The 57,671-nt window shown below is 62.9% G+C and carries 42 protein-coding genes (1 of these 42 running past the window's edge); 35 read left to right on the forward strand and 7 right to left on the reverse strand.

Going from position 1 to position 57,671, the window contains the following annotated elements; translation table 11 throughout:
* Nucleotides 1-206: 206 nt before the first annotated feature.
* Nucleotides 207-1,166 carry a diguanylate cyclase gene (locus DIC66_RS13230; RefSeq protein ID WP_117177969.1) on the reverse strand — a complete coding sequence of 320 codons (960 nt, stop codon included), beginning with the start codon at nucleotides 1,164-1,166 and terminating at the stop codon, nucleotides 207-209.
* Between the two features lie 208 nt (nucleotides 1,167-1,374).
* On the opposite strand from DIC66_RS13230, the gene pyk reads away from it, so the two are divergent.
* The 4 genes from pyk (at nucleotide 1,375) to DIC66_RS13250 (ending at nucleotide 6,597) form a co-directional block, all read left to right on the forward strand.
* Nucleotides 1,375-2,808, forward strand: coding sequence for a pyruvate kinase (pyk, locus tag DIC66_RS13235; RefSeq protein WP_117177971.1), 1,434 nt, complete (start codon nucleotides 1,375-1,377; stop codon nucleotides 2,806-2,808).
* Between the two features lie 96 nt (nucleotides 2,809-2,904).
* Nucleotides 2,905-3,969, forward strand: a complete 1,065-nt coding sequence (gene fba, locus DIC66_RS13240; protein ID WP_117177973.1) for a class II fructose-bisphosphate aldolase — start codon at nucleotides 2,905-2,907, stop codon at nucleotides 3,967-3,969.
* Nucleotides 3,970-4,037: 68 nt separating this feature from the next.
* Nucleotides 4,038-4,943, forward strand: coding sequence for a phosphoribosylaminoimidazolesuccinocarboxamide synthase (locus tag DIC66_RS13245; RefSeq protein ID WP_117177975.1), 906 nt, complete (start codon nucleotides 4,038-4,040; stop codon nucleotides 4,941-4,943).
* A 352-nt stretch (nucleotides 4,944-5,295) separates the two neighbouring features.
* Nucleotides 5,296-6,597 (forward strand): OmpP1/FadL family transporter, encoded by a 1,302-nt coding sequence (locus DIC66_RS13250; protein ID WP_199534744.1) that lies wholly within the window; start codon nucleotides 5,296-5,298, stop codon nucleotides 6,595-6,597.
* 54 nt (nucleotides 6,598-6,651) lie between these two features.
* On the opposite strand, the gene trxA is transcribed toward DIC66_RS13250, so the two are convergent.
* Entirely contained in the window at nucleotides 6,652-7,608 is a 957-nt protein-coding gene (gene trxA, locus DIC66_RS13255; protein WP_117177979.1) for a thioredoxin, read from the reverse strand.
* A 36-nt stretch (nucleotides 7,609-7,644) separates the two neighbouring features.
* Between trxA and purE the strand changes: the two genes are divergently transcribed.
* The 3 genes from purE to DIC66_RS13270 are packed head-to-tail and all read left to right on the forward strand — an operon-like array spanning nucleotide 7,645 to nucleotide 10,470.
* Complete coding sequence (purE, locus tag DIC66_RS13260; protein WP_117177981.1) at nucleotides 7,645-8,148, forward strand: 5-(carboxyamino)imidazole ribonucleotide mutase; 504 nt, start codon at nucleotides 7,645-7,647, stop codon at nucleotides 8,146-8,148.
* Nucleotides 8,149-8,186: 38 nt separating this feature from the next.
* A complete protein-coding gene (locus tag DIC66_RS13265; RefSeq protein WP_117177983.1) occupies nucleotides 8,187-9,365 on the forward strand; it encodes a 5-(carboxyamino)imidazole ribonucleotide synthase in 1,179 nt (392 codons plus the stop codon).
* A 49-nt stretch (nucleotides 9,366-9,414) separates the two neighbouring features.
* Entirely contained in the window at nucleotides 9,415-10,470 is a 1,056-nt protein-coding gene (locus DIC66_RS13270; protein ID WP_420820495.1) for an L-threonylcarbamoyladenylate synthase, read from the forward strand.
* On the opposite strand, the gene dacB is transcribed toward DIC66_RS13270, so the two are convergent.
* Nucleotides 10,467-12,011 (reverse strand): D-alanyl-D-alanine carboxypeptidase/D-alanyl-D-alanine endopeptidase, encoded by a 1,545-nt coding sequence (gene dacB, locus DIC66_RS13275; protein WP_117177987.1) that lies wholly within the window; start codon nucleotides 12,009-12,011, stop codon nucleotides 10,467-10,469. The genes DIC66_RS13270 and dacB overlap by 4 nt on opposite strands.
* A 60-nt stretch (nucleotides 12,012-12,071) precedes the next feature.
* On the opposite strand from dacB, the gene DIC66_RS13280 reads away from it, so the two are divergent.
* The 10 genes from DIC66_RS13280 to DIC66_RS13325 all read left to right on the forward strand — a co-directional run bounded on the left by DIC66_RS13280 (nucleotide 12,072) and on the right by DIC66_RS13325 (nucleotide 21,835).
* On the forward strand, nucleotides 12,072-13,091 hold the full coding sequence (locus DIC66_RS13280) for a DMT family transporter (RefSeq protein WP_199534745.1): 1,020 nt from the start codon (nucleotides 12,072-12,074) through the stop codon (nucleotides 13,089-13,091).
* Nucleotides 13,088-13,831: a tRNA (adenosine(37)-N6)-threonylcarbamoyltransferase complex dimerization subunit type 1 TsaB gene (gene tsaB, locus DIC66_RS13285; RefSeq protein ID WP_117177989.1), complete on the forward strand. Its 744-nt coding sequence runs from the start codon at nucleotides 13,088-13,090 to the stop codon at nucleotides 13,829-13,831. The genes DIC66_RS13280 and tsaB overlap by 4 nt, the downstream gene beginning before the upstream one ends.
* A 7-nt stretch (nucleotides 13,832-13,838) precedes the next feature.
* Nucleotides 13,839-14,318: a ribosomal protein S18-alanine N-acetyltransferase gene (gene rimI, locus DIC66_RS13290; protein ID WP_117177991.1), complete on the forward strand. Its 480-nt coding sequence runs from the start codon at nucleotides 13,839-13,841 to the stop codon at nucleotides 14,316-14,318.
* Between the two features lie 15 nt (nucleotides 14,319-14,333).
* The gene (locus DIC66_RS13295) at nucleotides 14,334-15,281 is read left to right on the forward strand and encodes a uracil-DNA glycosylase (RefSeq protein ID WP_117177993.1); all 948 of its coding nucleotides are present in this window, start codon (nucleotides 14,334-14,336) and stop codon (nucleotides 15,279-15,281) included.
* 9 nt (nucleotides 15,282-15,290) lie between these two features.
* Entirely contained in the window at nucleotides 15,291-16,133 is an 843-nt protein-coding gene (pyrF, locus tag DIC66_RS13300; protein ID WP_117177995.1) for an orotidine-5'-phosphate decarboxylase, read from the forward strand.
* A gap of 12 nt (nucleotides 16,134-16,145) precedes the next feature.
* Nucleotides 16,146-16,847 (forward strand): glutathione S-transferase family protein, encoded by a 702-nt coding sequence (locus tag DIC66_RS13305; protein WP_117177997.1) that lies wholly within the window; start codon nucleotides 16,146-16,148, stop codon nucleotides 16,845-16,847.
* On the forward strand, nucleotides 16,844-17,464 hold the full coding sequence (locus DIC66_RS13310; RefSeq protein WP_117177999.1) for a glutathione S-transferase family protein: 621 nt from the start codon (nucleotides 16,844-16,846) through the stop codon (nucleotides 17,462-17,464). Before DIC66_RS13305 ends, DIC66_RS13310 begins: the two co-directional genes overlap by 4 nt.
* A gap of 12 nt (nucleotides 17,465-17,476) precedes the next feature.
* Nucleotides 17,477-18,289, forward strand: a complete 813-nt coding sequence (locus DIC66_RS13315; RefSeq protein ID WP_117178001.1) for a hypothetical protein — start codon at nucleotides 17,477-17,479, stop codon at nucleotides 18,287-18,289.
* 127 nt (nucleotides 18,290-18,416) lie between these two features.
* Nucleotides 18,417-20,255 carry a DUF1800 domain-containing protein gene (locus DIC66_RS13320; RefSeq protein WP_117178003.1) on the forward strand — a complete coding sequence of 613 codons (1,839 nt, stop codon included), beginning with the start codon at nucleotides 18,417-18,419 and terminating at the stop codon, nucleotides 20,253-20,255.
* 11 nt (nucleotides 20,256-20,266) lie between these two features.
* Nucleotides 20,267-21,835 carry a DUF1501 domain-containing protein gene (locus tag DIC66_RS13325; protein ID WP_117178254.1) on the forward strand — a complete coding sequence of 523 codons (1,569 nt, stop codon included), beginning with the start codon at nucleotides 20,267-20,269 and terminating at the stop codon, nucleotides 21,833-21,835.
* A 61-nt stretch (nucleotides 21,836-21,896) separates the two neighbouring features.
* Here the strand turns inward: DIC66_RS13325 and DIC66_RS13330 are convergent, their stop codons facing one another.
* On the reverse strand, nucleotides 21,897-22,610 hold the full coding sequence (locus DIC66_RS13330) for a GntR family transcriptional regulator (RefSeq protein ID WP_117178005.1): 714 nt from the start codon (nucleotides 22,608-22,610) through the stop codon (nucleotides 21,897-21,899).
* Between the two features lie 62 nt (nucleotides 22,611-22,672).
* On the opposite strand from DIC66_RS13330, the gene DIC66_RS13335 reads away from it, so the two are divergent.
* From DIC66_RS13335 to DIC66_RS13360, 6 genes are read left to right on the forward strand one after another with little or no spacing between them, the layout of a single operon-like run.
* A complete protein-coding gene (locus DIC66_RS13335; protein WP_117178007.1) occupies nucleotides 22,673-23,587 on the forward strand; it encodes a dihydrodipicolinate synthase family protein in 915 nt (304 codons plus the stop codon).
* An 11-nt stretch (nucleotides 23,588-23,598) separates the two neighbouring features.
* A complete protein-coding gene (locus DIC66_RS13340; RefSeq protein ID WP_117178256.1) occupies nucleotides 23,599-24,546 on the forward strand; it encodes a 4-hydroxyproline epimerase in 948 nt (315 codons plus the stop codon).
* Entirely contained in the window at nucleotides 24,546-25,694 is a 1,149-nt protein-coding gene (locus tag DIC66_RS13345) for an NAD(P)/FAD-dependent oxidoreductase (RefSeq protein ID WP_117178009.1), read from the forward strand. Before DIC66_RS13340 ends, DIC66_RS13345 begins: the two co-directional genes overlap by 1 nt.
* Nucleotides 25,691-25,942, forward strand: coding sequence for a 2Fe-2S iron-sulfur cluster-binding protein (locus DIC66_RS13350; protein WP_117178011.1), 252 nt, complete (start codon nucleotides 25,691-25,693; stop codon nucleotides 25,940-25,942). Before DIC66_RS13345 ends, DIC66_RS13350 begins: the two co-directional genes overlap by 4 nt.
* Before the next feature lie 40 nt (nucleotides 25,943-25,982).
* Nucleotides 25,983-27,269: an NAD(P)/FAD-dependent oxidoreductase gene (locus tag DIC66_RS13355; RefSeq protein ID WP_233505916.1), complete on the forward strand. Its 1,287-nt coding sequence runs from the start codon at nucleotides 25,983-25,985 to the stop codon at nucleotides 27,267-27,269.
* A gap of 31 nt (nucleotides 27,270-27,300) precedes the next feature.
* Nucleotides 27,301-27,693 carry a hypothetical protein gene (locus tag DIC66_RS13360; RefSeq protein ID WP_117178015.1) on the forward strand — a complete coding sequence of 131 codons (393 nt, stop codon included), beginning with the start codon at nucleotides 27,301-27,303 and terminating at the stop codon, nucleotides 27,691-27,693.
* A 35-nt stretch (nucleotides 27,694-27,728) separates the two neighbouring features.
* On the opposite strand, the gene uvrA is transcribed toward DIC66_RS13360, so the two are convergent.
* On the reverse strand, nucleotides 27,729-30,776 hold the full coding sequence (gene uvrA, locus DIC66_RS13365; RefSeq protein ID WP_117178017.1) for an excinuclease ABC subunit UvrA: 3,048 nt from the start codon (nucleotides 30,774-30,776) through the stop codon (nucleotides 27,729-27,731).
* 152 nt (nucleotides 30,777-30,928) lie between these two features.
* On the opposite strand from uvrA, the gene ssb reads away from it, so the two are divergent.
* The 9 genes from ssb (at nucleotide 30,929) to DIC66_RS13410 (ending at nucleotide 51,933) form a co-directional block, all read left to right on the forward strand.
* Nucleotides 30,929-31,429, forward strand: a complete 501-nt coding sequence (gene ssb, locus DIC66_RS13370; RefSeq protein WP_117178019.1) for a single-stranded DNA-binding protein — start codon at nucleotides 30,929-30,931, stop codon at nucleotides 31,427-31,429.
* Nucleotides 31,430-31,508: 79 nt separating this feature from the next.
* Complete coding sequence (locus DIC66_RS22920; protein ID WP_147321310.1) at nucleotides 31,509-31,841, forward strand: hypothetical protein; 333 nt, start codon at nucleotides 31,509-31,511, stop codon at nucleotides 31,839-31,841.
* A gap of 210 nt (nucleotides 31,842-32,051) precedes the next feature.
* A complete protein-coding gene (locus DIC66_RS13380) occupies nucleotides 32,052-33,569 on the forward strand; it encodes a TolC family protein (protein ID WP_117178023.1) in 1,518 nt (505 codons plus the stop codon).
* Nucleotides 33,566-35,755 carry an ATP-binding cassette domain-containing protein gene (locus DIC66_RS13385; RefSeq protein WP_199534746.1) on the forward strand — a complete coding sequence of 730 codons (2,190 nt, stop codon included), beginning with the start codon at nucleotides 33,566-33,568 and terminating at the stop codon, nucleotides 35,753-35,755. The genes DIC66_RS13380 and DIC66_RS13385 overlap by 4 nt, the downstream gene beginning before the upstream one ends.
* Nucleotides 35,752-36,921, forward strand: a complete 1,170-nt coding sequence (locus tag DIC66_RS13390) for a beta-barrel domain-containing protein (RefSeq protein ID WP_117178027.1) — start codon at nucleotides 35,752-35,754, stop codon at nucleotides 36,919-36,921. Before DIC66_RS13385 ends, DIC66_RS13390 begins: the two co-directional genes overlap by 4 nt.
* Nucleotides 36,922-36,965: 44 nt before the next feature.
* Nucleotides 36,966-39,185: a hypothetical protein gene (locus tag DIC66_RS13395; RefSeq protein WP_147321311.1), complete on the forward strand. Its 2,220-nt coding sequence runs from the start codon at nucleotides 36,966-36,968 to the stop codon at nucleotides 39,183-39,185.
* Between the two features lie 58 nt (nucleotides 39,186-39,243).
* Complete coding sequence (locus DIC66_RS13400; RefSeq protein WP_147321312.1) at nucleotides 39,244-41,397, forward strand: hypothetical protein; 2,154 nt, start codon at nucleotides 39,244-39,246, stop codon at nucleotides 41,395-41,397.
* Nucleotides 41,372-42,142: a VCBS repeat-containing protein gene (locus DIC66_RS13405; protein WP_117178033.1), complete on the forward strand. Its 771-nt coding sequence runs from the start codon at nucleotides 41,372-41,374 to the stop codon at nucleotides 42,140-42,142. Before DIC66_RS13400 ends, DIC66_RS13405 begins: the two co-directional genes overlap by 26 nt.
* Nucleotides 42,106-51,933 (forward strand): FG-GAP-like repeat-containing protein, encoded by a 9,828-nt coding sequence (locus DIC66_RS13410; RefSeq protein WP_117178035.1) that lies wholly within the window; start codon nucleotides 42,106-42,108, stop codon nucleotides 51,931-51,933. Before DIC66_RS13405 ends, DIC66_RS13410 begins: the two co-directional genes overlap by 37 nt.
* A gap of 117 nt (nucleotides 51,934-52,050) precedes the next feature.
* Here the strand turns inward: DIC66_RS13410 and DIC66_RS13415 are convergent, their stop codons facing one another.
* Both DIC66_RS13415 and mnmA read right to left on the reverse strand, forming a co-directional pair.
* Nucleotides 52,051-52,758 (reverse strand): Crp/Fnr family transcriptional regulator, encoded by a 708-nt coding sequence (locus tag DIC66_RS13415; RefSeq protein WP_233505913.1) that lies wholly within the window; start codon nucleotides 52,756-52,758, stop codon nucleotides 52,051-52,053.
* 287 nt (nucleotides 52,759-53,045) lie between these two features.
* A complete protein-coding gene (gene mnmA / locus DIC66_RS13420) occupies nucleotides 53,046-54,152 on the reverse strand; it encodes a tRNA 2-thiouridine(34) synthase MnmA (RefSeq protein ID WP_117178039.1) in 1,107 nt (368 codons plus the stop codon).
* Nucleotides 54,153-54,346: 194 nt separating this feature from the next.
* Here mnmA and DIC66_RS13425 point away from each other — a divergent pair, with 194 nt between their 5' ends.
* The 3 genes from DIC66_RS13425 to DIC66_RS13435 all read left to right on the forward strand — a co-directional run.
* Nucleotides 54,347-55,999 carry a Re/Si-specific NAD(P)(+) transhydrogenase subunit alpha gene (locus DIC66_RS13425; RefSeq protein WP_117178041.1) on the forward strand — a complete coding sequence of 551 codons (1,653 nt, stop codon included), beginning with the start codon at nucleotides 54,347-54,349 and terminating at the stop codon, nucleotides 55,997-55,999.
* A gap of 12 nt (nucleotides 56,000-56,011) precedes the next feature.
* Nucleotides 56,012-57,430 carry a Re/Si-specific NAD(P)(+) transhydrogenase subunit beta gene (pntB, locus tag DIC66_RS13430; protein ID WP_117178043.1) on the forward strand — a complete coding sequence of 473 codons (1,419 nt, stop codon included), beginning with the start codon at nucleotides 56,012-56,014 and terminating at the stop codon, nucleotides 57,428-57,430.
* A gap of 232 nt (nucleotides 57,431-57,662) precedes the next feature.
* Nucleotides 57,663-57,671, forward strand: partial view of a long-chain-fatty-acid--CoA ligase gene (locus DIC66_RS13435; protein ID WP_117178045.1) — the 5' portion only. The gene runs 1,665 nt beyond the window's last position; the window shows 9 of its 1,674 coding nt (coding positions 1-9); it begins with the start codon at nucleotides 57,663-57,665; its stop codon lies beyond the right edge, outside the window.

Genomic DNA, 57,671 nt, shown 5'->3' on the forward strand with positions numbered 1-57,671 from the left:
AGCGGATTCCATCAGGGGCCGCACACGCAAGTGCACAAAGCCCGGATATACGACTGCAATCTTCTCCTGTACGCCGTCAGATTCTGAAAGCTTGCACAAACGGGGGCGTCCATATACGCCCCAAGGCTCACGCAGTTGCTTGACTTCGCGGGAAGTCCCAGTAGGGGGCAGGGCGCTACGCGAAGCGAGCAACCGTGGGGGCCATATCAAGCCATCGTGGCCAGCACGCCGCTGCATACGCGGCCGCGGCCGGTGCGTTTGGCCTTGTACAACTGGCTGTCGGCCAGGCTGACCAAGGCGTTCACATCGCCGTCGGCAACACCCGGGCGCGTGGCCAGCCCGACGCTGATGGTGATCACCGTATCCACCGACGAGCTGGCATGCGGTACAGCCAGTTCGCGCACCTTGCGCTCCAGCTCATGGGCGATGGGCAAGGCGTCTTCATAGGACGTATCCGGCAGGATGCAGCCAAACTCCTCGCCGCCGTAGCGCGCCACCAGATCGGCCGGGCGGCGCAGGCAGGTCTTGAGTGCGGCTGATACCAGACGCAGCGCATCGTCGCCGGCCTGGTGGCCATATTGGTCATTGAAGCGCTTGAAGTAGTCCACATCCAGCAGTATCAAGGACAGAGGCGACTGGTTGCGCGAGGCGCGGGACCACTCGGTGGAAATCTGCTGGTCAAAGTAGCGGCGGTTGAACACGCCTGTGAGCCCGTCCAGGAACACCAGCTTGCGCAGCAGGTCGGACTGGAACTTCAGCGTCAGGTGCGTCTTGACGCGCGCGCGCACCACATCCGGGTTGACCGGCTTGGCAATGAAGTCCACCGCACCCAGGTTCAGGCCATGGGTCTCCTGTGCAGGATCGGTGTGCGAGGTGACAAATATCACCGGAATGTGGCTGGTGCTCTGGTCGGCCTTGAGCTGCTTGCAGACTTCAAAACCGTCCAACCCGGGCATCACCACGTCCAGCAGGATCAGGTCGGGCGGGTTGGTCTTGCACAGGGCCAGGGCCTGTTCGCCGTTGGTTGCCATGAACACCTGGTAGTCGCCTGCAAAGCAGCGGTACATCACCTGGATGTTGATGGGCTGGTCGTCCACCACCAGCAGCTTGGGCTTGCCATGGGTGCTGTCCAGCAGCTCGGCAACGGGTGTCTGCAAGTCAATCATAGGTCTGCCTTGCAGGCGCAGACGAGCGCACGCAAGTCCGTAGGCAAAAGCCGGACGCAGGGGGTTGACGGGGATGCAAGTACGCGCATTGCGGGTGTGAGGAGTGTTTTATTGTCTCATGCGGCCGGCCATGTTGATGCACAGTTGTAACCGCAGGCAGCAGGCTTCCGTGTGAGAATCGCAACATTATTCCAAGGAGACACCTGCCATGCCCCGTCGCGCCACCAAAATTGTTGCCACCCTCGGCCCCGCTTCCAGCGACCCGGCACTGCTGGAGCAGATGATCCGCGCTGGCGTGAATGTGGTGCGGCTGAACTTCAGCCACGGCAAGGCGCAAGACCATATTGACCGCGCCCACCTGGTGCGCGAGGCCGCCAAACGCGCTGGCCGCGAAGTGGCCATCATGGCCGACCTGCAAGGCCCCAAGATCCGCGTCGGCAAGTTTGCCGAAGGCAAGGTGTTCCTGGAGCCCGGACAAAAATTCATTCTGGACGCCGCCCGCGTGGAGCTGGGCGACATTGATGCCGTGGGCCTGGACTACAAGGAGCTGCCACGCGAAGTCAAGGCCGGCGACGTGCTGCTGCTCAATGACGGCCTGATCGTGATCACCGTGGATGCGGTGCGCGGTGAACAGGTGCACACCACAGTCAAGCTGGGCGGCGAGCTGTCCAACAACAAGGGCATCAACAAGCAGGGCGGTGGCCTCACTGCTCCGGCGCTGACTGCCAAGGACATGGATGACATCCGCACGGCCATGAGCTTCCAGGCCGACTATGTGGCGGTGAGCTTCCCCAAGAATGCCACGGACATGGAAATGGCGCGCCAGCTGTGCAATGTGGCAGCGCATGAATACGGCCACAAACCCGGCCTGATTGCCAAGATCGAACGCGCCGAAGCCATCCCCAAACTGCTGGAAATTCTGCTGGCCAGCGACGGCATCATGGTGGCCCGTGGCGACCTGGCCGTGGAAGTGGGCAACGCCCTGGTGCCTGGTCTGCAAAAGCGCATGATCAAGCTGGCCCGCGAGCATGACCGCGTGGTCATCACCGCCACGCAGATGATGGAGTCCATGATCACCAACCCGGTGCCCACGCGTGCCGAGGTGAGTGACGTGGCCAACGCCGTGCTGGACGGCACCGATGCCGTGATGCTCTCGGCCGAGACGGCTGCCGGCAAGTACCCGCTGGAAACCATTGTGGAGATGGCCAAGATCTGCCACGTGGCCGAAGGCCATGAAGACTTTGTGCTCGAAGCCGACTTCACCGGCAAGAAGTTCAGCCGCATTGACCAGAGCATTGCCATGGGCGCGCTGTTTACCGCCCACCATCTGGGTGCCAAGGCGATTGTGGCCATGACCGACAGCGGCTCGACGGCCCTTTGGATGAGCCGCCACCTGATCCGCGTGCCCATCTACGCGCTCACCTCCAAGGTCAGCACGCAGCGCAAGATGGCGCTGTACCGCAATGTCCGCCCCCTGTTCATCGACACCAGCGGCGACCGTGACACCGCCCTCAAGCAGGCCGAGGCCCACCTCAAGGCGCGCGGCATCGTGCAAAGCGGCGATGTGTATGCCATCACCTGCGGTGAACCCATGGGTGCGCCGGGCGGCACGAATATGCTCAAGATCTGTCAGGTAGCCTGAGAACCCCAGCGTTAGAATCCCCGGAAGGTAAAAAGTTACCAAGCGGTTACCAAACGTAGCCGCGCACCACTTTTCAACTTCCCGGGGATTTAAAAAATGGCACTCGTTTCCATGCGCGAACTGCTGGACCATGCAGCAGTCAAGGGCTACGGCATTCCAGCTTTCAACGTCAACAACCTGGAGCAGGTGCAGGCCGTCATGGCTGCCGCTGACTCTGTGGGCGCACCCGTCATCCTGCAAGCCAGCGCCGGTGCCCGCAAGTACGCGGGCGAGTCCTTCATCAAGCACCTGATCCTGGCCGCTGTGGAAGCCTATCCACACATCCCGCTGGTCATGCACCAGGACCACGGCCAAAGCCCCGCCATCTGCCAGGGCGCCATCAACCTGGGCTTCAGCTCGGTGATGATGGACGGCAGCCTGGAAGGCGACGGCAAGACCATTGCCAGCTTTGAATACAACGTGGAAGTCACCCGCAAAGTGGTGGACATGGCGCATGCCGCGGGCGTCACCGTGGAAGGCGAACTGGGTTGCCTGGGCAGCCTGGAGACCATGAAGGGCGACAAGGAAGACGGCCACGGCACCGACGCCACCATGACCCGCGACCAGATGCTCACCAACCCCGAGCAGGCCGCCGAATTCGTGCAGCGCACCCAGCTCGATGCCCTCGCCATTGCCATCGGCACCAGCCACGGCGCCTACAAGTTCACGCGCAAGCCCACGGGCGACATCCTGGCCATTGACCGTGTGATGGAAATCCACAAGCGCCTGCCCAACACCCACCTGGTGATGCACGGCTCCAGCAGCGTGCCGCAAGACCTGTTGGCCATCATCAACCAGTACGGCGGCAAGATGAAGGAAACCTACGGCGTGCCCGTGGAAGAAATCCAGAAGGCCATCCAGTATGGCGTGCGCAAGATCAACATCGACACCGACATCCGCCTGGCCATGACCGCCGCCGTGCGCAAGTTCCTGGCCGAGAACCCCGACAAGTTCGATGCCCGCGAATGGCTCAAGCCCGCCCGCGAAGCCGCCACGGCCATCTGCAAGCAGCGCTATCTGGAGTTCGGCTGCGAAGGCCAGGCCGCAGGCATCAAGGGTGACAGCCTGTCGGTGGTGGCTGCGCGCTATGCCAAGGGTGAGCTGGCCCAGGTGGTGCAATAACAAGCTTTGCGATAATCGAAGGCCTGCCACCCTGATGGGGCGGCAGGCCTTTTTAATTTCAGGATGCCATGACCGCTGTAGTACACACCTCCTCCCTTTCCCTGCCCCTGCTCGCCCGTGGCAAGGTGCGCGACAACTACGCGGTGGGCGACGACCGCATTCTCATGGTGGCCAGCGACCGCCTGTCTGCCTTTGACGTCATCATGGGTGAGCCCATCCCCGGCAAGGGCGCGCTGCTCACGCAAATGGCCCTGTTCTGGTTTGACAAGCTGGGCCCGAGCGGCGCCAACATCTGCCCCAACCACCTGACCGGTGATGCGCCCGAGAGCGTGGTGCTGCCGCATGAAGTGGCGCAGGTTACCGGCCGCTCCATGCTGGTCAAGCGCCTCAAGCCCCTGCCCGTAGAGGCCGTGGTGCGCGGCTACCTGGCCGGCAGCGGCTGGAAGGAGTACCAGGAAAACGGCGCGGTCTGCGGTGTGAAATTGCCCGCCGGTTTGAAGAACGCCTCCAAGCTGCCCGAGCCGATTTACACACCCGCCGCCAAGGCCGCCGTGGGCGACCATGACGAAAACATCACCTTCGAGCAGACCGTGGACATGATCGGCCTGGAACTGGCCACGCAAATCCGGAGCTTAAGCATCCGCATCTACAAAGCCGCTGCCGAATTTGCGCTGACCAAGGGCATCATCATTGCCGACACCAAGTTCGAGTTCGGGCTGGACAAGGACGGCACCTTGACGCTGATGGACGAGGTGCTCACCCCCGACTCCTCGCGCTTCTGGCCGCAGGAAAGCTACCAGGAGGGCACCAACCCGCCCAGCTACGACAAGCAGTTTGTGCGTGACTGGCTTGAGCAGGCCCAGGTCGACGGCAAGCCCTGGAGCAAGACACCACCCGCCCCGCGCGTGCCCAACGAGGTGATTGCCAAGACGGCTGCCAAGTACCAGGAAGCGCTGCAGCGGCTGACGGCTTAGCGCTTGTTACCTGGCAAAAAAGGGTCACCATTGGTGACCCTTTTTTTGTTGTCGGTAGCCGTTCCTGCAGCCACAAAAGTGCGAACAGGAACGAGTTGGCGGCAACGGCAACTGTTGCCCAAATGCACATCACTCCACAAAATACATGAGCTATCTGGTGTTTACCCTCTCTTTAGAAATTGAACCCAAAGGCATGATTGAGACGCCAAATAGCACGATCGTTCTTTTTTATTGAGAGTCCTTGGAGTCGCCAAGCCGCCATCCCAAAGGCAAGCACGTTGCCATGCGGGATGGGCTGAAGCGGTAACCTTGGGCAAAGGCAAACTGCAATTACAACAACTTGGAGACACTTATGACAAGCATGAAATACACGAAACTGGCTACAGCAATCGCTGTAGGAATGGTGTCCACCTACGCATCGGCTGCTGGCTTCCAGTTGCTGGAACAAAACGTCAGCGGCCTGGGCAATGCCTATGCAGGCTCGGCTGCGGTGGCAGACAACGCCAGCACCATCTTCTTCAACCCTGCAGGTATGACACAGTTGAAAGACCGGGAGTTCTCCGGCGGACTGGCGGTCATTGCGCCCAGCTTCAAATTCTCGGACAACGGATCTTCTGTAGGTCGACTGGCTGGCACTGGCAATGGGGGCGACGCCGGCCAAACAGGCTACGTGCCCAACGCGTATATGTCCTGGGCCATTAACAAAGACTTGTATGTGGGGGCTGGTTTCAGTGCCCCTTTTGGACTGAAGACCGAATACAGCAGCCCGTGGCTCGGGGCGGCGCAGGCCGTCAGTTTTGATGTCAAGACTTATAACTTCAACCCATCCGTTGCTTACCGGGTCAATGACATGGTGTCGGTGGGCGCGGGTGTGAGTTGGCAGCGTCTGGAAGCTGTCTACAAGCGTGTGGTTGGAGTTGGCGTAGCCGGTGTCCCTGGTGCCGCCACTGCTGTGTTTCCTGCTTCACCGCTCACGGCGTCAATATCGGGTGAATCCACAGGCTGGAATGCAGGCGTCTTGTTCAACGTTTCGCCGGAAACAAAGGTCGGAGCGTCTTACCGCTCTACAGTCAACTACAACCTGACAGGTGACATCACCGTGACCGGACCGAGTAGTGTGCTCAATACGGCCGGAACCAGCGGTGCCAAGGCCAGTTTGACACTGCCGGACACTTTTATTGTGAGTGGGACCCGGCAATTGTCCAAGCAGTGGGAAATCCTGGGTGACGTGGCCTACACAGGTTGGAGCAGTATTCCAAAGTTGGATTTGGTCCGGTCTTCCGGCGTCATTGCGCAGACACTGGATACCGATTTTCGCGACACTTGGCGTGTAGCGGTAGGTGCCAACTACCGCTACTCCGATGCCATGGTGCTCAAGTTCGGATTCGCGCTGGACCAAACCCCTGTAAAGGGTGCCAGCACCCGATTGGTGTCCCTGCCCGACAATGACAGGACCCAAATATCAACAGGTGCCCAATGGAAACTGGCCAATGGATCAACATTGGATCTGGGCCTGTCCTACTTGTTTATTGACCGTGCCAGCATTGACAACAACCAGTCTTCAGCAACCCAGGCGGCCAACCGGGGCCGCGTGACGGGCAGCTACGATGGAAGTGCCTGGATTGTGGGTGCCCAATACTCGGTACCGTTCTAAACAAGCAGGCGTCCCGTCGAAGCCCTATGAAAAAGGCCACTTACGTGGCCTTTTTCAGTTCAGCGCCATGCTGAGCTTGCGCCGGTAGGTGGCCACCAGCTGGGCCTGCGGGTCCACCTCGGCCACCACCTTGCCCATGAGTTCAATGCCACCGGCGCTTTTTCCCGCGGCGGCCGGGTCGGCCTTGGGTTTGGGCGGTGTCAGCAGCTCCAGAATGGCCACAAAGGTTTTGCGCGGCACGGCGTTGTTCCAGGCCTTGTCGCGCATCACAATCTCCAGCAGCTCGTCCATGGCGGCCGTCCAGTTGCCGCCCACCATCAGCACGCGGGCCTTGGCCAGGCGGGCGTCGAAGTCGCGCTTGTTGGCGGCGATCAGCGCATCAAACTGCTCGGGGGACCAGGCGCCGCGCTCGTCCTTCTCCACGAACTGGATGGCGTGCAGAAACTGCTCCAGTGCTTCGAAGCGGATCTGGCGCGGGATGGCCTTGAGCGCGGGCTCCAGGGCCTGTTCGGCGTCTTCCAGCAGGTTGTTTTCGATCAGCAGGCGCACATAGTCATAGCGCGCGTCGTCGTTGCCGGGGTCGGCGCTCAGGGCCGAGTGCAGCTTGTGCAAGGCGGCTTGCGGGTCACCGGCTTCCAGCAAGGCCTGCGCCTCATCCACCTCTTCCTCGGCCTCCAGCACTTCGGCGGCGGGCAGGTGCTTGTCCAGGAAGGTCTTGAGCTGGCCTTCGGGCACGGCGCCCATGAAGCCGTCCACCGGCTTGCCGCCCACCATCAGCACGCAGGTGGGGATGCTGCGGATGCCAAAGGCCTGGCTGAGCTCCTGCTCCTGGTCGGAGTCGATCTTCACCAGCTTGAAACGGCCGTCGTATTCGGCCTCCACCTTTTCCAGCAGCGGGCCAATCACCTTGCAGGGGCCACACCAGGGGGCCCAGAAGTCCACCAAAACGGGAATCTGGTGCGATGCGGCGACGACTTCGGCATCGAAGTTTTCAAGGGTGACGTTGATCATGGCGAATAGCTCTGGGTGTAAACGTAAAATTCAAGGATGAAAACCATCCAAGTAGGCGTCGTCATGGGTTCCAGCTCCGACTGGGACACCATGCAACATGCAGTGCAGATTCTCCAACAGTTTGGCATTGGCTTCGAAGCCAGCGTGGTTTCGGCCCACCGCATGCCCGACGCGATGTTTGCCTATGCCGAGAAAGCCGCCTCCCGCGGTCTCAAGGCCATCATCGCGGGCGCCGGGGGTGCAGCCCATCTGCCGGGCATGCTGGCAGCCAAGACCACGGTGCCGGTGCTGGGCGTGCCCGTGGCCAGCAAGCACCTGCAGGGTGTCGACTCCCTGCACAGCATCGTGCAAATGCCCAAGGGCATTCCGGTGGCCACCTTTGCCATTGGCAATGCAGGTGCGGCCAATGCGGCCCTGTTCGCGATTGCCCTGCTGGCCAATTTTGATAGTGACCTGCGCCTGGAGCTCGAAGCCTTCCGGCGCGACCAGACCCAGACGGCCACCGACATGGTGCTGCCCATCACCGGCAGCGCGGCGTGATAGCCGAGCCACAATCCCCGGTCCACGCGGATGCGTTGATGCTGGGCGGAGCCAAGGAAATCACGCTGGGCGTGATGGGCGGCGGCCAGCTGGGCCGCATGTTTGTGCACGCAGCCCAGCGCATGGGTTTCTTCACCGCCGTGCTGGACCCGGACCCGCACAGCCCCGCCGGGCGCGTCAGCCACCACCACATCCAGACCAGCTATACCGACCCGGACGGCCTGGCGCGGCTGGCCCAGGTGGCCCAGGCCATCACCACCGAATTCGAGAATGTGCCCGCCCCGGCGCTGGCCACGCTGGCCCACAGCCGCCCCGTGGCACCGGCCGCGGCCTCGGTCGCCATTGCCCAGGACCGTGCCGCCGAGAAGGCCCACTTTGTGCGCTGCGGCGTGCCCTGCGCGCCCTATGCGGTGATCGAGACGGCCGAGCAGCTGGCGGCGGTACCTGCAAGCCTGCTTCCGGGAATATTGAAGACCGCCCGCATGGGCTACGACGGCAAGGGCCAGGCGCGCGTGCGTACCCACGACGAACTGGTGCAGGCCTGGAGCGCCATGCAGATGGTCCCCTGCGTGCTGGAAAAGATGCTGCCCCTGCAGCTCGAATGCTCGGTCATCGTGGCCCGTGGTTCAGACGGCAGCTGCGTGAACCTGCCGCTGCAACGCAACCTGCACCGCGACGGCATCCTGGCCGTGACCGAGGTCTATGCGGGCAATGTGCCCGAGGCCCTGGAAGCGCGCGCCATCGCCGCAGCCAAGTCGATTGCCCAAGGCCTGGACTATGTAGGCGTGCTGTGCGTGGAGTTCTTTGTGCTCGACGAGGCCGACCCGGCAGCCGCAGGCCTGGGCGGTCTGGTGGTGAACGAGATGGCGCCGCGCCCGCACAACAGCGGCCACTACAGCATGGATGCCTGCGATGTCTCGCAGTTCGAGCTGCAGGTGCGCACCCTGGCCCACTTGCCGCTGGTGCAGCCGCGCCAGCACAGCCCGGCCATCATGCTCAACCTGCTGGGCGACATCTGGCCTGAAGACGGATCAGGCGGCGTGCCACCCTGGAACGATGTGCTGGCCCTGCCGGGCACGCATCTGCACCTGTACGGCAAACTCAAAGCCAGCCGGGGCCGCAAGATGGGCCACCTCAACATCACCGGCCCCAGCATCGAAGCCGTGCGCAGCACCGCCTTGCAGGCCGCGCAGATTCTGGGCATAGACGCCTTTTGAACGCTGCAACAACCTGGAAAGGGGTCGCGCCATGATTGTGTCCGCCTATGTGTTTTCCGACGGCGTGGAGCTGGCGCCGGATGCGATAGCCGCCACCGCCCAGGCCCTGCGTGCGGGCCAGCTGGTGGGCCTGCCCACCGAGACCGTCTATGGCCTGGCGGCCGATGCCGACAACGCCACGGCCGTGGCCAGCATCTTCGAGGCCAAGGGCCGCCCCAGCGACCACCCGCTGATCGTGCACGTGGCCGCGTTTGACGGCGGCATGTCGGGAGTGGCGCACTATGCGGGCCGCGTGCCCGCGTTTGCGCAGCAGCTGATGTCGGCCTTCTGGCCCGGGCCGCTCACCCTGATCCTGCCGCGCCGCGATGGCGTGGGCGCTGCCGCCGCGGGTGGGCAGAACAGCATTGGCCTGCGCTGCCCGGCGCACCCGGTGGCACAGGCCGTGCTGGCCGCGCTGCGCCAGCCCACCGCCGGAGAGCCCGTGGTCTGGGGCGTGGCTGCGCCCAGCGCCAACCGCTTTGGGCGCGTCAGCCCGACCACGGCGCAGCATGTGCACAGCGAGTTTGCCGACCGGCCCGACTTGTTGGTATTGGACGGCGGCCCCTGCGAGGTGGGCATTGAGTCCACCATCATCGACTGCACGCGCGGCGCGCCGGTGCTCTTGCGCCCGGGCGCCATCACCAGCGAACAGGTGGCTGCCGCCTGCGGCCGCTCACTCGTCACGCCCGAAGAACTCGACGCCCAGGGCCAGGCCGCGCCCCGCGCCTCGGGCACGCTGGAGTCGCACTACGCGCCCAACGCCCGCGTGCGGTTGATGGATGCCAAAGCCCTGCAGCAGGCGCTGGACATGCTGGGCACCGATGTGGACAAAAGCCCGCAGCCCGGCAAAAGCATTGCGGTGTATTCCCGCGCACCGCTCAAGACGTCGGCACGCCAGATCGAACTGCGCCGCATGCCCACCGACCCGGCCGTGGCCGCGCATGAGCTGTTCTCGGTGCTGCGGGAGTTGGACGCCCTGCGCGTCAAGCTGATCTGGGTGGAGACGCCACCCGACACCCCTGCTTGGGACGGTGTGCGCGATCGGCTGCAGCGCGCTGCAGCCTAGTTGTCCCGCGCCGCCCAGTCCACCAGCGTTTCCATCACCGCGCGTGCGGCGTCGGTATTGGCGTTGGCGTGATTGATCAGGGCCACCAGCACGTAACGTTTGCCGCTGGCCCCATCCACATAGCCCGCGCGGGCCAGCACATTGCTCAGCGAGCCGGTCTTCAGGTGGGCACTGCCCGTGGCGCGGGACTTCACACGCTTGAGCGTGCCGTCCACACCGGTGATGGGCAGCGAGGCCACCAACTCCGGCATGTAGGGCGAACGCCAAGCCACTTGCAGCATGCGCGCCAAACCCTGGGCGCTGATGCGCTCCTGGCGCGACAGTCCCGAGCCGTTGTCCCACACCGGCAGGTCCTCGCTGCCGATGCGCACCTTCCACCAGCGCTGCAGCACGGCGCGCGAGGCGGCAAAGTTGCCTGCCGGCAAGGGCGGGGTGGTGGTGCTGCCACCCGTACTTCCCGTGCCCAAGCCATTGCCAAGCGGTGCCTCGGCAGCCGTCGCGTCCGCGCCGCCCAGAGCGCCGGGGAGCACCCGGCCGAGGGTGAGAAACACCTGCTGCGCCATCACGTTGTTGCTGTACTTGTTGATGTCGCGGATGATTTCCGCCAGCGGCGCCGAGCTCATTTCCAGTGTCGGCTTGCCCGCAGCCAGGGCGGCGGGCAAGGTACCCCAGCGCACGCTGCCACCCAGCTTGCCGCCCAGCTCCTGCCACAGGCCCTGCACCGCGCGCGGGGCGTAGCTGCGCGGGTCGGCATAGGCCACGGGCCAGACCTTTTCGCCACAGCTGGCGGCATAGCTGCCGGCGAAGCGGATGCGTCTGGCTTCTGAAAAGTCCGCTTTGAGTGCTGCCCGGTAGTCGCCACAGTCCCCTGCACTCAGGGGCACCGTGGCCTGCATCTCTACCCCGGCCAGCGGCGGATCGAACTGTATTTGTGCCATCCGGTTGGCGCGGTCCGGGGTAATGGTCATCACCACCGCCTTGTAGTTGATCAGCAGGGCGTCGGGTGCGGCGTTGTAGGGGCGCAGGGGCTCGCCATCAAAGTCGGCGGCGTTGGTCTCGGGCACCTCAAAGGCGCTGCGGTCCAGCACGATGTCACCGTTGATTTGGCGGATGCCCAGGCCCTGCAGGCGGCGCAGCAGCAGCCACAGGCGCTCCAGCACCAGCTTGGGGTCCCCCAGGCCCTGGATGTAGACATTGCCATACAGCGTGCCGCTTTCCAGCGCGCCGTCCACAAACACCGGCGTGGTCCAGGCATAGGCCGGGCCCAGCAGGTCCAGTGCCGCAAAGGTGGTGGTCAGCTTCATCACCGAGGCCGGGTTCATGGCCACCTGTGCGCGGTGGCTCAGGCGCGGCGCGGCATGGGTGGCATCAGTCGTATCGGCCTCCTGCACCAGCAGGGACACCGCCTCGCGGGGGATCTTGGCGCGCACCAGGGCCGCATCCACTTCGGGCGGAATGGCGGCAGGGGAGGCGGCTGGGGCCGCAGAGGCCACACAGGGGGCCGCCAGCAAGAGGGCACAAAGGATCAATCGCAACAGCATGCGCGGATTATCCAACCTGGCGCGGCAGCGGCCTGCAGTCCCAGCCCCGATAATCACAGCATGTCCCGTCCCATTGCCTCCACCCTGCCCGGCGCCCTGCCACGGCTCTCGCCCAAGGCGGTGGGGCTGCTGGCGGCGCTGGTCACGGTGCTGATCTGGACTGCCTTCATCGTGGTGGCGCGTGCCTCGGCTGATCCGGCGCGTGCCCCGACGCTGACGCCTCTGGATATCGTCTTTGCCAGGCTGCTGGGTGCCGGCCTGATTCTCCTGCCCTTGGGCTGGTGGCTGACGCAGACGCAACGCGCGCACCAGCGCGAGGCCGGACAGTTGCCCACGGCAGGCTCGCTCTGGGGGCTGTCGCCATTGCCCCTGCGCACCACGGTGCTGACCGGGCTGTTTGGTGGCCTGCTGTACAGCATGCTGGCCTACAACGGCTTTGTGTTTGCGCCGGCCGCCCATGCCTCGGTGCTGATGCCCGGCAGCCTGCCGCTGTGGACCACGCTGCTGGCCGTGTTTGTGCTGGGCGAGCACATCAGCGGCAGCCGGGCCATCGGCTTGGTGTGCATCGTGGTGGGCGACCTGCTGGTGGGCGGCGCCAGCCTGTTGCATGCACTCGACGGCAGCGGCGTCTGGCGCGGCGACCTGTTGTTCATCCTGGCGGCCTTCACCTGGTCTTGCTACAGCGTGCTGGTGCGCAAGTACGCCTCGCTGGCGGTGCATGCCACCACGGCGATTACTGTGTTTGCCTTTCTGGTCTATGTGCCCTCGTATCTGGCGCTGGTGTGGGTGGGGCTGATCCCGGGCCAGGTGTTTACCGCGCCCCTGCATGACGTGCTGTGGCAAATGCTGATGCAGGGCGTGGCCTCGGTGGTGGTGTCGGGCATCAGCTTCAACATGATGATCCGCGCCTATGGCCCGGTGCGCTCCACCATGCTCACGGCGGTGGTGCCGGGTCTGTCGGCCCTGTCGGCCGCGCTGATTTTGAACGAACCCCTGCCCTGGAATGTGCTGCTGGGCCTGACCCTGGTGACAGTGGGCATTGTGTTTGGCGTGCGCCAGGCAGGAGCAAAGAACCCATGAAACTGCTGGCCTTTGATACCAGTACCGACGCGATGTCGATTGCCGTCTCGCGCGATGACGGCGCGGCTGCCGGGCTGTGGCAGCACCAGGGCGAGGGCGGCGCCCGCGCCTCCGCCGGGCTGATTGCTGCCGTGCTGGAGCTGATGCGCCAGAGTGGCCTGCGTTTAAGCGAGCTCGACGCCATCTGCTTTGGCTGCGGCCCGGGCTCGTTCACCGGCCTGCGCACCGCCTGTGCCGTGGCCCAGGGCCTGGCCTTTGGTGCGGGCGTGCCGGTGCTGCCGGTGAACTCGCTGCTGGCGCTGGCTGAAGAGGCGCGCCACAGCGGCTTGCAGCAGGTGGACAACGGCGAGGTCACCGCCCTGCTGGATGCGCGCATGGAAGAAATTTACGTGGCCCGCTACGCCTTTGCGGGCAGCACCTGGACCGAATTGCAGGCCGCGCATCTGCTGCGCCCGGAATACGTGGTCGTGCCAACTGGATCACTGCCGCAGGCCGCAGCAGGCAATGCCTTTGCGGTCTACGGCCCGCGCCTGGGCGGCATTGCCGACGGCGTCACACGCATCACCGCTTTGCCCCAGGCAACAGCCCTGCTGCGCCTCGCGCCGCAATTGCTGGCCCGGGGCCTGGCTGTGCCAGCGGCCCAAGCCCTGCCCACCTATGTGCGCGACAAGGTGGCCCAAACCACCGCCGAGCGCGCTGCCATCAAGGCCGCGCAAGTTGCCACCACTATCGCACCCTAGCCACACCATGAGCGCCCAGTTTGACTCCCAACCCCGGCAGGCCGAAGCGCATTTCGAGCCGCTGCTGGCCGACCGCCTGGACGAGGTCATGCGGGTGGAGGTGCGCGCCTATGCCTCGCCCTGGTCGCGCACCAATTTTCTGGACGCCCTGCACAGCGGCTACCAGGCGCAGATGCTGGTGGTCGATGGCGTGCTGCTGGGCTACTTTGTGGCCATGAAGGGCGTGGACGAGGTGCACCTGCTCAACATCACCGTGGCACCCGAATTCCAGGGGCAGGGCTGGTCGCGCCTGTTGCTGGAGGCGCTGACGATCTGGTCGCGTGGCCAAAGTGCTGAGTGGCTGTGGCTGGAAGTGCGCGTGGGCAATGCCCGCGCCATCCACGTGTATGAGGCGCATGGCTACCGGCGCGTGGGGCTGCGCAAGGCCTATTACCCGGCCGGACTGGGGCAACGCGAGGACGCGATTGTCATGAGCCTGCGTTTGTGAATGGGAACGATCTGAATGGCCCTTGAACTCGACACCCGCCAACGCGCCATGCTGCAGGAAATGGGCGTGCACGTCTGGCTGCCCGAGAGTGGCGTGGCGGTGCTGGAGCGCGCGCCCTCGGCGGTGGCCGTCACTGCGCGGGCGCCCGTCACAGCGCCGATTGCAGCGACCGGCACAACACCTCTTGCCGCACCGGTTGTTGCACCTACTGCTGCCGCGCATAGCCCGCAGCACGCGCCCACCGTGCCTGCGTCAACCCTGGCCAAAGCCCCGCAGGTCCGCCCGGTCGCCGCAGCGCACGCAGGTGAGGATGCAGCCTCTCCGGACTGGCAAACCCTCACGGAGAACGTGCGCCCCTGCAAGGCCTGTGCGCTGTGCGCCGGGCGCAGCCACACCACGCTGGTGGCGCCCGCAGACGGCCTGTCCCGCTGCGACTGGATGGTGCTGGGCGACCCGCCGGATGAAGACGAAGACCAGAGCGGTGCCGCATTTGCCGGGCCGGACGGCATGCTGCTGTCCAACATGCTGCGCGCACTGGGGCTGCAACGCGCCAACCCGCTGCCGGGCGCAGCAGGCTCCGTTGCCACGTCATCGCAGGCCCTGGCGCCCGAGCGTCTGGCCTATGTCACCAATGTGCTCAAGTGCCGCCCGTCCCGCGGTGCCATGCCGCAGGCGGCCGAACTGGCGCAGTGCAGTGCCTGGCTGCAGCGCGAGATTGCACTGGTGCAACCCAAGGTGATTCTGTCCATGGGCCGCTTTGCCAACCAGGTGCTGCTGGGCGAAACACCCGAGCTGGCCGCACTCCCCTTGGGCAAGCTGCGTGGCACGGTGCACCGCTACCTGGGGCTGCCCGTGGTGGTGAGCTACCCGCCCAAGCAGCTCATGCGCAACAGCGCAGACAAGGCCAAGGCCTGGGCCGACCTGTGCCTGGCGGCCGCGACGGCTGACCACCCTGGACATTAAACTCACGCCATGACCTTTACTGAAAAACTGCGCACGGCCGAGCGCACCAACGGCTCCCTGCTTTGCGTGGGCCTGGATCCCGATGCTGCCAAATTGCCTGCCGCCCTGCGCGGCGATGTCAGCAAGTACTACGACTTTTGCGCCGCCATCGTGGACGCCACCGCCGACCTGGTGATTGCCTTCAAGCCGCAGATTGCCTACTTCGCCGCCGTCGGTGCCGAGGCCCAGCTGGAGCGCCTGATGGAGCACATGCGCCGCACAGCACCCGGTGTGCCCATCATCCTGGATGCCAAGCGCGGCGACATCGGCAGCACCGCCGAGCAATACGCCAAGGAAGCCTTCGAGCGCTATGGCGCCGACTGCGTCACGCTCTCGCCCTTCATGGGCTTTGACTCGGTGCAGCCCTACCTGAAGTACCACGGCAAGGGCGCCTTTTTGCTGTGCCGCACCTCCAACACCGGCGGTGACGATTTGCAGCCCCAGCGCCTGAGTGAGTTGCCCGGCCAGCCCCTGCTGTACGAACACATTGCCGCCCTGGCGCAAGGCCCCTGGAACCTGAACGGCCAGCTCGGCCTGGTGGTGGGCGCCACCTACCCCGCCGAGATCGAGCGCGTGCGCGCCGTGGCCCCCACCGTGCCGTTGCTGATACCCGGTGTGGGTGCACAGGGTGGTGATGCGGTGGCCACTGTCAAAGCGGGTTACCGCGCCGCCAACGGCGAGACCACCGCACCGATCGTGGTCAACTCCTCGCGCGCCATCATTTACGCCTCCAGTGGCGCCGACTTCGCGCAGGCCGCGCGCACGGCGGCCATCGCCACGCGCGACCAGTTGCGCGCCGCGCAGGCCAGCTGATACAAGCGCCCCATGATTGATCTCTACACCGCAGCCACCCCCAACGGCCACAAGGTCTCGATTGCGCTGGAGGAGCTGGCGCTGCCCTACACCCTCAAGGTGCTGGAGCTGTCCAAAAACGAGCAGAAGCAGCCGGAGTTTCTGGCCCTCAATCCGAACGGCCGCATTCCCGCCATCGTGGACCATGAGGCCGAAGACTTTGCCGTGTTCGAGTCCGGTGCCATCCTGATCTACCTGGCCGAGAAGACCGGGCAGCTCATGCCCACGGACGCCAAAGGCCGCTCGCGCGTGCTGCAGTGGCTGATGTTCCAGATGGGCGGCATCGGCCCCATGATGGGCCAGGCCAATGTGTTCTACCGCTACTTTCCCGAGAAGATCCAGCCCGCCATTGACCGCTACCAGGGTGAGAGCAAACGCCTGATGCGCGTGCTCGACGGCCATCTGCAGCACCACGAATACCTGGCCGGTGATTACTCGATTGCCGACATCGCCAACTGGGCCTGGGTGCGCACCCACAAGTGGTCGGGCGTGGAGGTGGATGGCCTGCCGCATCTGCAGCGCTGGATGGGCGCCATACGCCAGCGCCCGGCGGTGCAGCGCGGCATTCTGGCGCCGCCCTCGGAGCGCGACCTGAACCAGGAAGACAGCGAGGCCGTGCGCCAGTTCACCGCCGGTGCGCGCACCATGGTCGAGATGGGACAGAGCAAAGCATGAAACTGCTGAGCGCCCACCGCGCCCCCAACCCGCGCCGGGTGCTGATGTTCATCGCCGAGAAGGGCATCACCGGCATCGAGGTGGTCAACGTGGACCTGAACGCAGGCGCCCACCGCACGCCGGAATTCCTGGCCAAAAGCCCGCTGGCCAAAGTGCCTGCGCTGGAGCTCGATGACGGCCGTGTGCTGACCGAAACCCGCGCCATCTGCACCTACCTGGAAGGCCTATACCCTGGGCCCAACCTCATGGGCGAGGACGCCACCACCCGCGCCTTCATAGAGATGGCCGACCGCCGCGTGGAGCTCACCCTGCTGCTGCAAATCGCCAACGCCATACGCCACACCCACCCCGGTCTGGCCGCTCTGGAGCAGCCGCAGTTTGCCGACTTTGGCCGCTCGCAGGGCGAGAAGCTGCTGGAAACCGCGAAGGTCTTTGACCAGTTGCTGCAGCAGCAGGCATGGATGGCGGGCGAGCGCTTCAGCATTGCCGACATCACCGCGTTTTGCGCGCTGGAGTTTGCGCGCGGCCTCATCAAGTTCACCCCTGCGCGCAACGGCCTGCAGGCGCTGCAGGCCTGGCGCGACCGGGTGGCCGAACGGCCCAGCGCCGCGGTGTAAGCGGGCCAGCCCGTGGCGGACCTGCTCCAGGCCTTGCAGGCTGCCCAGCGCCCCGGTGCCGCGGAGCAAGCCCTGCGGGCCCAGCCGTCCTTGCGGGTGCTGGTGGTGGGCGGTGGCGGACCACTGGGCTCGGCGGTGCTGGAGGCCATGCTGGCGCAAGCGGGTGGTGCCACCGTAGGCGTGGCCGTGCACCAGCAAATTACCCCCGGCCTGCGCGGTTTGCACGCCGTGCTGCACAACGCACCAGGCTTGCTGGCCTTTGCGCCCCGGGCGGCCGTGCTGGTGTTCGACCGCGTGCGCCACGCCAATGGCCGCGACGATGCCTTTGTGCGCCCCCAACCCGCCGACGTGCTGGCCCTGGCCAAGGTGCTGTATGCGGTCGGCGTGCGCCAGCTGGTCATTGCCGTTCCGCACACGCCAGCCCTGCTGCCCCAGGCGCTGCTGCACGGGCTGGCCAATCTGGACGAAGCGGCAGTGGCCGCACTGGGCTTCGACCACCTGGTGTTCATGCGCATGGCCCGCGATGGGCAGGCGCAGGGCAGTGAAACCGCAGCATCGGCCTGGCCACAGCGTCTGGCCGATTGGGTGCTGCGGCAGTTGCGCCTGATGGTGCCGGTATCCGAGCAACCGGTGCGCGTGGCGGTAGTGGCTGAGGTGCTGGCCAGTCTGGTCTACCAGTTGCCCGGTGCTGCACCGGCCTCGCGCGTGCTGCCGCCTGCACTCTTGTGGCATGCCGCGCAAGGCGGGCAGGTCAGCGGGCTGTTGTCCGACTGGCTTGCCGGCAAGCCCTTGCCAGCAAGCGCCAACCCGCATATGCGCATGTAGTTCCCAGGCTGTCTGGATATCGTAAGCAATTGCAAGGCCATGGCGTTGCTTTGCGCCTTTGCACGTAAAGTGCAGCAAAACTGCCAATAGCGCAGACCAATTCAGGGAATTCGCCGTGCAAGATGTAATGGGACCTGTCGCCAGCCCGATGCCCACTCCAACGCCCGAGGGCGAGCCGACTCCGTTGCCGGGTCTGGCGCTGGCCGCCCTGGCCTCTGCCAGCTTGGCGGCCTGTGGCGGTGGCGGCGGTGCATCTTCCGATGCCAGCGTGGCAACGCCGGTGATCGCGGGCACCCGTATCACGCTCAACACCAGTGGCTATACCCAGCTTGGCTCTGTCACCGAGGCACAGGCCAGCCGCTTCCTGCAGCAGGCGCAGTTCTCAGCGTCGGACGCCGAAATCGCATCGGTGCGCTCCCTGGGCTATGCCCGCTGGCTGGAGGCCGAGGTGGCCAAGCCCTCGGGCATCTTGGGCTGGGACTGGCTCAATGCCCAGGGCTATGGCAACGTCAACAGCACGGGCAACTTCTACGACAGCACCGCGCCGGGCGACTACATGGTCTGGAGCCAGCTCATGTCCTCTCCCGATGCCGCGCGCAAGCGCATGGCGCTGGCCCTGTCCGAGATTCTGGTGGTATCGCTCAGCGGCCTGGACTTCAGCTGGCGCAGCCACGCCATTGCCCAGTACTGGGACACGCTCAACACCCACGCGTTTGGCAACTACCGCGACTTGCTGGGCGCCATCACGCTGAACGTGGCCATGGGCTACTACCTCAACACCAAGGGCAACCGCAAGGAAGACACTGCCACCGGCCGCCAGCCCGACGAAAACTATGCGCGCGAAGTGATGCAGCTGTTCACCCTGGGCCTGATCAAGCTCAACCCGGACGGGACACCGCTGGCGGGCAGCCCGGATACCTATACCGCCAGTGACGTGAGCAATCTGGCGCGCGTGCTGACTGGCTATGACATTGACCAGACGCAGAACCAGCCCACGGTCATCGCCCAGACGGGTGGAGGCACGCGCACCGTGCCCAGCACGCACTACGTGCGCCTGCCGCTCAAGATCACCACCAACACGATCAACAACAGCGACGGCAACCACTCCAAGTCCGACGCCACCTTTTTGGGCGTGACGATTGGGGGCAGCACCAACCCCACGACCGCCCTGAACAAGGCCCTGGACACCTTGTTCGAGCACCAGAACATTGCGCCGTTCATCTGCAAGCAGCTGATTCAGCGCCTGGTGACCAGCAACCCCAGCGACGCCTATGTGGGTCGTGTGGCGGCCAAGTTTGTCGACAACGGTTTGGGCGTGCGCGGCGATCTGGCCTATGTGTATGCCGCCATCCTGCTGGATGACGAGGCCCGCAATCCGCTCAATGCCAACCCCGCACAGGCGCCTGAATTCGGGCGCTTGCGCGAACCCATGGTGCGCCTGGTGCAGTGGGCGCGCACCTTCGGTGTGGCATCGGCCGCTGGCACCTGGAAGGTGGGGGACCTGAGCAACCCCGGCACGCAGCTGGGCCAGAGCCCGCTTCGCTCACCCAGCGTGTTCAATTTCTTCCGGCCCGGCTATGTGCCGCCCACCACCAGTCTATCGACTGGCAAGGCGGCGCCGGAGTTCCAGCTCGTCAATGAAAGCAGTGTGGGGGGCTACCTCAATTACATGATGAACAGCGCCATAGACCGGGGCATCAACGGCAACAGCGACATGAAGGCCGCCTATAGCGCCGAGCTGGGCCTGGCCTTTGACAACCCGCCCACGGCCCTGGTGGCGCGCCTGAACCTGCTGCTGTGCGCGGGCCAGCTGTCCACCGCCACGGCCGCCACCATCACCGCTGCGGTGGGCGCCATGGCCGGCGCCGTGACCAGCACCACCACCACGGCCACCAACCGGCGCAATCGCGTCTGTGCGGCCGTGCTGATGGTGATGGCCTGCTCCGACTACCTGATCCAGAAATGAAGCCGAGCGCCATGACCTCTTCCGACCTCAATGACCCAGGCCGCCGTGCCTTCCTCAAGCGCACAGGTCTGGCGGCCGCCGGTACGGCCCTGCCCTGGGCGTTGAACCTGGCAGCCATCGGTGACGCCGCAGCCTTCAATGGCGGCAGCAATGCCACCGATTACAAGGCGCTGGTGTGTGTGTTCTTCTATGGCGGCAACGACTACGCCAACACCGTCATCCCCGTGGACATTGCCAGCTACGCCCAATACAACGCGATCCGCGGCGCCACCAACGGCATTGCTATTCCCCTGGCGTCTGTCACTGCCGCACCCACTGTGCTGAGCCCGGCCACTCCCGACATACCGGTGGACCTGCAGGGTGTGCAGCGGCAATACGGCCTGCACCCCAGCATGACTGCCATGGCTGGCCTGTTCAACGCAGGCAAGGCGGCCGTGGTGCTCAATGTGGGCCCCCTGGTCAAGCCGCTCACGCGCGACCAGTACAACGCCTCGGCCACCATTTACCCGCGCCCGCCGCAGCTGTTCTCGCACAACGACCAGCAGTCGGTGTGGCAGTCGTCCTCGGCCGAAGGCACCAAGGTGGGCTGGGGCGGCAAGATGGGGGATTTGGGCATGGCGTCCAACCCCAAGTCGTTGTTCACCTGCATGTCGGTCACGGGCAATGCGGTGTTTCTGTCGGGCAACTCCGCCCTGCAGTACCAGGTGAGCACCAGCGGCGCCATCAAGATCCAGGCCGCGCGCAACAGCACCGTGTTTGGCAACGCAGCCCTGCCGGGCATCATCAAGAATCTGGTCTCGGATGTCAGCCCCGCCCACAAGCTCGAGCGCGATTACAACGCCGTGACCAGCCGCGCCATCGGGGCCGAACTCGATGTCAGCAGCGCGCTGGCGCTGACAGCCTTTACCGCCCCGGCCACCGCCTTCCCCGGCTACCCCTTTCCCACCGACAGCCTGGGCAAGCAGTTTGAGATGGTGGCCCGCCTGATCAAGGGGCGCGACGTGCTGCAGGCCAAGCGCCAGGTGTTCATGGTGTCGATAGGCGGCTTTGACCTGCACGACAACCTGATCGCCCAGCACCCGGCCCTGCTCAAAAGCGTGAGTGATGCCATTGCCGCGTTTTACAAGTTGCTCGATGACACCGACTACCTGCCGGCTTCCGGTAGCAACCCGGCGGTCAAGCTGTCCAGCCAGGTCACCACCTTTACCGCCTCGGATTTCGGCCGCACCCTCACCTCCAATGGCGACGGCTCAGACCATGGTTGGGGCAGCCACCACTTTGTGGTGGGCGGCGCGGTGAACGGGCAAAAGTTTTACGGCACACCGCCCCCGGTAAGCGACAAGGACACCAAGGACGGCGCTGGCAAGTACCTGCCGGAGAACCAGTGGCATGTGGGGCAGGGGCGCCTGCTGCCCACCACCTCGGTGGACCAGTACGCCGCCACGCTGGCCAGGTGGTTCGGGGTGGATGACAGCGAGATGGCCACGGTGCTGCCCAACATCGTCAACTTCAACAACGTGACGCTGAACTGGACCGGTGGCAGCTTGCTGTATCCCAAGTACCTGGGCTTTATGAAGTAGGTGCGCAGCCTGTGTGGCTGCTGGTGCGCCTGTTGGTGCGCGTGGTGGGCTGCCGTGGCAGCTAATTGGCAATCACCCGCTCGGTAAAGCCCAGCAGGTAGTCACTCAGCCGCTCGGCCCCGGCCACCGCTTCTGCCTCAACACCCGAGGCAATGCCTTCGGCCAGTTGCATATGCGCCGCTGCCCCTTCCGTGATGTCACCGGCGTGGCGGTAGGCATACCAGAAGCGGCGGCACTGCACGATGAGCGGCACCACCGCCTTCACGGCCGAGGCATTCTGGCTGGCTGCGTGGTTGACGCGGTCCAGCGCGATGTCGGCGTGCATGTAGTCGTCCAACCGGTCGGCAGCGGCCGCGCGCACCATGCGTTTGGCGCACAGCACGATGTCTTTGCGCTGCTGCTCGCTGGCGCGGCGCGCTGAGCAGGCTGCTATCAGGCTCTCCAACACGCGGCGCGTTTGCACCACATCCAGGTGATCGGCCAGGTCAATGCCGGAAACCAGCAGGCCGCGCCGGGGCTGCTGCACGATGAGCCCGGTGGACACCATGCGCAGCAGCGCTTCGCGCAGGGGCGTGCGGCCCAGCTGCGTGCGCTGCACCAGCTCGGCCTCCACCACCTGCGAGCCGGGCTGCAGTTGCAGGGTGGAGATCAGCTCTTCCAGCGTCTCATAGGCCACGTCGGCGGCGCGGCGCTTGGGGGCTGTGGCAGGTGCTTTGGCGCTGGCCACAGCAGGCCTGGCTTTCGCTGGTGTTGGTTTTTTTGTTGTGGTGGCCATGGCGTTCCTTTCCCATCTGCGTTAATATATTAACAACATATTTAATTCCACCGGAGCATTGCATGAAAAACACCCCCTGGCAAGGCATATTCCCCGCCATCACCACCAAGATCAACGCGGACGAGAGCATCAACGCCGAGGGCACGGCCCGCCACATCGATTTCCAGATCCGCAACGGCATCCACGGCCTGGTGACCTGCGGCTCGCTGGGTGAAGCCAGCACGCTCACCCTGGAAGAAAAGCTGCAAGTGGCGCAGATCGCCCTGGAGGCCGCCGACGGCCGCGTGCCTGTGCTGGCCAATGTGTCGGAGACCAGCACGCGCGAGGCGCTGCGCTACATCGACGGCGCCAACAAGCTGGGCGTGCAGGGCTTCATGGTCATGCCCTCGGTGATCTATATGGCTGACGCGCGCGAAGCCATGCTCAATGTGCGCACCATGGCTGAAGCCGCGCAGCAGCCGATCATGGTCTACAACAACCCGGTGGCCTACCGCGTGGACCTCAAGCCCGAACACATGCAGGAACTGGCCGACTGCCAGTGGATCCACGCCATCAAGGAAAGCACCGACAACATCCGCCGCATCACGGATTTGCGCAACGCGCTGGGCACGCGCTACCAGCTGTTTCTGGGTGTGGATGACCTGGCCTATGAAGGCCTGGCCCTGGGTTGCGACGGCCTGCTCGCTGGTGTGGGCTGCGCCTTCCCGCGCGAGACCGTGGCGCTGTATGACCTGATGAAGGCCGGCAACTTTGCCGAGGCCCTGCCTCTGTACCAGTGGATGACGCCCATGCTGCACCTGGACGTGTCCACCAAGCTGGTGCAAAACCTGAAATTGATCGACGCGCTGGTGGGTGTGGGGACCGAATACGTGCGCCGCCCGCGCCTGCCGCTGGTAGGGCCTGAGCGTGCGTACATCGAACAGGTGGTGGCCAAGGCCCTGGCCACGCGGCCCACAAAATACCAGTCGGTGATGTGAGCGAGTGCAGCATGAAGCGCATCAGCGTCATCGATTCGCACACCGGGGGTGAGCCCACGCGCCTGGTGGTGGCGGGCTTTCCGCACCTGGGCTACGGCAGCATGGCCGAGCGCCGGGCGCTCTTGGCCGAACAGTTTGACGACTGGCGCGCAGCCACCGTGCTGGAGCCGCGCGGCAACGACGTGATTGTGGGCGCGCTCTTGTGCGAACCCGTGTCGCGTGATGCGGCCGCAGGCGTCATCTTCTTCAACAACACCGGCTACCTGAATATGTGCGGCCACGGCACCATCGGCCTGGTGGTGACGCTGGCGCACATGGGGCGCATTGGCCCGGGCGAGCACACCATAGAAACCCCGGTGGGCGATGTCACAGCCACCCTGCACGACGACGGCACGGTGAGCGTGCGCAACGTGCCCTCCTACCGCCACCTGCAGCAAGTGGCCGTGGAGGTGCCGGGCTTTGGCCTGGTGCACGGCGATGTGGCCTGGGGTGGCAACTGGTTCTTTCTGGTCAGCGACCACGGCCAGCGCATTGCGCTGGACAACGCCGCGTTGCTGACCGACTACACCACGCGCCTCAAGCACGCCCTGGCCGTCAACGGCATCAGCGGTGCCGACGGTGCCGAGATTGACCACATCGAACTCTTTGCCAAAGACCCCGAGGGAGCCGACAGCCGCAACTTTGTGCTCTGCCCCGGCAACGCCTACGACCGTTCACCCTGCGGCACCGGCACCAGCGCCAAGCTGGCCTGTCTGGCGGCCGATGGCAAGCTCGCACCGGGTGCGACGTGGACGCAGGCCAGTGTGATTGGCAGCCGGTTTGAAGCCCGCTACGAGCGCGTGGATGACGGCTCCGGCCACATCATCCCCACCCTGCGCGGCAGCGCCCATGTGTGCGCCGAGGCCACGCTGCTGGTCAGCGACAGCGACCCATTTGCCTGGGGCATACGCGCGGCCTGATGCACAAGCCTGATGTCATCGTCATCGGCGCGGGCATCATCGGTGCGGCCTGCGCCCACGCGCTGGCACGCAGCGGCCAACGCGTGCGGGTGATCGACTCCGGCATCGGAGGCGCCACGCACGCGGGCATGGGGCACCTGGTGGTGATGGATGACAACGCCGCGGAGATGGCGCTCAGCCAGTACTCGGTGGCGGCCTGGGCGGCCCTGGCCCATCACATGCCCGCCGACTGCGCTTTCCATGCTTGCGGCACGGTCTGGGTGGCGGCCGATGCCGAAGAAATGGCCGGCGCCGAAGACAAGCGCACACGCCTGCTGCAACACGGCCTGGACTGTTCGCTGCTCACGGCCGCGCAACTGGCCGCGGCCGAACCGGGTCTGCGCAGCGGCCTGGCTGGTGGCCTGTTGGTGCCGGGCGATGGCACTGTGTATGCGCCCAATGCCGCGCGCTGGCTGCTGGGTTTGCTGCCTGACCACGTGACGGTGCAGCGTGGCCTGGTGACGCGCATAGACGGCAACACCGTGTGGCTGGAGGACGGCAGCACGCTCACAGCGCCGCAGTTGCTGCTGGCCACCGGCCTGCAGGCCATGCAGCTGGTACCAGGCCTGCCCGTGCGCGCCAAGAAGGGCCATCTGCTGATCACCGACCGCTACCCCGGCGCGCTCACGCACCAGCTGGTGGAGTTGGGTTACATCACCAGCGCCCACCACAGCGAGGGCCCGTCCGTGGCCTTCAATGTGCAGCCGCGCCCGACCGGCCAGATACTGATCGGCTCGTCGCGCCAGTTTGATACAGAAGACCGCAGTGTTGATCCCGCCATGCTGGCACGCATGCTGCAGCGGGCTTGTTTCTACATGCCCGGCATTGCGGACCTGAATGCCATTCGCAGCTGGACCGGCCAGCGCCCCGCCACGCCCGACAGCCTGCCTATCCTGGACCGCCATCCGGCCAACGAACACCTGTGGCTGGCCGTGGGCCATGAGGGATTAGGTGTTACCACCGCCACCGGAACGGCCGATATCCTGGCCGCCTTGATGACCGGCGCACCAACGCCCATCGACAGCGCACCCTATGCGCTGGCGCGTTTTGGTGCGGAGGTTCACGCAGCAGTCGCTGCGGGTGCGTACCCTGCGGGAGGCCCGTCATGAACGCAGCACCTTCCGTGGTTCTGCAGATCAACGGCCGCGCCATCACGGTCACGTCCGGCGTGACGGTCGCCGCCGCCCTGGCCCTGGCCGCCATGCCTGCCACGCGCACTTCGGTGAGCGGCGAAGCACGCACCCCGTTGTGCGGCATGGGTATCTGCCAGGAGTGCCGCGTGCGCGTGAACGGCCGCGTGCGCCTGGCCTGCCAGACCCTGTGCGTGGATGGCATGCAGGTGGAGCGCTTGCCATGAGCGCCGCATTCAGCAGCACGGAGGTGTCGCCGTGAACCCATTGCCTGCGCAAACCCTGTCCTGCGAAGTGCTGGTCATAGGCGCGGGCCCCGCCGGCCTGTCAGCCGCCAAGGCCGCAGCCAGTGGCGGCGCGCAGGTGCTGGTGCTGGACGACAACCCCTTGAGCGGCGGCCAGATATGGCGTGGCGGACCGTTTGCGGACCTGCCCGCAGCGGCCACGGCCCTGCAGCGCGCGGTGGCGGCGCTGCCCAACATCCGTGTTCTCCAATCGGCCAAGGTGGTGGGCATCCTGGAGGCCAAGACCCTGCTGGTGGAAGCGGATTCCGGCGCCCTGCACATCCGCTGGCAAACCTTGATTCTGTGCACTGGCGCACGTGAGCGCCTGCTGCCCTTCCCGGGCTGGACGCTGCCGGGTGTGACCGGTGCCGGTGGCTTGCAGGCGCTGATCAAGGGCGGCCTGCCGGTGCGCGGGCAACGCATCGTCATTGCGGGCAGCGGGCCCTTGCTGTTTGCGGTGGCGGCAACGGCCCGCAAGGCCGGCGCGCGGGTGCTGCTGGTGGCCGAGCGGGTGTCGCTGGCGCGCGTCAGCAGCTTCGCCAGGAAGCTGCCGCTGTGGCCTTCCAAGCTGGTGCAGGCGCTGCAGCTGCGCGACACGGCCTACCGCACCTCGTCCACGGTGCTGTCGGCGCAAGGGCAGGGCCAGGTGCAATCGGTCACAGTGCAGCAGGGCAGCCGCACCGTGCATCTGGAGTGCGATCGCGTGGCTGTGGGTTACGGCCTGGTGCCCAATGTTTCGTTGGCGCAGGCGCTGGGCTGCAGCATTGCGCCCACTGGCGACGTGGATGCTATTCACGTGGATGCACACCAAGCCACTTCTATGCCCGGCATCTTTGCAGCCGGCGAATGCACCGGCATAGGCGGCTGCGAGCGCGCCCTGGCGCAGGGCAGCATCGCAGGCCTGGCCGCGATCGGGCAGACGCACAAGGCGCGGCCCTTCGAGAAAGACCGCGCCTACTGGAGCGCCTTTGCCGCGCACGCCAACACATGCTTTGCGCTGGACGAGGGGTTGAAGAAATTGCCGCAGGCCGACACCCTGGTCTGCCGCTGCGAAGACGTCAGCCACGGCACCTTGCAGCACTACAGCAGCTGGACCGAGGCCAAGATCCCCAGCCGCTGTGGCATGGGCGCCTGCCAGGGCAAGGTGTGCGGCACGGCTGCGCAGTTTCTGTACGGCTGGCAAAGCCCTGAGGCACGCCTGCCGTTTGCCACCGCGCGCATTGCGACACTGGCGGCAGAAGCTGATCCGTTGTCCGCAGGCCCTGACTGAGCACTGCGCTACCAGGCGCGATACTTGGGCCATGGCTACAAGCAAATCCCACTCCCCCAGCAAGACACTCGCCAGCAAGCTGGCCCAACAAAAAGCCCTGGCGCCCGACCTGCTGCCCAAGACGCGCTGGTGCGCCGCCGTGGTGTTGGCCATTGCTGCAGGGCAGGGCATCGAGGAATCCATCGCGCAGTTGAAGGCCTGCATGGGCAGCAACTGGTCGCCGCTGGCGGCCTTCCAGTACATGTCGGGCAAGCAGGCACTTTTTTGCGCGGAGTGTGCCGCGGCGGATGAGCAGGCACAGCTGTTGCTGGCGCAGCGTATTGCAGCGGCCGTTTGCCAGGAGTTGGGCAAGGCCAATCCAAGCCCGTCTGCGCTGCAGGTGCTGGCCGCCCGGCACGCGCAGTTGGTGCAAGCTGCATCGTAGGTAACCCTGGCGCCCTGCGGCCGACAGCCGGCGTTTTATGCCAGCAGCTTCGCCAGATAGCGCCCGGTAAAACTGGCCGGGTTCGCTGCAATGTCTTCCGGCGTGCCTACGCCCACCACCGTACCTCCGCCCGAACCCCCTTCAGGCCCCATGTCGATCAGCCAGTCGGCGGTCTTGATCACATCGAGGTTGTGCTCGATCACCACAATCGTGTTGCCCGCATCGCGCAGCTGGTGCAGCACCTTGAGCAAGAGCGCGATGTCGGCAAAGTGCAAGCCGGTGGTGGGTTCGTCCAGGATGTAGAGCGTGCGGCCCGTGTCGCGCTTGGAGAGCTCCAGCGCCAGTTTCACGCGCTGCGCTTCGCCGCCCGACAGGGTGGTGGCGGCCTGCCCCAGCTTGATGTAGCTCAGGCCCACATCCAGCAGGGTTTGCAGCTTGCGCGCAATCGTGGGCACGGCCTGGAAGAAGTCATACGCGGCCTCCACCGTGAGCTCCAGAATCTGCGCGATGTTCTTGCCCTTGTAGAGCACTTCCAGTGTTTCGCGGTTGTAGCGCTGACCCGCGCATACATCGCAGGGCACATACACGTCGGGCAAAAAGTGCATCTCCACCTTCACCATGCCATCACCCTGGCAGGCCTCGCAGCGACCACCGGCCACGTTGAAGCTGAAGCGCCCGCCGCTGTAGCCGCGCTCGCGCGCCGTGGGTACCTCGGCCATCAGCTCGCGGATGGGCGTGAACAGGCCGGTGTAGGTGGCCGGGTTGCTGCGTGGCGTGCGGCCAATGGGCGACTGGTCCACATTGATGACCTTGTCGAAGTGCTCGATGCCGTCTATGGATTCGTGCGGCGCGGGCTCGTCATGGGCGCGGTAGAGCTGGCGCGCCACGGCGGTGTACAGCGTGTCGTTCACCAGTGTTGATTTGCCGGAGCCCGACACGCCGGTCACGCAGGTCAGCAGGCCCACGGGGAAAGAGGCGCTCACGTGCTTGAGGTTGTGGCCGCTGGCGCCGGTGATGCGAATGGCCTGCAGGTCGCCCTGCGTGGCCAGGTGCGCGGCATGGCGCTCAGCCCAGGCCAGGGCGGCCTTGCTGGGGGCACCCTTGGCCTGCGTCTTCTTTTCTGCGGCCGTCGGTTGCACCGTGGGCAGCCAGGGTGTGCGGCGCTTGGGCACTTCGATCTTCAGCGTGCCCGCCAGGTACTGGCCGGTGAGGGATTCGGGGCTGGCTTTCACATCGTCAAACGTGCCCTGTGCAATCACGCGCCCGCCGTGGATGCCGGCACCGGGTCCCATGTCAATCACGTGGTCGGCCGCGCGCATCATGTCCTCGTCGTGTTCCACCACCAGCACGCTGTTGCCGATATCGCGCAAGTGCTTGAGGGTGTCGATCAGGCGGTCGTTGTCGCGCTGGTGCAGGCCTATGCTGGGCTCGTCGAGCACATACATCACACCGGTCAGGCCCGATCCAATCTGGCTGGCCAGGCGGATGCGCTGGGATTCGCCGCCGCTCAGGGTCTCGGCGCTGCGGTCCAGGCTGAGGTAGTTCAGGCCCACGTCATTGAGAAATTTCAAACGCAGGCCCACCTCGCGTATCACCTTGGAAGCGATCTCGCCGCGCGAACCATGCATGGTGAGCTGGTTGAAATAGGCAAAGCTCTCGCGCAGCGTGGCGCGGCTGATCTCGAAGATCGCACGGGCCTGGTCGCCCTCGCCAATCTTCACGTTACGCGCCTCGATGCGCAGGCGGCTGCCGTCGCACTCCGGGCAATGCTGGGTGCTGCGCAGGCGCGCCAGGTCCTCGCGCACCAGGGCCGAGTCGGTCTCGCGGTAGCGCCGCTGCATGTTTGGAATGATGCCTTCGAAGGGATGCTTCTTCGCCATCTTCTTGCCTTGGGAGGCACCGGAGTCCACCACGTAATGGAACTTGATTTCTTCCTCGCCCGAGCCAAACAGAATGGCCTGGCGCACGGCCTCGGGCAGCGAGTCAAAGGACTTGTCGATATCAAACTTGTAGTGCTTGGCCAGGCTCTCCAGCATGGCGAAGTAATAGCCGTTGCGCCGGTCCCAGCCCTTGATGGCGCCGCTGGCCAGGCTGAGTGTGGGGAAGGCCACCACACGTTCGGGGTCAAAGAACTCCTGCTGCCCCAGGCCGTCGCAACTGGGGCAGGCGCCTACCGGAGAGTTGAAGGAAAACAGCCGCGGCTCCAGCTCGCTGATGGAGTAGCTGCAGATCGGGCAGGCGAACTTGGCGTTGAACAGATACTCCACCGGCTTGCCGCCGTCTTCGGCCTTTGCGCTGTCCATCTCCAGCGCAATGGCGCGTCCCTGGGCCAGGCGCAGGGCGGCCTCGAAACTCTCGGCCAGGCGCTGCTTGAGGTCCGCACGCACCTTGATGCGGTCTATCACCACATCGATGTCGTGCTTCTCGGTCTTCTTGAGCTTGGGCAGTTCGTCGTATTCAAAGATCGCGCCGTTGACGCGAAAGCGCACATAGCCTTGCGCCTGCATGTCGGCAAACACGTCCAGGAACTCGCCCTTTTTTTCGCGTGCCACGGGCGCCAGAATCATCAGCCGGGTCTCTTCGGGCAGGGCCAGCACCGTGTCCACCATCTGGCTCACGGTCTGGCTTTGCAGGGGCAGTTGGTGCTCGGGGCAGTAAGGCGTGCCGGCGCGGGCAAACAGCAGGCGCAGGTAGTCGTGGATCTCGGTCACCGTGCCCACGGTGGAGCGCGGGTTATGGCTGGTGGCCTTTTGCTCGATGGAGATGGCGGGCGACAGGCCCTCGATCATGTCCACATCGGGCTTGTCCATCACCTGCAGGAACTGGCGTGCGTAGGTGGACAGGCTCTCCACATAGCGGCGCTGGCCTTCGGCGTACAGCGTGTCAAAGGCCAGGCTGGACTTGCCTGAGCCGGACAGGCCCGTGATCACCACCAGCTGGTTGCGCGGGATGTCCAGATCAATGTTCTTGAGGTTGTGCGTGCGTGCCCCCCGGATGCTGATGCTTTGCTGCTGCAGGGCGCGCCCCAGGTAGGTGCCCTGGGCTGTGGAATCAAGGGGGAGGGCGTCGGTAGGAGAATTCAAAGCAGGGGCCGGGTGGAAAACAACCCTCCATGATAGTCAGTACCGCCCCGTGTTGCCCGGACTCTACGGCATCGCCTTTGCCAGGGGTATGTGGCCGGTTTGCAGAGCGGTCCGACAAGCAGAGATAATCAGCCCACATTCTGGAGAAAAACATGGCATCCGTTAACAAAGTCATCCTGGTCGGCAACTGCGGCCGCGACCCCGAAATCCGCTATTTGCCTTCCGGCCAGGCCGTGGCCAATGTCAGCGTGGCCACCAGCAGCCGCCGCAAGGACAAGAACACCGGCGAAACCATTGAAGACACCCAATGGCACCGCGTCACCTTTTACGACCGCCTGGCCGAGATCGCTGGCGAGTACGTGCGCAAGGGCCGCCCTATCTATGTAGAAGGCCGCCTGAAGTACGGCAAGTACACCGACCAGGCCGGTGTTGAAAAGAGCACGGTGGACATCGTGGCTACCGAACTGCAACTGCTCGGCGGGCGTGAAGGTATGGGCGGACCGAACGATGGGGATGAAGGCTCGGCACCACCGCCCGCCCGCCGACCTGCACCGGCACCGCGTTCAGCGGCGCCTGCACCGGCTGCGCGCCAAGCTCCAGCACCGCGTCCGGCCAGCGGTTTTGATGATATGGATGACGATATTCCCTTCTGAGGAAGCGCCGCAAACCAGTCGGCAAAAATCAAACAAAAGGCCCTGATTCATCAGGGCCTTTTTATTTTCGATTCTGTTCGTGAGTGAACAAAAAGAAGGCGAAAGTTCTGCAATTCGCACGAAGCTTGCTGTGCACCAAATGGATCCCCAATCCGTACTGGTTTGCAAGGCCAGGAGCAGAAATATGATTCAAGCGAAATCGACAGTACACAAGACCTTGGCTGCAGAGTCAGAGCAGGCGATCAACTTCCTGACCACCATCAGTGACTTGTTGAAGCAGCAGCGCAGGCACTTTGATGATGCAGTGGTCACCCACTGCATCAGACTGATTAGCGACTATGTGGAAGAAAAAAGCAAAGAGAATCCCATGGAGAACAACCCAGGCTCCACTAGCACAGTCCGCCGTTCCTAGCATGCTGGCCCCTTGCATTACACCATTCCCCTTTTCTGATTTTTCAAAAACGGAACCAAGCTTCCGACGTGCATAGTTGATTCGGTAAAGCCTTTATGAAATGTCCTTGCACGGACAAATGCTGATACGTGGTTCTGAGCGCTGAAACACCATCCGATCTTTCGATTTTGGGTGTGTCGTTATGAGTCACTTGTTGCCGGGATTGCGTGAATGACGAAGACCCGTGATCTGCGTGTTTTGCTTGCCACGCTCCTTGTTCTGAATGTCTGGTCGCCGTGCATTGCACAGTCTCTCCCCGAGCTCATAGACAGCATTCTCATCTCCCACCCTTCCGTACGCTCGCAACGTGCTTTGGGAGAATCTGCAAAGGAAGCGGTGCAGGGTGCTGAGTGGCAGTTCTACCCCACTCCCTCGATTGGCTTTGAGCAGGTAGATGCCAGCCGCTTGGACCCCAACTACCCCTCCTTTGGCGACAAGAATGTAACGACCCTGCGTTTGCAACAGCCCTTGTGGACCGGCGGCAGGTTAACAGCAGGGCTGGACCGGGCAAAGGCTGCGGTAGTCGCCAGCCAGGCCACGCTCGACAGCGTGCGTCAGGACCTGGCACTGCGGGTTGTTCAGTTTTATGCTGATTGGTTAGGCGCACTGCTCAAGCGCCAGGCCTACGAAAAAAGCCTGAAGGCCCACAGGACCTTGCAGGACCAGATCAACCGGCGCATCGCCGGCGGCGTCTCACCCCAAAGCGACCTGACCCTGCTGCTGGGGCGCGCCCAACAAACCGAGGCCGATCTGTCGACCGCGCAGGCCCAGGAGCAATCCGCACTGGGGCGCCTGTCCCAGTTGCTGGGTCACAGCCTGCAAGCCCGGGACATGGCCGCCACCCTCAGCACGCCCCAGGCCATTGCCGCCAGCGCACAGGAACTGCTGGAGCAGGCCCAGGCGCAAAACCCCGGCGTCATCAAGCTGCAGGCGCAGGCGCAGATTGCCGAGGCAGAAGTCACCAGCGCCAAAGCCGACCTCAAGCCCGAAGTCTATTTGCGCGCGGAGAGCCAATACGGCAGCTACGCCACACCGGGCACGCCCACCTTGAACCGCTACTTCGTGGGCTTCTCCAGCCGCTTTGGCGCAGGCCTGTCCACGCTCTCTCAGGTCAGCGGCGCCGAAGCGCGTTACCAGGCCGCTCTGGCGGACATCGACAGCACACGGCTTAGCCTGGGCGAACAAATCCAGTCCGACTACGCGCAGGCTGCAACCGGGCAGTTGCGGCTCATGGCCTTGCAAGCGTCGCTGGAGTCAGCCGACAACATCACCCGTGCCTGGAACCGCCAGTTTGTAGCCGGGCGCAAGACCTGGACAGATGTGATGAATGCCGCCCGCGAGCTCGCCCAGCTCGAAGCCCAGATCGGCGACGCCAAAGCCGCCCAATTGCTGGTGACCTGGCGCATGGCCATCGTCGGGCGCGGTGTAGACGATGTTTTGATCGCAGCTCTGTCTTCAGGCGCGGTCGTTGCCACGCCTTCACCGGTCCGTATGCGTGCAGCAGAGCCTGATGAGTCCGTGGTCACTTTGGCCGCCGGAGTAGAGACCGAAATTCCCTTGTACGCACAAGGTGAAGCGGATGCAATTTTGTTGCGTATGGCCCCCTCTATTGACCCCCTCAATTTTGGTGTTGGTGTGGGCGCCTCTGACATCACTCACCCCCTCAAAAACAGCGAAGGCCTTTGGTGAACTCACTTCTCTATACCCTGGCCCGCCTGGCGCAACTGCAGGCTGAAGCGGTAGACCGCGTGGCCCTGCACGAGGCCTGTAAGGCAGCCTTTGAAGTCGCAGGTACGCAGGATCCGAAAGCCCGGATCGCCACCGTCTGCCGCCACCTGCAAGTCAAGCCTGCGACCTGGCTGCGCAGGCCCGATGCCTCTTCCGTGCCCGCCCTCTTGCACCATGCCCAGCGCGGCTGGGGCATTCTGCGTGGCATCAACGGCCAGGGCCAGTGGGTCTCGGAGTGGGTGGATGCACAGGCCCAGAAGTGGAGCGAGGTTTCTCTGGACGCCGCCACCCTGGCCGACTGCCAGGCGGCCCGCCTGCGCCTGCAAAAGCCCTATGAGGCCAGCAACAGCCCGGTGCTGCGCCTGGTGCGTGAAGAGCTGCTGGCCAACAAGAAGATGCTCATCGACGCAGCCCTGGGCGGCATCGTGATCAACCTCATTGCCCTGGCCACTTCCTTCTACAGCATGCAGGTCTATGACCGCGTGGTGCCCACCGGTGCCAGCCAGACCCTCTTGGTGCTCACCCTGGGCGTGGTCTTTGCCACCTGCTTCGAGCTCCTGGCCAAGCGCGTGCGCTCAGGGCTGTACGAGCGGCTCATTGACGAGGTGGACAAACGCCTCTCGCGCGCTGTCTACATGCGCTTTCTCTCCATCCGCCTGGACCAGCTGCCCGGCAGCGTGGGCGGTCTGGCTGCGCAGATGCGGGGCTATGAATCGGTGCGCGGCTTCCTGACCACCCTTACCTCGCAGCTCATGGTGGACGCCCCCTTTGCCATCCTGTTCCTGGTGCTCATCATGCTGATATCGGGCATCCTGGCCCTGATCCCGCTGGCCTTCTTTGTGCTCTCGGTGGCCATTGGCCTGTACTACCGCGCTCGGGTTGAGGCCTTTGCGCGCAAGGCCACGGCTGCGGGCAACCGCAAGACCGGCCTCTTGGTGGAGGCCGTGGAAGGGGCCGAGACCATCAAGTCCGGCCAGGGTGGCTGGCGCATGCTCTCGCGCTGGATGCAGACCACCGACGAGGCGCGCGACTACGAGATGCAGAGCCGCGCCATCCAGGAGCACGCCCAGCACCTCATGGCCAGCTTCCAGCAGATCTCCTACGTGCTGCTGGTGGCCTCGGGCGCCCTGTTGGTCAGCAAGGGCGAGCTCACCATGGGTGCGCTGATTGCCTGCTCCATCCTCTCGGGCCGGGTGCTCACCCCCGCGGGCATGATCCCCAACCAGCTGGTGCAGTGGGCCAACACCAAGGCCGCCCTCATGGGACTGGACCGGCTCTGGGCATTGCAGGACGACCACCATGGCTGTGAGCACCCGCTGGTGCCCGATGCGGTGCGCGGCCACTACAAATTGGAAGAAGTGAGCAGCGCCTACGGTGGCAACAAGGCCCTGGAGATCAAGGCCCTGACCATCCAGCCGGGCGAGCGCATCGGCGTCATCGGCCCCATCGGTGGTGGCAAGACCACGCTCTTGCGCCTGCTCAGCGGCATGTACAAGCCCCAGGGCGGGCGCATCCTGCTTGACGACATGGAGCTCTCGCATATCTCCAAGCCACTCTTGGCCGAGCGCATTGGCTACCTGCAGCAGGACGGGCGCCTCTTTGCCGGCACCCTGCGCGACAACCTGGTGCTGGGCCTGCTGGACCCGGGCGACACCGCCATCCTGGAGGCCGCCAAACGCACCGGCCTCCTGAACGCAGTGATTGCGGTGCACCCCAAGGGCTTGCAGCAGGACATCCATGAGGGCGGCACCGGCCTCTCGGGCGGGCAGCGCCAGTTGGTCAACCTCACCCGCGTGTTCCTGCGCCAGCCCGCCATCTGGCTGCTCGACGAGCCCACCGCCTCCATGGACCGCAGCCTGGAGCAGCAGGTCACCGAGGCCCTGAAGGTATCGGTACAGAGCCAGGACACCCTGGTGCTGGTCACCCACAAGGGCGAGTTGCTGGAGCTGGTGGACCGGCTCATCGTGATTGCCAACCACCAGGTGCTGATGGATGGCCCCCGGGACCAGGTGCTGGCGCGCCTGCAGAACCCGCCGCCCCAAGCCCAAACACCACCCCAAACACCACCCCAGACGCAGCCACCAACCCAGGCCAGCCCCACCCAGCCTGTGGGCAGCGCCCTGGCCACCACCGGAGCCCGCGCATGAGCCGCCCCTTCACCGAACACACAAGCAGCTGGCGCAGCCCCTCCATGATGGTGCTGCTGGCCGCCGCCCTGCTGCTCTTCATTGCCTGGGCCGCCAGCTTCGAGATTGACCAGGGCGTGCGCGCCAGCGGCCAGATCATCTCCAGCGCCCGCACCCAGATCATCCAGACGGTGGACGGCGGGGTGCTGTCCGAGCTGCGGGTGGTGGAGGGCCAGCAAGTCAAGGTGGGCGAGGTACTGGCCGTGCTGGAGAAGAGCCGCGCCGAGGCCGGGTTTGAGGAGAGCCGCGACAAGGTGGCCTCACTCACCATTGCCATGACCCGCGCGCGTGCCGAGGCCCGTCTGCAGGCCCCCGCCTTTGGCCCGGAGTTCAAGGGCTACCCGGAGTTTGTGGCCGCCCAGCAGGCGCTGTACCAGCAAAAGAAGCGCACGCTGGAAGAAGACCTCAAGGCCGGCAGCCAGAGCCTGTCCATGGCGCGCGAGGAGCTCCACATGACCGAGGCCCTGCTCAAGGACGGTGATGTCAGCCAGCTCGAAGCCCTGCGCGCACGCCGCCAGGTGACAGAGCTGGAGGGGCGTCTGGCCGCGTCGCGCAACAAGTACCGCCAGGAGGCCAGCGCCGAGGCCGCCAAGATCGAAGAAGACCTGGCCTCGGTGAACGCCAAACTGGCCGAGCGCCGTGACGTGCTGGGCCACACCGAGCTCAGCGCGCCGGTGGCAGGCGTCATCAAGTACCTGAAGGTCACCACCATAGGCGGCGTGCTGCGCGGCGGCGATGAGCTGATGCAGATCGCCCCCACCGATGACGACCTGATCATCGAAGCCAAGATCAACCCTTCGGACGTGGGACAGCTGCGTGTGGGCCTGCCGGTGAGTGTGAAGCTGGATGCCTTTGACTACTCGGTCTACGGCATGCTGCACGGCGAGCTGGTCTATATCAGCCCGGACACTTTGTCCGAGGTGGGACAAAGCGGGCAGTCACAAACTTACTACCGCGCAAAAATTCATTTACCGCATTCCCAAGGTAACAACCCCAAGGCGCGCGACATCGTGGTCAAGCCCGGCATGACCGTCAGCGTAGACATACGCACTGGAACCCGCTCGGTCCTGAACTACATGGCAAAACCGATCTTCAAGGCTTTTGGTGGCGCTTTGATTGAGCGTTAGTTATTTGAATAGTTGAAAAGGCGATTTACTAAAAGGAAAAAAACATGGCTACAACAAATATTCCAATTTCCGTGCAGCCCGACGACATTCCGGCGCCCGCACAGAGCTATCAACAGGCCATGCAGAACCTGAACGCCATTGTGGTCGCAAGCCCATCGCAGAGTGGCGTTGTAGTGCTGACCCCCCAGCAACTCACCACAGTCAACACGCAAGCAGGCCAGCACTACAAGCTGCGTCGCCGTGGCGATAACAATTTGCAAACGCCGGACAATGTTGTCGCTGTGCGCCATGGTGATGATCTGCACCTTCGCTATGCTGATGGCAGCGCAGTCAGTTTTGAAAACTTCTACTCTGTATGCACCAACGGCAGCGAGTGCAGCGTGGATGTTGCCGGTGACGGTGGACAGAGCTTTTCGCTCAGTGGTGCCAATGTCGGCAACGGCGTTGTGGCCGACGATGGCCTGTTGGTATATGCCCATGGAGAGCATGATGTACTCATGTCCATGGCGCAAGACCAGAAAGGTTTGAGTAGCGCAATTCTTGGTCTGAGTGGCACGGAGGAAGTAACTTATTTGCCGCCCTCTAACCAGGCCATTGGCTTGGCCTTGGGTGCTATGGCATTAGCTGCCTTGGCATCTTCAAAAACCAATTCAAACAGCGGCAACGTGCCCTTGGGTGCCGATGCAAAAATTGCGGGCGATGCAGCTACGCGCGCGCTTGCGGCCATCAGCTCCGCTGCAGATAATGATTCAGCGAAGAGCACCATAACCGATGCAGCCACTTATTTGGCTGCCGGTGTGAGTGGTGTTTCAGCAGAAAACTTGGGCGCAGTCAACAGCGCGCTCGATAGCAAGGCAATCACTGGCGCCAACGCCGGCACCGCCGCTCAGGTGCAGGGCATTGTGAATGCCTACAACGCCATTCTGTCCAGCGCCGACGGCAGTGTAGGCAGCACGGCCACACCGCTGACCGGTGCGCAATACACGGCTGTGGGAGTGACTGGGGTGAGTGGGAATTCACAACCCGGCAATGCCTTGCATCTGCTCGACAGCGTGGTGGATGTCAGCGCACCGACCCTGGTAGATACCGTTCCAGAATTGCAGCTCATGGCCAACGCAGCCGCCCACGTTATCAGTGGGGCAGCCGGCGGTGCCGCACCCAGCCTCGAAGAATTGAAAGCGCTGGGTATCGTTGGTGTCACTGACGCCAATCTGCTCTCGGTACAGAATGCCATTGCCAATACGGCTGACAACGGCACAGGGGTTGATACACAGGCGGCCCTCCAGATCGTCGTGAATGGAGCTGTTGCCTCACATCCGATCATTTCCACCGCACTGGGGGGTGTTAGCAACTTGGATGTCAGCTCGGATCTGGTCCTCACTGCCAACCAGACCGTGACCTTGGGCACGGGCTTTATTCACATTACCGACAAGGGCGGCTCCAATGGCGGTACCGGTTACCAAAGCGACACCAACACCAATAACCAAGACATTGATGTAGCCAGTGCAGTCAAGAGCGGTCTGTTGAATATCAGCGGCACAGGAACCAACACCAAGATCATCATCAACCCGCAGTGGGATCTGGACCTGTCATCCAATTACCAGATTTCCATTGACGATACAGTCTTTCGCAACGCCGACGGAACGCAGGCCGCCGTGCCCTTTGTGCCCATAAACTTCAGCACCGTAACGCCAGGTACACACACCACGGGTAAGGCGATCACGGAAGCGGCTGCCTCGCAAATCATGAACGACAACACCGGTCTGCTGGTGGCCAGCAAGAGCTGGCTCGATGTCCAGGCCATAGGCAACAACACAGGCAGTGTGGCGCAGCTTGGTACGTTGTCTGGTGGTGCTTTCGCCTTGGTGATGAAGAACTATGCCACGACGCCGGGCGGTCCCAGTGGCGATGGGTCCGACGGTATGGCCGCCCATGACACCTTTGTCGGTTTCACTAATTTTGGTGCCGATGACGTTGTCTACTTGGATAGCCAAGTTAACAACTTTGCCACCCAGCTATTTGAAGGCAAGAACACCCAGATGACCGACGGGAGCAACCAAACCGGCGGCCTGACTGGTCAAAACGCCCTTGTTTTTGGGGAAGTGAATACCCCTAAACAACAGGGTAACCAGGCCATGGTTTTGCTGGGCCTCGAAAACAATACAGCCAACACGATCTATTCTTCCATCTATACCTTCGATGCTAACAACATAGGCTGGGCCAATGTCTGGCATCCGCTAACAGCGCCGGTAGTTATGGGTTAAGCAAGGCCTCGCCCAAGTATCTCTTCTCTCCAAAACCAACTATATCTAAGGAGTCATCATGGCTACAACAACTTCAAAATATTACGTCGTTACCCCCGCTTCGGACAATCAGGATTTCCTGGACTTTGATCTTCGCTTCGGCAACATTACCACTGCTGGCGAGTCCATTCAGTACACTGGCTCAGGCAAAGTCGATAGTATTTTCGTCAGGCCCGGCCTGACCTATGACCTGACCACAACGGGTGGTGGAATCGACAAAATTTATATGACTGGCAATCTGGCAGATTACGCCACCGCATATGACACAGCTTCGCAAACCCTGATGCTGTCCCGGACAGTTGCGGGCCAGAACGAATCGGTCAAAATCGCTGGCGGAACACCGTCAAATTTTGACAATCTGGTGTTCGCGAATGGCACCGTCAATTCGAACACGCTCACGCTCGCTGTCAAAAACGCGACTGCTATGCCGGTGCCCAGTTTGACGGAGACATCCCTGGCCCCTCAAGGAGCAGCTTCTCCTACTGCGCAGCTGAACGCAACCATTCAAGCCTATTCCACCAATACCGCCTCGATCAACATGGTGGGTGAGACCTTTGCGACGACCCGGCCCGGCATCAAATTTGTGGTCAATGGTGGTAGCGGCATTGATACGGTCTATGTGGCCGACGGTCAGACGGTAGACGCGTCTGTGCTGGGTTTCAGCGTGGACCTGGTTTACTTCCGCGGCAACTGGGCTGATTACACCAAGACGCTGCTGTCAAGCGGCACCAGAATACAGTTCACTCGGCTCATCAATGGCAACACCGAGTCGGTGATCGTCTCTGCCGGCTCGCCAGTGAACTACGACAAACTGATTTTTGCAGACGGTGCCGTCAAAAGCGACCAGGCAAAAGCGGCCATCAGCATAGACCCCTTAGGCCCCATCAACAAAGTCACGGATGTGGACCCCACCACCGTAACCCCCGTCATCTCGGACGACCAAGTGGCTGCAGCCCTGGCAACGATCAGCGGTGCGGCCGATATGAATAACGCTGACGCTACCAGGACATCGGCATTGGTTTATAAAACCGCCGGTGTAACAGGTGTCACCGGCGACAATCTGGCCGCCATCAATGATGCGCTGAACAGCCAGGCCGTCACGGGTGCAGCGGCTGACACTACACCGGAAATTCAGAAAATCGTCAACGCCTACAAGGCCATTCTGGCCAGTGCAGACGGCAGTGGCAACAACACCACTACGCCTCTGACTGGCGACCAGTACAACGCCATTGGTGTGGTCGGAGTCAGCGGATCGCCGGTGTCTGGAACGCCCCTGGCGCTGCTGGACAGTGCAGTGGATGCCAAGCCCCCTACCGGTGTGGACACTATCGCCGAATTGCAATCCATGGCCGATGCTGCCAACCATGTCATGGCAGCTGCAGGTGGTACGTCAGCCCAGATTGCAGCATTGACACTCGATGACTTGAAGGCATTGGGCGTTTCCGGTGTAAACGCGGACAATCTGCCCGCCTTGATTGCCGCCATTGGCAAGGTAACACCCGACAGCAACATCGACAGCCTGGGCGAGTTGCAGACGGTTGTTACCAATGCTGCCAACAGCGCGGCCAACGCGCTGCAACAGATCATCAATGCTGCGGAATCCAATAATGCGGTCCTCACGGGCTTGGCGGCCAGCGTTTTTAGTGCCGCTGGCGTCACTGGCGTGGATACCAACACCAATCTGTCCTCTATCGACCTCGCTTTGGACAGCAAAACAGTGACCGGAACCTCTGCCAACACCACGGGCAAGGTTCAGGCCATTGTGGATGCCTACAACGCCATTCTGGCCAGCGCCGACAATCGCGTCGGCAATACCTCACCTGCGTTGAACGGAATGCAATACACCGCCATCGGTGTCACCGGTATTTCTGGTATCGCTGCGCCCGGCACTGCACTGAACCTGCTGGACGATGTGTTGGATGGCAAGGCACGTACCGACGTGGACGCAGTAGTTGAAGTACAGGCACTTGCCAATGCTGCAATCAATGTAATCACCGCAACCAACGGTGGTCCCGGCTTGGTGAGTTTGGACGACTTGCTTGCGCTGGGTATCACGGGTGTAGGTCCCGGCACCATCCGCAGTGTGGCTACCGCGATTGGCCAAGTGAATCTCAGCACAAAGGTAGACACCCTGATGAAGCTGCAGGGTGTTGTTTCAACCGCGGCTACCTGAGCTGCAGGCACTGGCCAATGCAGCGGCCCGCCTCATCGCAGCGGCTGGTGGCACGCCCAGCGAGATTGCAGCGCTCACGATCGATGACCTCAAGCTCCTGGGTGTGAAGGGCGTGACCGTTGACAATCTGCCCGCAGTCATTGCCGCCATCGGCAAGACCACACCTGACACAGCGGTGGACACGGTGGACGAGATCCAGACGGTCGCCACGACTGCACAAACAGCAGCTGCCAACGCCTTGGCCAAGATCAGCAACTTGGCGGGCACCGACAAAGCGGACGCCAACACTCCGTCATTGGACGACTACACTGCCGCCGGCGTGACCGGTGGCTTTGTCATCAACGGCTCGTCGAACACCAAGCTGAATGTGCTTTCGGCCTCCAATGCCGGGGACGTAAATGGTGACGGCCTGCAGGACCTGATCATTGGTTCCAGTGACGGCACCACGGGTGGCAGTACCTATGTGGTGTTTGGAAAAACCGACAACACGGCCATCAGCATTGATGACATTACCAACGGCACAGGGGGCTTCAAGATCACTGGCCCGGTTTCTGCCGGCGTTACTTTGGGTGTATCCGTCAGCAGTGCGGGTGACCTTAACGGCGATGGCCTGTCCGATTTGATTGTGGGCACCGCGACAAGCACCAATGCTGCCAGGCCCGCAGGCGCTGCCTATGTCATTTATGGCAAGGCACCAGCGCAGACCATGTGGTCCTGGGTGCCGGCTTTGTGGACACGGGCCTGACGGCCATCATGAACGGCCATACCTACGAGGTCTACAACCAGGGCACTGCGGTGCAGTTGCTGATAGACCAGACGGTGGACCGGCAAGGGGCCACCACAGTAGCCGCCGCATTGGCCACCATCCGTGACGCAGCCCAGGTCAATAATGCCAAGACAACCATCACGACACCTGACGTCTTTGCCGCAGCCGGAGTCTCTGGCGTTGGCGTGGGTCTGCTGCCTTCCATCGACAGCGCACTCGACAGCGATGCAGTGACTGGCGCTTTGGCCGACACCACCGCCAAAGTACAAGGCATTGTGGATGCCTATACCGCCATCCTGGCCAGTGCCGATACCAGAACAGGCAACACCACCCCACCACTGACCGCTGCGCAATACACCACCGTCGGTGTGACCGGAGTGAGTGGTGGCACCAGCACGCCAGCCACCGGTACGGCCCTGTTCCTGCTGGACAACGTGGTGGACGGCAAGGCACCTGTGGACGTAGACACCGTGCCTGAGCTGCAGGCCCTGGCCAATGCGGCCAACCACCTTATCGCGGCCGCTGGTGGCACGCCCGCCGACATTGCCGCCCTGACGCTGGATGACCTCAAGGCCCTGGGTGTGACAGGCGTGACTGCCGACAACCTGCAGGCCGTCATTGCCGCCATCGGCAGGACCACGCCCGACGACGCCATCGACACCCTGTTGGAAATCCAGAACGTGGCCACGGCCGCTGAAAACGCAGCCAACGCACTGGCCATCATCCGTGACGCAGCCACCGCCAACAACGCCAGCACCAAGCCTCTGGGTACCGGCGTCTACAGCGCGGCCGGCGTGACCGGCGTGGATGCCACCTTGCTGCCCTCCATCAACAGCGCACTCGACAGCGACCTGGTCACCGGCGCGCAGGCTGATACCACAGCCGAAGTACAGGGCATTGTGAATGCCTACAAGGACATACTCAAACTGGCTGATACAGGTGCTGGCTCACCTGTACCCGCCGTCAGTGCCGCGCAGTACGCTGCCATTGGCGTGACCGGCCTGAGCGGCAATTACCTGGATCCGGGAACAGCCCTGACCCTGCTCGACACAGCGGTCTTTGGCATCGGTTCGCCCAACGTAGACACCGAGAAGGAAGTGCAGTTCCTGGCCAATGCGGCCATCCATGTCATGGATGCAGCCGGTGGCTCCGCCGCACAGGCCCTGGAAGTGACCAAGGCAGACCTGGACGCCATGCGCATCACCGGTGTCACAGCCGACAACCTGGGAACCATTCAGGCCTTCATACGCAACACCACGCCCGACAGCGCGGTAGACACGCTGACCGAGCTGCAGGCGGTGGTGAATGCGGCCCTTGTCAAACCTGTCAACCCGCCCATCAATGTGACCAGCATTGCCAACGGCACTGGTGGCTTTGTCATCAACGGTGAAGCCGCAGGCGACGGCAGTGGCTACAGAGTCGCCAATGCAGGTGATGTGAATGGCGACGGCCTGTCCGACATGATTGTTTCGTCATCTGTCGATGCCACTGCAGTGGGCAAGAGCTATGTGGTGTTTGGCAAGACTGACAACAGCCCCATCAACCTGAGTGCGGTGGCTGTCGGCAGCGGCGGCTTTCTCATTCCCGCCCTGTCTGCTGGCGATGGCTCTGGCTGGGCCATCAGTGGCGCTGGCGACCTGAACGGCGATGGCCTGTCCGACCTGTTGGTTTCGACGCCCTTTACCAATGCCAATGCCGAGGCCGGTCGAAGCTATGTGGTGTACGGCAAGGCGACGACCAACGCGGTCGACCTGAATGCGGTGGCCAATGGCGTAGGCGGATTTGTCATCAATGGCATATCCACCCTGGACCGCTCGGGCTTTAAACTCAGCAGCGGTGGCGACGTCAATGGCGACGGATTCACGGATGTGGTGGTTGCCGCACCCAACGCCAATAACGGTGGCAGTTCCATCAATGGGACCGGCAGCACCTATGTGGTGTTTGGCAAAGCCAGCAACACCGCCGTCAATTTGAGTGCCATTGCGGCTGGAACTGGCGGCTTTGCCATCAATGGCGGCGCGGGTGATTTCACCTCTGGCTATGCTGCCAATAGCGCGGGCGATGTGAACGGCGACGGCTTGGATGACCTGGTTATTGGTTCGCCCAACGACAACAACAGTACCGGAGCCAGCTACGTGGTGTTCGGCAAGAGCAGCACTTCCGCGATCAACCTCAGTGCCGTCGCCGCTGGAACGGGTGGCTTTGTCATCGCCGGGACCGGGACTTTCGCGGACAGCGGTTATTCCGTGAGCAGTGCGGGTGACGTAAATGGTGACGGCCTGGCCGATGTGCTGGTGGCCTCGCCTTCGTTCAGCAGCGGGCTCAATACCTCGGCTTATGTGGTGTTCGGCAAGGCGAGTGGCTCGGCTGTCAATCTGGCTACGCTGACCGCAGGCGCCGGAGGCACAGGGGGCTTTGTCATCAACGGCGTTTCAGCCAGTGACGGCGTTGGTTTCTCCGTAAGCAGCGCAGGCGACATGAATGGCGACGGTCTGTCCGACATCATCGTAAGTGCCTTGTATGCCAACGGTCGTACCGGCAGCAGCTATGTGGTGTACGGCAAAGCCGACGCCTCGGCCGTCAACCTCAGCAGCGTGGTGGCTGGTACAGGCGGCTTCGCCATCCAGGGGACTGTGGCAGAAGGCCAATTGGGCCACTCTGTCAGCAGCGCGGGAGATGTGAATGGCGATGGCCTGTCCGACCTGATCGTGGGTGCACCTCTGGGCACTTCCACAGGGGCCAGCTACGTCATCTTCGGTGGCACCCAATACGCCACCACCGTGGACCTGCTGGGCGATGCCAATGCCAATGCGCTGGTCGGCACCAGCGCAGCAGATACCTTTGCTGCAGGGGCCGGCAACGACACCCTGCTTGGCAATGGTGGCGCCGATGTCATGTACGGCGGTGCGGGCAACGACACCTTTGTGCTCAACGCCAGCAATATCGCGGCGCTGCAAAGCAACCTGGGCTCTGGAGGCAACACTGGGCAGCTAGCGCGCGTGGATGGCGGCACGGGCATTGACACCATCCAGCTCAGCGGCGGCGCCAGCCTGGATCTCACCAAGGTCAGCAATGCGGGAGGTGCTACGCCCGATGATCTGTCGCGTATCAACAGCGTGGAAGTCATTGACCTCAAGTCCGACAGCGCTGCCAACACGCTGACCCTGCAGCTCAAGGACATTGTCGACATGTCGGGCATGAACGTGTTTAACAGCGGCAATACCAGCTTGGTGAGTGGTGCGGCTTTGGCTAGCACGGTATCCCGGCACCAGCTTGCCGTGTTCGGCAACACGTCGGACACACTTTCCATAGACGCCTCGGGCTGGACCAACACCGGCACCGTGGTCAGCTACAACGGCCACACCCTGGCGGTTTACAACAACAGCAACAGCGCGTCGCAACTGCTGGTCGAGCAGGGTGTCAACTCGTCCCTGACGAATGTGGTGCCGCAGCCCATCAACCCGCCCATCAATGTGACCAGCATTGCCAACGGCGTGGGCGGCTTTGTCATCAATGGCACGTCCACAGGCGACCACAGCGGCTTCTCTGTCAGCAACGTCGGGGACGTCAACGGCGATGGACTGGATGACCTGCTGGTGGGCGCCTACAACGAGACCACCGTGCTGGGTCAAGACTATCTGGTGTTTGGCAAGACCGACACCAACGCCGTGAATCTGAGCGCAGTAGCTGCTGGCACGGGTGGTTTTGCCATTCCTGCGGCTACGGCGGGGGATGGCACTGGCTGGGTTGTTGCAGCAGCAGGGGATGTCAACGGTGATGGCCGGGCCGACCTGCTGGTCTCCGCCTACAACGCCAACAATGGCACTGGCAAAGCCTATGTGGTGTATGGCAAGTCCGATACCAGCGCGGTCAATCTGAACACCGTGGCACAAGGCATCGGAGGCTTTGTGCTCAATGGAGTGAACAGTCCCGACTATACGGGCGAATCCATCAAGAGTGCCGGTGATGTCAATGGGGACGGTCTGGCCGACTTGCTCGTCACCGCTCCCAAAGCAAAGGACGCCGCCGGCATCAGCTATGTGGTGTTTGGCAAGTCCGGCAACAGCGCCGTCGAACTGAGTTCGGTAGCTGCTGGAAACGGCGGCTTTGCCATCAACGGCATCTCCAACTCAGACTTCAGTGGTTGGGTGGGCAGCAACGCGGGTGACGTGAATGGTGACGGCCTCACCGACCTGCTGATTGCCGCCTATTCTCAGCAAACCGAAACGGGTGCTTCATACGTGGTATTCGGCAAAACCAACACGGCATCGGTTGACCTGGCGTCTGTGGCCGCTGGCGCGGGCGGCTTTGTTATCAAGGGGATATCCCAGGGGGATCAAAGCGGCTTCGGGGTCAGCAACGCCGGCGACATCAATGGCGACGGCCTGGGTGACCTGCTGGTGGGCGCACCCGGCGCAAATGGCAAAACAGGTGCGACCTATGTGGTGTACGGCAAGGCTGGCACAGCTGCCATTGATCTTGCTGCAGTGGCCGCCGGCAATGGTGGTTTTGTGGTCAATGGCGAGAACCCTGATGACAAGAGTGGCGGCTGGGTCAGCAACGCCGGTGACATGAACGGCGACGGTTTGGCCGATATGGTCATCGGTGCTCCCTATGCCAACGGCAAGGCTGGCAAGACCTATGTGGTGTACGGCAAGACCGGCAATGCGGCCGTCAGCCTGGGCGCGGTCGCCGCGGGTACGGGGGGCTTTGTCGTCAACGGTATGCCAAACGGCAAGACTGGCCTTATGACTGGCACTGCGGGCGATGTGAATGGCGATGGCCTGTCTGACCTGATCGTCGGCGCGCCCGGTTCCGATGCCAATGCGGCAGGCACCAGCTACATCATCTTTGGTGGCACCCAGTACGCCACCACCGTGGACCTGCTGGGCGATGCCAATGCCAACACGCTCAATGGCACCAGCGCAGCAGAGACCTTTGCTGCAGGGGCCGGCAACGACACCCTGGTGGGCGGTGGTGGTGCCGATGTCATGTACGGCGGCGCGGGCAACGACACCTTTGTGCTCAACGCCAGCAATATTGCAGCCCTGCAAAGCCCGATGGGCTCTGGTGGCAACACCGTGCAACTGGCGCGGGTTGACGGCGGCACGGGCATTGACACCATCCAACTCAGCGGTGGCGCCAGCCTGGACCTCACGCAGGTCAGCAATGTGGGAGGCGCCACGCCAGACAATCTGTCGCGCATCAACAGCGTCGAGATTGTTGATCTCAAGTCCGATGGCGCAGCCAATATCCTGAGCCTGCAGCTCAAGGACATCGTGGACATGTCGGGCATGAACGTGTTCAACAGCGGCAACACCAGCCTGGTGAGTGGCTCGGCAATGGGGGCTACGGTGGCCAAGCACCAGCTTGCCGTATTCGGCAATGCGTCGGATGCTTTGGTCATAGACGCGGCGGGCTGGACCAACACCGGCACCGTGGTGAGCTACAACGGCCACAGCCTGGTGGTCTACAACAACAGCAGCAGCGCAGCACAGCTGCTGGTTGAGCAGGGTGTGGTCTCTGCATTGCCCACTACGGTCACGCCCCCGCAGCCGATCAACCCGCCCGTCAATGTGACCAACATCGCCAACGGCACAGGTGGTTTTGTCATCAATGGGGCGGCGGCAGGCGACCGCAGCGGCTACTCCGTCAGCAATGCGGGAGACGTCAACGGCGACGGACTGGGCGACCTTCTGGTCAGCGCCTACAAGGAAGGCACGCTGAACGGCACGGACTATCTGGTGTTTGGAAAGGCGGACACCAATGCTGTCAACCTCAGTGCGGTGCTTGCTGGCACTGGCGGTTTTGCCATACCCGCCCTGGCGGCAGGGGACGCAACCGGTTTCATCGTCAGCGGCGCGGGCGATGTCAACGGCGACGGCCGGGCCGACTTGCTTGTCTCGTCCAGCAACGCCAATAACGGAGCTGGTAAGGCCTATGTGGTGTACGGCAAGGCCGATACCAACACCGTCAACCTGAACTCCGTGGCGCAGGGTGTGGGAGGCTTTGTCATGAATGGCGCCATGGCCAATGAGAGCAGCGGCTTCTCCATCAACAACGCAGGCGATGTGAATGGCGACGGTTTGGCCGACCTGATCGTGGGCGCCAGCACCGGCCAAAACCTGTCCAACATTCCTGGCAAGGCCTACGTGGTCTTTGGCAAGACCGATAGTTCCCCAATCGACCTGAGTGCCGTGGCAGCAGGAGCCGGTGGCTTTGTCATCAAGGAATCTGTATTCGGCAACTATGGCGGCTGGGCCGTCAGCGGCGCGGGTGATGTCAATGGCGACGGTCTGGCCGATGTCATTGTGACCTCCCAGGTGGCAGCAGGCAGTGCGGGTGCCAGCTATGTGGTGTTCGGCAAGAGCAATACGACGGCCATCGACATGAGCTCCGTGGCCAATGGCGTAGGCGGCTTTGTGATCACGGGCGCATCAGCGGGCGATATCAGTGGCTTCTCGGTCAGCATTGCCGGGGACGTCAACGGCGACGGCCTGGCCGATATTCTGATGGGTGGTCCTGGCGTCAATGGAAACGCGGGTGCCTCCTATCTGGTCTACGGCAAGGCTGGCACGGGTGCCATCAACCTGTCGTCGGTCGCCAACGGCGTGGGTGGCTTTGTAATCAAGGGCGAAATGCCCAACGACAACAGCGGCAACTGGGTGCGCAGTGCCGGTGACATGAACGGCGATGGCCTGGCTGACATGGTCATTGGTGCGCCCCATGCAGATGGAGGTGCCGGCAGAACCTATGTGGTCTACGGTAAGACCGATAACGCCGCCATCAATCTGAGCGCGGTGGCAGCCGGTACCGGCGGCTTTGCGGTCATAGGCGCAGCCAACGACAGGTCCGGGCTGGATGCCAGCAGCGCGAGCGACGTCAACGGTGACGGCCTGTCCGACCTGATCGTGGGCGCTTCCAGCAATGACCCGAACTCGGCAGGTAGCAGCTACGTCATCTTCGGCGGCACCCAGTACGCCACCACCGTGGACCGCCTGGGAGATGCCAACGCCAACACGCTCACCGGCACCAGCGCAGCAGAGACTTTTGTTGGCGGCGCAGGCAATGACACTATCACCGGCAATGGCGGCGCAGACGTCATGTATGGCGGCGCAGGCAATGACACCTTTGTCATCGGCGCCAGCAACGTCATTGCCCTGCAAAGCCCCATGGGCTCAGGCGGCAATGCGGGGCAACTGGCGCGCATCGATGGCGGCACCGGCATAGACACGATCCAGCTCAGCAACGGCGTCAGTCTGGACCTCACGCAGGTGAGCAACGCAGGCGGTGCCTTGCCGGATGGCTACTCGCGCATCAACAGCGTGGAAGCCATAGACCTCAAGACCGACACCGCCACCAACGTCCTGAACCTGCAGACCAAGGACATTGTGGACATGTCGGGCATGAACGTGTTCAACAGCGGCAACACCAGCCTGGTGAGCGGAACTGCATTGGGTGCTACGGTAGCCCGGCACCAGCTTGCCGTGTTTGGCAGCAGTGCCGATGCACTGAGCATCGACACCGCAGGCTGGACCAATACTGGCACCGTGGTGAATTACAACGGCCACAATCTGACAGTCTTCAACAGCGGCAGCAGCGCGGCGCAGTTGCTGGTTGAGCAGGGTGTGGGTACTTCTCTGCCGGGTACGGTAACACCGGTGCCGATTACGCCAACGGCTGCGGTAAACCTGTCTTCCATTGTCAATGGAGCAGGCGGCTTTGCCATCAATCCCCTGATAGCCCCTGTTCGGTCGAACGCTGGCATCCAAAGTGTGGGAGATGTGAATGGGGATGGCTTGGATGATCTGATCGTAAGCGCGACCTTCGCAAGTAACGTCAGTTTGACCAGAACGTACCTTGTGTTTGGAACAGCGAGTAACGCGCCCATCAATCTTGAGGCAGTTTCCACGGGTACGGGAGGATTCGGCATTCAGGATGAAATTTCGGGCACTGACGGTCGCGCCGCCTTCAGCGCGGGCGACATGAACGGAGATGGACTGGCCGATATCCTGATTAGCAGCCCTAGCTATGCCGAAGGTGCCGGAAGGACCTATGTTGTGTATGGCAAAGCAAACACAGCTACCGTCAATCTCAGCGACGTTATTTCAGGCAAGGGTGGCTTTGCGATCACGAATAACGTGAGGAATTACCAAGCGTATGTCACTACAGCCTTGGGCGATGTCAATGGGGACGGGTTGAGCGACCTGTTGGTGAGTACACCTGGGCTCTCTGGACACTTTGGCGGCGCCTTTGTGATGTTTGGCAAGGCTGCCAATACTACGGTAGACATCAGTACCGTGGCCAGTGGCAATGGGGGCTTTGCCATACAAGAAAGTTCAGGTTTTATCGGTGGCGTCAGTGGAGCGGCAGCAGGAGATGTGAACGGGGACGGCATTGCTGACATAGTTATTAGCCGTGGACAAGGCCCTGATCATGTGAGCCTTACCTATGTGGTGTACGGCAAATCGGGGGACCAAGCGGTGAACCTGAGCGATGTGGCCAATGGCGTAGGTGGATTCTCCATTTCCGGAACAGCAATCAATGATGGAAGCGCAAATGCTTGCAGCGGTGTTGGGGATGTCAACGGTGACGGCTATGCCGACTTGGTTGTAGGTGCTGCCTTCATTACAACGGCAGCCGGTGCAAATGCCGGGGCGAGTTATGTGGTGTTTGGAGGACCCAACAATACATCACGCAACCTCGGCACATTGGCTGCCAACGGTCAAGGTTTCAAGATCGCAGGTTCTATAACGCAGGGTTATAGCGGCACTACAGTCAGTGCTGCGGGTGACATCAACGGAGACGGTTTGGCGGATTTGCTAATAGGTGCTGATGGTGTCAATGGTTCTGCGGGAAATTCCTATGTGGTTTACGGTAAGGCGGACTCTACGGAGGTCAACCTGGCTGCTGTTGAGGCAGGCACCGGGGGCTTTGTCATCAAGGGAATATCAACCGGTGACCATAGTAGCAGCAGCATTGCCAGTGCGGGGGATGTCAATGGTGATGGCTTCGACGACCTGATTGTGGGTGCATATGGTGCCAATGGCCAAAAAGGCGGCAGTTACGTCATCTTCGGCGGCTCCAAATATGCCACCACTGTGGACTTCCTGGGCGACGCCAATGCCAACACCCTCACCGGCACCGGCGCATCAGAGACCTTCGCCGCCGGCGCAGGCAACGACACGCTGATTGGCAATGGTGGCGCAGACGTGATGTACGGCGGTGCGGGCAATGACACCTTTGTGCTCAACGCCAGCAACATCACAGCCCTGCAGAGCAATCTAGGTGCCGGTGGAAACATCGGGCAACTGGCGCGTGTGGATGGCGGAACGGGTCTGGACACCATTCAGCTCAGTGGCGGTGCCAGCCTGGACCTCACTCGCGTGAGCAATGTGGGTGCGGGAACTTCCGAGGGCTTCTCACGCATCAGCAGCATCGAGAAAATCGATATGGCCACCGACGCGGCAGCCAATACCTTGACGCTGGCCCTGAAGGATGTGCTGGACATGAGCGGCATGAATCTGGTCAACGCCAGCAGCAAGGGTTCATTGGGCTGGACCAGTGGCACCTATAGCTTTGGTACCACCGAGTCACGCCACCAGTTGATCATTGATGGCACCAGTGCTGACCGTGTGGTGACCAGTGGCGGCTTTGTGGATACCGGCACGACCGCCGTCATGAACGGCCACACCTACGAGGTCTACAACCAGGGCAACTTTGCACAGCTGCTGATTGACCAGAGTATCAACAGGCAGTCCGTGCTGTGATGACCGGTGAAAGTAGCCGCGGCATCTGAGGTGCCGTGGCTACAAAAAACCCCCGATAGACCTTTATAGGGTCTGGCGGGGGTTTTTATGTGTGGCAATGTGTGATCAGCGGGCGACTCAGGCCGGGTCGCTCTTGAGCTCCTTGAGCAGTTCTTCGATGGTCGGGTTCAGGTCGTTGAACTTGCGCTCGCGCTGCTTGTTGGAGAACTTGTGCCAGTGCGGCAACTGCAGTATTTCCAGCTTGCCGTAGGAGATGGTCAGCCAGCCTGCAGCGGCCAGCTTTTGCACGAACTCTGAAAAAATGGTGCGCGACACACCGCACAGGTCGGCCAGTGTTTTTTGCTTGACCGGAATTTCCACGCCCAGGCCAAAGCCGATGGTGGGTGGGCGGTCGGAGTGGTAGAACAAGGCCTCGGCAAACAACGACAGGCCCATCACCACACGCAGGCAGGGGTTGCCGAACTTCATCAACATCAGCATTTCCGAGGTCTTTTGCACGCGCCAGGCCATGAGGCGCGTCAGGTAGAGCGCGAAGGTGGGCTGTGTTTCCATCAGTTCCAGAACAATGTCACCCGAAATGCTCATGACATCGGTGGGGGCCAGGCAGACGAAGTCCGCATAGCTGGCCTTGCGGTTGATGATGGACTGCTCGCCAAACCAGGAGCCTTCGCCATAAATGCTGATGGGCATGAGCATGCCTGTGGGGGACTCGGTGGAGGCGGCAACCAAGCCGGTGATGATGAAGCGCCAGGCGTCGATTTTGGAACCTTTGGACCAGATGACCTGGCCCTCTTCAAACGACGAGACCTTGACGAAGGCCGCCATTTGCAGTGCTTTCTCCTGAGAAATTCCAACGTTTTTAAGTTGTTGGTATTTGAAATTTCCGTACATAGTGGCTCTTGTATACATAAAAGCTCCCGGTTGTCCAAAATGCCTTGCATTTCGGCAGCCACAAAATAGATGCCGGACCGCCAGGTAGCGGTTTCTTTCGTGAGGGGTGGTCTTTATATTGTGTTCGTCAGTGTACATTTTTTGTGCACTGATGAATACCACTTTCTTGCCGATGCGCCCGGCGCCGGCAAGTTTCATGGGTGGGCTATGCCACGAGCGGGTCAGAGGCTGGCGATGACGCCGCCGCCCAGACACACTTCACCGTTATACAACACGGCGGACTGGCCCGGCGTGACAGCCCATTGCGCTTGCGGGAAGTCCAGAGTAAAGCCGCCCGCTCCCAAATCCTGAAACTGGCAAGGCGCATCGCTTTGCCGATAGCGGGTTTTGGCAGAGAGTGTTTCTTCGGTCGGGGCTTGGCCTGCGGCCCAGCTTGCGTCCTGCGCCTTGAGGTGGGTGGACTGCAGCCAGGGGTGCTCATGCCCCTGCACCACCCACAGAGTGTTGTGCTCCAAGTCCTTGCGCGCGACAAACCAGGGTTCGTGCTCGCCGCCGCCACGCTGCGCACCTTTGGCCTTGAGCCCGCCAATGCCCAAGCCCTGGCGCTGGCCCAGGGTGTAGAAGGACAGCCCCACGTGCTCGCCGATGGTGTGGCCCTTGGGGTTCTTGATGGGCCCGGGTTCCTTGGAGATGTAGCGGTTCAGAAAATCGCGGAAAGGGCGTTCGCCAATGAAGCAGATGCCGGTGGAGTCTTTCTTCTTGGCGTTGGGTAACTGCATCTCGGCGGCGATGCGGCGCACCTCGGTCTTGTGCAACTCGCCCACCGGGAACAGAGTCTTGGACAACTGGGCCTGGTTCAGCCGGTGCAGAAAGTAGCTCTGGTCCTTGGACGGGTCCAGGCCCTTAAGCAATTCATGCAGACCGGTGGCCGGGTTCTGGCGCACGCGTGCGTAGTGACCGGTGGCGATTTTGTCGGCGCCCAGGCGCATGGCATGGTCCAGAAAGGCCTTGAACTTGATCTCGGCGTTGCACAGGATGTCGGGGTTGGGCGTGCGTCCGGCCTGGTATTCACGCAGGAACTCGGCAAACACCCGGTCCTTGTAGTCGGCGGCAAAGTTGACGTGCTCGATCTCGATGCCGATCACATCCGCCACAGCAGCGGCGTCTACAAAGTCAATGTTGGAGGAGCAGTATTCGCTGTCGTCATCGTCTTCCCAGTTCTTCATGAAGATGCCGATGACCTCGTGGCCTTGCTGTTTGAGCAGGTGCGCGGTGACTGCGGAGTCGACTCCACCGCTGAGTCCGACGACGATACGTTGTTTGGCCATGGACCGATTTTAGGTGCGCAATGACGGCAGGCCATGGAGACGGGGATTCACAAGCCATTGAGCCAAGTCAGGGAAGGCGCTCCGGGAGCCGGTGAATTATCAGTTAAGCTCGCTTTCGCAGTTGATCTGCCGTGCTGGCCGAGCCGCAATTGCCGCACAGGCTGTTTCCAATAATATTGTCGAGGAGTCGCTTCATGCAAACAGGCGTAGCAACCGGGGCATCATCGGGTAACACCGCTGCCCCCGCCACCACTCAAACAGCGCAGCGCATTGGTGTGCCGCGCGAAATTTTCCCCGGTGAAAAGCGTGTGGCGACCGTGCCCGACGTGGTCGAGAAGCTGATCAAGCTGGGCTTTTCCGTTGCCGTGGAAACCGGTGCCGGCGATGCGGCTGACCTGAGCGACGACGCCTACCGCGCGGCTGGTGCCAGCGTGGTGGCGGACGCAGCCCAGCTCTGGGCCACGTCAGACATCGTGTTCAAGGTGCGCCCGCCCACACCGGCGGAAGTGGCTGCCATGCCCGAAGGGCAGACGCTGGTGGGCTTTGTCTGGCCAGCGCAAAACCCCGATCTGATGCAGCAGCTCACCGCCAAGAAGGCCACCGTGCTGGCCATCGACGCGCTGCCGCGCACGCTGAGCCGCGCGCAGAAAATGGACGCCCTGACCTCGCAAGCCGGTGTGGCCGGTTATCGCGCCGTGATCGAAGCAGCCAACGCGTTCGGACGGTTCTTCAACGGCCAGATCACGGCCGCGGGCAAGGTGGCACCGGCCAAGGTGTTCATTGCCGGTGCCGGTGTGGCGGGTCTCGCCGCCATTGGCACCGCCGCCAGCCTGGGCGCCATCGTGCGTGCCAATGACACCCGCGCCGAAGTGGCCGACCAGGTGGTGTCGCTGGGTGGTGAATTCGTCAAGGTGGATTTCGAGGAAGAGGGCTCCGGCGGCGGCGGCTACGCCAAGGTCATGAGCGAGGGCTTCCAGCAGGCCCAGCGCGCCATGTACGCCAAGCAGGCCAAGGAGGTGGACATCATCATCACCACCGCGCTGATCCCCGGCAAGCCTGCGCCCAAGCTCATCACCGCTGACATGGTGCGAAGCATGAAGCCGGGCAGCGTGATTGTGGACATGGCCGCCGAGCAAGGCGGCAACTGCGAGCTGACCGTACCCGGCCAGGCGGTGGTGACGCACGGCGTGACCATTGTGGGCTACACCGATCTGGTGTCGCGCCTGTCGCGCCAGTCGTCCACGCTGTACTCCACCAACCTGTTTCGCCTGACGGAAGAGCTGTGCAAGACCAAGGACGGCGTCATCAACGTCAACATGGAAGACGATGCCATTCGCGGCCTCACGGTCACCAAGGACGGCACGATTACCTGGCCGGCACCGGCGCCCAAGGTGGCTGCGGCCCCCGCAGTGGCCAAGCCGGCGGCGGCACCCGCGGCCAAGAAGGCGCATGGCCACGGCGCACCGAGTGAGCCCATGGCTGGCAACAAGCTGGCGGTGATGTTTGGAGTGTCGGCGGCCCTGTTCTGGTTTGTCGGTGCGAATGCGCCGCAGGCGTTCCTCGCGCACTTCACGGTGTTTGTGCTGGCCTGCTTTGTGGGTTACATGGTGGTCTGGAATGTGAAGCCCGCGCTGCACACGCCGCTGATGAGCGTGACCAACGCCATCAGCAGCATCATCGCCATTGGCGCCCTGGTACAGATTGCACCGCCGCTGGTGGTGGGAGCAGCCGGGCGGCCGGACGACTGGATCCGCTGGCTGGCAACGGGGGGCATTGTGCTCACCTCCATCAATATGTTCGGCGGCTTTGCCGTAACCCAGCGCATGCTGGCCATGTTCCGTAAATAAGGGAGACGACTGATGTCTGCAAGTTTGGCAACCGTCTCCTATATCGGAGCGACGATTCTTTTCATCCTCAGCCTGGGCGGCCTGTCCAACCAGGAATCCTCACGCCGTGGCAACCTGTTTGGCATGATCGGCATGACCATCGCTGTGCTGGCCACAGTGTTCGGCCCGCAGGTGGGTGCCAGCGGCATTCCCTGGATCATCGGCGCCATGGTGGTCGGTGGCGCCATCGGTCTGTATGCGGCGCGCACCGTGCAAATGACGCAGATGCCCGAACTGGTGGCGCTGATGCACAGCATGGTCGGCCTGGCCGCGATGCTGGTCGGCTTTGCCACCTTCATCGACCCCGAAGCCTCCAAGGAATTCACGGGTGCAGCCAAGTCGATCCATGAGATGGAGATCTACATCGGCATCCTGATTGGTGCCATCACCTTCTCCGGCTCCATCATCGCTTTTGGCAAGCTCTCGGGCCGCATTGGCGGCAACCCGATGCTGCTGCCCGGACGCCACTTCATGAACCTGGCAGGCCTGCTGGTGGTGATTTATTTCGGTGGCGTGTTTCTGAATTCGCACAGCATTGCAGAAGCCATGACCCCGGTGACCGTGATGACCGTGATCGCCCTGCTGTTCGGCATGCACATGGTGTTGGCCATTGGCGGCGCCGACATGCCGGTGGTGGTGTCCATGCTCAACAGCTACTCCGGCTGGGCTGCAGCGGCCACCGGCTTCATGCTGTCCAATGACTTGTTGATCGTGATTGGTGCGCTGGTGGGCTCCAGTGGCGCCATCCTGTCCTACATCATGTGCAATGCCATGAACCGCAGCTTCATCAGCGTAATTGCCGGCGGCTTCGGCACCACCAGCGCGGCGCCCAAGCCCGCGGGTGGCGCGACGCAGCCGGCCGGCGAAGTGGTGGCGGTGAACGCGACGGAAGCGGCCGAGCTGCTGCGTGAATCCAAGAGCGTGATCATCGTGCCGGGCTACGGCATGGCGGTGGCGCAGGCCCAGCACACGGTGTTCGAGATCACCAAGGTGCTGCGCGAAAAGGGCGTGAACGTGCGCTTCGGCATCCACCCGGTGGCCGGACGCATGCCGGGCCACATGAACGTGCTGCTGGCCGAGGCCAAGGTGCCCTACGACATCGTGTTTGAAATGGACGAGTTGAACGACGACTTCCCCGCCACCGATGTGGCCATCGTCATCGGCGCCAACGACATCGTGAACCCGGCCGCTCAGGACGACCCGACCAGCCCGATTGCCGGCATGCCGGTGCTCGAAGTCTGGAAGGCCAAGACCTCCATCGTGATGAAACGCAGCATGGCTTCGGGCTACGCCGGCGTGGACAATCCGCTGTTCTACAAGGACAACAACCGCATGCTTTTTGGTGACGCCAAGAAGATGTTGGACGAAGTGCTGACCGTGCTCAGGACCTGACGCGCGGCACGGCATTCGACCCACTCACCAAAGCCCCGTAGCAGCCCTGCACGGGGCTTTGATGTGTTCTGGTTAGGGAAAACACACGGCCGAGAAACGGTCAATTGGGCGCAGAATAGTTCTGCTGCTTAGAGGGCGCCAAGAGGCAGCGCTTAGCGGTACGGTTTCCCCCCCCCACCCACCCCCAGTGCGACACATCGTCAGAGTCCTGACACTAGGATGGAGAAAAGAAATGGCAGAA

Origin of the sequence: Rhodoferax lacus (genome assembly GCF_003415675.1) — a bacterium.
GTDB lineage: Bacteria > Pseudomonadota > Gammaproteobacteria > Burkholderiales > Burkholderiaceae_C > Allorhodoferax > Allorhodoferax lacus.

What these genes read in the sequence shown, in the direction of transcription:
- ssb (WP_117178019.1), top strand. Translation starts at nt 30,929, where the DNA reads ATGGCATCCGTTAACAAAGTCATCCTGGTCGGCAACTGCGGCCGCGAC.
- DIC66_RS13330 (WP_117178005.1), bottom strand. Translation starts at nt 22,610, where the DNA reads ATGGCCACCACAACAAAAAAACCAACACCAGCGAAAGCCAGGCCTGCT.
- DIC66_RS13360 (WP_117178015.1), top strand. Translation starts at nt 27,301, where the DNA reads ATGGCTACAAGCAAATCCCACTCCCCCAGCAAGACACTCGCCAGCAAG.
- DIC66_RS13295 (WP_117177993.1), top strand. Translation starts at nt 14,334, where the DNA reads ATGGCCCTTGAACTCGACACCCGCCAACGCGCCATGCTGCAGGAAATG.
- rimI (WP_117177991.1), top strand. Translation starts at nt 13,839, where the DNA reads ATGAGCGCCCAGTTTGACTCCCAACCCCGGCAGGCCGAAGCGCATTTC.
- tsaB (WP_117177989.1), top strand. Translation starts at nt 13,088, where the DNA reads ATGAAACTGCTGGCCTTTGATACCAGTACCGACGCGATGTCGATTGCC.
- DIC66_RS13340 (WP_117178256.1), top strand. Translation starts at nt 23,599, where the DNA reads ATGAAGCGCATCAGCGTCATCGATTCGCACACCGGGGGTGAGCCCACG.
- dacB (WP_117177987.1), bottom strand. Translation starts at nt 12,011, where the DNA reads ATGCTGTTGCGATTGATCCTTTGTGCCCTCTTGCTGGCGGCCCCCTGT.
- DIC66_RS13350 (WP_117178011.1), top strand. Translation starts at nt 25,691, where the DNA reads ATGAACGCAGCACCTTCCGTGGTTCTGCAGATCAACGGCCGCGCCATC.
- DIC66_RS13345 (WP_117178009.1), top strand. Translation starts at nt 24,546, where the DNA reads ATGCACAAGCCTGATGTCATCGTCATCGGCGCGGGCATCATCGGTGCG.
- DIC66_RS13335 (WP_117178007.1), top strand. Translation starts at nt 22,673, where the DNA reads ATGAAAAACACCCCCTGGCAAGGCATATTCCCCGCCATCACCACCAAG.
- DIC66_RS13425 (WP_117178041.1), top strand. Translation starts at nt 54,347, where the DNA reads ATGCAAACAGGCGTAGCAACCGGGGCATCATCGGGTAACACCGCTGCC.
- DIC66_RS13245 (WP_117177975.1), top strand. Translation starts at nt 4,038, where the DNA reads ATGACCGCTGTAGTACACACCTCCTCCCTTTCCCTGCCCCTGCTCGCC.
- DIC66_RS13325 (WP_117178254.1), top strand. Translation starts at nt 20,267, where the DNA reads ATGACCTCTTCCGACCTCAATGACCCAGGCCGCCGTGCCTTCCTCAAG.
- purE (WP_117177981.1), top strand. Translation starts at nt 7,645, where the DNA reads ATGAAAACCATCCAAGTAGGCGTCGTCATGGGTTCCAGCTCCGACTGG.
- DIC66_RS13310 (WP_117177999.1), top strand. Translation starts at nt 16,844, where the DNA reads ATGAAACTGCTGAGCGCCCACCGCGCCCCCAACCCGCGCCGGGTGCTG.
- DIC66_RS13400 (WP_147321312.1), top strand. Translation starts at nt 39,244, where the DNA reads ATGGCTACAACAACTTCAAAATATTACGTCGTTACCCCCGCTTCGGAC.
- DIC66_RS13250 (WP_199534744.1), top strand. Translation starts at nt 5,296, where the DNA reads ATGACAAGCATGAAATACACGAAACTGGCTACAGCAATCGCTGTAGGA.
- mnmA (WP_117178039.1), bottom strand. Translation starts at nt 54,152, where the DNA reads ATGGCCAAACAACGTATCGTCGTCGGACTCAGCGGTGGAGTCGACTCC.
- DIC66_RS13415 (WP_233505913.1), bottom strand. Translation starts at nt 52,758, where the DNA reads ATGGCGGCCTTCGTCAAGGTCTCGTCGTTTGAAGAGGGCCAGGTCATC.
- DIC66_RS13305 (WP_117177997.1), top strand. Translation starts at nt 16,146, where the DNA reads ATGATTGATCTCTACACCGCAGCCACCCCCAACGGCCACAAGGTCTCG.
- DIC66_RS13320 (WP_117178003.1), top strand. Translation starts at nt 18,417, where the DNA reads ATGGGACCTGTCGCCAGCCCGATGCCCACTCCAACGCCCGAGGGCGAG.
- pyk (WP_117177971.1), top strand. Translation starts at nt 1,375, where the DNA reads ATGCCCCGTCGCGCCACCAAAATTGTTGCCACCCTCGGCCCCGCTTCC.
- DIC66_RS13280 (WP_199534745.1), top strand. Translation starts at nt 12,072, where the DNA reads ATGTCCCGTCCCATTGCCTCCACCCTGCCCGGCGCCCTGCCACGGCTC.
- DIC66_RS13390 (WP_117178027.1), top strand. Translation starts at nt 35,752, where the DNA reads ATGAGCCGCCCCTTCACCGAACACACAAGCAGCTGGCGCAGCCCCTCC.
- DIC66_RS13265 (WP_117177983.1), top strand. Translation starts at nt 8,187, where the DNA reads ATGCTGGGCGGAGCCAAGGAAATCACGCTGGGCGTGATGGGCGGCGGC.
- DIC66_RS13395 (WP_147321311.1), top strand. Translation starts at nt 36,966, where the DNA reads ATGGCTACAACAAATATTCCAATTTCCGTGCAGCCCGACGACATTCCG.
- pyrF (WP_117177995.1), top strand. Translation starts at nt 15,291, where the DNA reads ATGACCTTTACTGAAAAACTGCGCACGGCCGAGCGCACCAACGGCTCC.
- pntB (WP_117178043.1), top strand. Translation starts at nt 56,012, where the DNA reads ATGTCTGCAAGTTTGGCAACCGTCTCCTATATCGGAGCGACGATTCTT.
- fba (WP_117177973.1), top strand. Translation starts at nt 2,905, where the DNA reads ATGGCACTCGTTTCCATGCGCGAACTGCTGGACCATGCAGCAGTCAAG.
- trxA (WP_117177979.1), bottom strand. Translation starts at nt 7,608, where the DNA reads ATGATCAACGTCACCCTTGAAAACTTCGATGCCGAAGTCGTCGCCGCA.
- DIC66_RS13380 (WP_117178023.1), top strand. Translation starts at nt 32,052, where the DNA reads ATGACGAAGACCCGTGATCTGCGTGTTTTGCTTGCCACGCTCCTTGTT.
- DIC66_RS13230 (WP_117177969.1), bottom strand. Translation starts at nt 1,166, where the DNA reads ATGATTGACTTGCAGACACCCGTTGCCGAGCTGCTGGACAGCACCCAT.